This window comes from Streptomyces sp. PH10-H1, from assembly GCF_030063355.1.
GTDB lineage: Bacteria > Actinomycetota > Actinomycetes > Streptomycetales > Streptomycetaceae > Actinacidiphila.
In genome coordinates this window covers 1-55,675 of sequence record NZ_JASISZ010000028.1, presented here as the reverse complement: position 1 = coordinate 55,675, position 55,675 = coordinate 1, and the positions used below count along the sequence as shown (strand labels likewise).

55 protein-coding genes and 2 pseudogenes (1 of these 57 cut by a window edge) are annotated in these 55,675 nt (G+C 70.0%); 20 read left to right on the top strand and 37 right to left on the bottom strand.

Annotation, left to right across the window (positions count from 1 at the left end; genetic code table 11):
• Both QMK24_RS18580 and QMK24_RS18575 read left to right on the top strand, forming a co-directional pair.
• Window positions 1-1,498, top strand: the 3' portion of a protein-coding gene (locus tag QMK24_RS18580) for a non-ribosomal peptide synthetase (protein WP_283467317.1). Its footprint begins 506 nt before the window's first position; the window shows 1,498 of its 2,004 coding nt (coding positions 507-2,004); the start codon falls outside the window, past its left edge; the stop codon is at window positions 1,496-1,498.
• The gene (locus QMK24_RS18575) at window positions 1,495-4,434 is read left to right on the top strand and encodes a condensation domain-containing protein (protein WP_283467316.1); all 2,940 of its coding nucleotides are present in this window, start codon (window positions 1,495-1,497) and stop codon (window positions 4,432-4,434) included. The genes QMK24_RS18580 and QMK24_RS18575 overlap by 4 nt, the downstream gene beginning before the upstream one ends.
• Window positions 4,435-4,534: 100 nt before the next feature.
• Here the strand turns inward: QMK24_RS18575 and QMK24_RS18570 are convergent.
• Window positions 4,535-4,920, bottom strand: a pseudogene (locus QMK24_RS18570) (barstar family protein).
• A gap of 180 nt (window positions 4,921-5,100) precedes the next feature.
• Between QMK24_RS18570 and lexA the strand changes: the two are divergent.
• Complete coding sequence (gene lexA / locus QMK24_RS18565; RefSeq protein WP_502962551.1) at window positions 5,101-5,811, top strand: transcriptional repressor LexA; 711 nt, start codon at window positions 5,101-5,103, stop codon at window positions 5,809-5,811.
• 46 nt (window positions 5,812-5,857) lie between these two features.
• Here lexA and QMK24_RS18560 read toward each other — a convergent pair whose 3' ends face one another.
• Genes QMK24_RS18560 through QMK24_RS18550 form a run of 3 tightly spaced genes read right to left on the bottom strand, consistent with a single transcriptional unit; the run spans window position 5,858 to window position 7,481 of the window.
• On the bottom strand, window positions 5,858-6,829 hold the full coding sequence (locus tag QMK24_RS18560) for an NAD(P)-dependent alcohol dehydrogenase (RefSeq protein WP_283467314.1): 972 nt from the start codon (window positions 6,827-6,829) through the stop codon (window positions 5,858-5,860).
• Window positions 6,826-7,059, bottom strand: a complete 234-nt coding sequence (locus tag QMK24_RS18555) for a helix-turn-helix transcriptional regulator (RefSeq protein WP_283467313.1) — start codon at window positions 7,057-7,059, stop codon at window positions 6,826-6,828. Before QMK24_RS18555 ends, QMK24_RS18560 begins: the two co-directional genes overlap by 4 nt.
• A complete protein-coding gene (locus QMK24_RS18550) occupies window positions 7,053-7,481 on the bottom strand; it encodes a hypothetical protein (RefSeq protein WP_283467312.1) in 429 nt (142 codons plus the stop codon). The genes QMK24_RS18555 and QMK24_RS18550 overlap by 7 nt, the downstream gene beginning before the upstream one ends.
• 184 nt (window positions 7,482-7,665) lie before the next feature.
• Between QMK24_RS18550 and QMK24_RS18545 the strand changes: the two genes are divergently transcribed.
• Window positions 7,666-8,745 carry a glycoside hydrolase family 19 protein gene (locus QMK24_RS18545; RefSeq protein ID WP_283467311.1) on the top strand — a complete coding sequence of 360 codons (1,080 nt, stop codon included), beginning with the start codon at window positions 7,666-7,668 and terminating at the stop codon, window positions 8,743-8,745.
• 118 nt (window positions 8,746-8,863) lie between these two features.
• On the top strand, window positions 8,864-9,538 hold the full coding sequence (locus QMK24_RS18540; protein WP_283467310.1) for a formylglycine-generating enzyme family protein: 675 nt from the start codon (window positions 8,864-8,866) through the stop codon (window positions 9,536-9,538).
• A 163-nt stretch (window positions 9,539-9,701) separates the two neighbouring features.
• Here QMK24_RS18540 and QMK24_RS18535 read toward each other — a convergent pair whose 3' ends face one another.
• Window positions 9,702-10,112 (bottom strand): hypothetical protein, encoded by a 411-nt coding sequence (locus tag QMK24_RS18535; protein ID WP_283467309.1) that lies wholly within the window; start codon window positions 10,110-10,112, stop codon window positions 9,702-9,704.
• A gap of 350 nt (window positions 10,113-10,462) precedes the next feature.
• Here QMK24_RS18535 and QMK24_RS18530 point away from each other — a divergent pair, with 350 nt between their 5' ends.
• A complete protein-coding gene (locus QMK24_RS18530) occupies window positions 10,463-12,055 on the top strand; it encodes a serine/threonine-protein kinase (RefSeq protein WP_283467307.1) in 1,593 nt (530 codons plus the stop codon).
• Here QMK24_RS18530 and QMK24_RS18525 read toward each other — a convergent pair whose 3' ends face one another.
• From QMK24_RS18525 to QMK24_RS18460, 14 genes are all read right to left on the bottom strand, one after another.
• Complete coding sequence (locus QMK24_RS18525) at window positions 12,056-12,598, bottom strand: hypothetical protein (RefSeq protein ID WP_283467306.1); 543 nt, start codon at window positions 12,596-12,598, stop codon at window positions 12,056-12,058.
• 124 nt (window positions 12,599-12,722) lie between these two features.
• Window positions 12,723-13,343, bottom strand: coding sequence for a hypothetical protein (locus QMK24_RS18520; RefSeq protein ID WP_283467304.1), 621 nt, complete (start codon window positions 13,341-13,343; stop codon window positions 12,723-12,725).
• Entirely contained in the window at window positions 13,336-16,473 is a 3,138-nt protein-coding gene (locus QMK24_RS18515; RefSeq protein WP_283467303.1) for a LamG domain-containing protein, read from the bottom strand. Before QMK24_RS18515 ends, QMK24_RS18520 begins: the two co-directional genes overlap by 8 nt.
• A complete protein-coding gene (locus tag QMK24_RS18510; RefSeq protein WP_283467302.1) occupies window positions 16,470-17,783 on the bottom strand; it encodes a baseplate J/gp47 family protein in 1,314 nt (437 codons plus the stop codon). The genes QMK24_RS18515 and QMK24_RS18510 overlap by 4 nt, the downstream gene beginning before the upstream one ends.
• Entirely contained in the window at window positions 17,780-18,238 is a 459-nt protein-coding gene (locus tag QMK24_RS18505; RefSeq protein ID WP_283467301.1) for a hypothetical protein, read from the bottom strand. Before QMK24_RS18505 ends, QMK24_RS18510 begins: the two co-directional genes overlap by 4 nt.
• Window positions 18,235-18,570, bottom strand: a complete 336-nt coding sequence (locus tag QMK24_RS18500) for a hypothetical protein (protein WP_283467300.1) — start codon at window positions 18,568-18,570, stop codon at window positions 18,235-18,237. The genes QMK24_RS18505 and QMK24_RS18500 overlap by 4 nt, the downstream gene beginning before the upstream one ends.
• Window positions 18,570-20,252, bottom strand: coding sequence for a hypothetical protein (locus QMK24_RS18495; RefSeq protein ID WP_283467298.1), 1,683 nt, complete (start codon window positions 20,250-20,252; stop codon window positions 18,570-18,572). Before QMK24_RS18495 ends, QMK24_RS18500 begins: the two co-directional genes overlap by 1 nt.
• A gap of 43 nt (window positions 20,253-20,295) precedes the next feature.
• The gene (locus QMK24_RS18490) at window positions 20,296-20,664 is read right to left on the bottom strand and encodes a hypothetical protein (RefSeq protein WP_283467297.1); all 369 of its coding nucleotides are present in this window, start codon (window positions 20,662-20,664) and stop codon (window positions 20,296-20,298) included.
• Window positions 20,665-20,679: 15 nt separating this feature from the next.
• Window positions 20,680-21,189: a hypothetical protein gene (locus QMK24_RS18485; protein WP_283467295.1), complete on the bottom strand. Its 510-nt coding sequence runs from the start codon at window positions 21,187-21,189 to the stop codon at window positions 20,680-20,682.
• Between the two features lie 21 nt (window positions 21,190-21,210).
• The gene (locus tag QMK24_RS18480; protein WP_283467293.1) at window positions 21,211-21,498 is read right to left on the bottom strand and encodes a hypothetical protein; all 288 of its coding nucleotides are present in this window, start codon (window positions 21,496-21,498) and stop codon (window positions 21,211-21,213) included.
• A 4-nt stretch (window positions 21,499-21,502) separates the two neighbouring features.
• On the bottom strand, window positions 21,503-21,895 hold the full coding sequence (locus tag QMK24_RS18475) for a hypothetical protein (protein WP_283467291.1): 393 nt from the start codon (window positions 21,893-21,895) through the stop codon (window positions 21,503-21,505).
• A gap of 13 nt (window positions 21,896-21,908) precedes the next feature.
• Window positions 21,909-23,039: a hypothetical protein gene (locus QMK24_RS18470; RefSeq protein WP_283467290.1), complete on the bottom strand. Its 1,131-nt coding sequence runs from the start codon at window positions 23,037-23,039 to the stop codon at window positions 21,909-21,911.
• Window positions 23,040-23,076: 37 nt separating this feature from the next.
• Window positions 23,077-23,328, bottom strand: a complete 252-nt coding sequence (locus QMK24_RS18465; RefSeq protein ID WP_283467289.1) for a hypothetical protein — start codon at window positions 23,326-23,328, stop codon at window positions 23,077-23,079.
• 10 nt (window positions 23,329-23,338) lie between these two features.
• A complete protein-coding gene (locus QMK24_RS18460; RefSeq protein ID WP_283467288.1) occupies window positions 23,339-24,271 on the bottom strand; it encodes a hypothetical protein in 933 nt (310 codons plus the stop codon).
• Between the two features lie 152 nt (window positions 24,272-24,423).
• On the opposite strand from QMK24_RS18460, the gene QMK24_RS18455 reads away from it, so the two are divergent.
• Window positions 24,424-24,720, top strand: a complete 297-nt coding sequence (locus QMK24_RS18455; protein WP_283467285.1) for a hypothetical protein — start codon at window positions 24,424-24,426, stop codon at window positions 24,718-24,720.
• A gap of 196 nt (window positions 24,721-24,916) precedes the next feature.
• Here the strand turns inward: QMK24_RS18455 and QMK24_RS18450 are convergent, their stop codons facing one another.
• A complete protein-coding gene (locus QMK24_RS18450; RefSeq protein ID WP_283467283.1) occupies window positions 24,917-25,312 on the bottom strand; it encodes a nitroreductase family deazaflavin-dependent oxidoreductase in 396 nt (131 codons plus the stop codon).
• Between the two features lie 236 nt (window positions 25,313-25,548).
• On the opposite strand from QMK24_RS18450, the gene QMK24_RS18445 reads away from it, so the two are divergent.
• The 3 genes from QMK24_RS18445 to QMK24_RS18435 all read left to right on the top strand — a co-directional run bounded on the left by QMK24_RS18445 (window position 25,549) and on the right by QMK24_RS18435 (window position 28,461).
• Complete coding sequence (locus QMK24_RS18445) at window positions 25,549-26,382, top strand: alpha/beta fold hydrolase (protein WP_283467281.1); 834 nt, start codon at window positions 25,549-25,551, stop codon at window positions 26,380-26,382.
• Between the two features lie 1,015 nt (window positions 26,383-27,397).
• Window positions 27,398-27,655: a hypothetical protein gene (locus QMK24_RS18440; RefSeq protein ID WP_283467280.1), complete on the top strand. Its 258-nt coding sequence runs from the start codon at window positions 27,398-27,400 to the stop codon at window positions 27,653-27,655.
• A gap of 413 nt (window positions 27,656-28,068) precedes the next feature.
• On the top strand, window positions 28,069-28,461 hold the full coding sequence (locus QMK24_RS18435; RefSeq protein ID WP_283467279.1) for a hemerythrin domain-containing protein: 393 nt from the start codon (window positions 28,069-28,071) through the stop codon (window positions 28,459-28,461).
• 292 nt (window positions 28,462-28,753) lie between these two features.
• Here QMK24_RS18435 and QMK24_RS18430 read toward each other — a convergent pair whose 3' ends face one another.
• From QMK24_RS18430 to QMK24_RS18405, 6 genes are all read right to left on the bottom strand, one after another.
• Window positions 28,754-29,425, bottom strand: coding sequence for a response regulator (locus tag QMK24_RS18430; RefSeq protein WP_283467278.1), 672 nt, complete (start codon window positions 29,423-29,425; stop codon window positions 28,754-28,756).
• Window positions 29,422-30,762: a sensor histidine kinase gene (locus QMK24_RS18425; protein ID WP_283467277.1), complete on the bottom strand. Its 1,341-nt coding sequence runs from the start codon at window positions 30,760-30,762 to the stop codon at window positions 29,422-29,424. The genes QMK24_RS18430 and QMK24_RS18425 overlap by 4 nt, the downstream gene beginning before the upstream one ends.
• 10 nt (window positions 30,763-30,772) lie before the next feature.
• The gene (locus QMK24_RS18420; protein ID WP_283467275.1) at window positions 30,773-31,942 is read right to left on the bottom strand and encodes an acyltransferase family protein; all 1,170 of its coding nucleotides are present in this window, start codon (window positions 31,940-31,942) and stop codon (window positions 30,773-30,775) included.
• The gene (locus QMK24_RS18415; protein ID WP_283467274.1) at window positions 31,935-32,900 is read right to left on the bottom strand and encodes an alpha/beta hydrolase; all 966 of its coding nucleotides are present in this window, start codon (window positions 32,898-32,900) and stop codon (window positions 31,935-31,937) included. Before QMK24_RS18415 ends, QMK24_RS18420 begins: the two co-directional genes overlap by 8 nt.
• 146 nt (window positions 32,901-33,046) lie before the next feature.
• Entirely contained in the window at window positions 33,047-33,790 is a 744-nt protein-coding gene (locus QMK24_RS18410) for a class I SAM-dependent methyltransferase (RefSeq protein ID WP_283467272.1), read from the bottom strand.
• Window positions 33,791-34,063: 273 nt separating this feature from the next.
• On the bottom strand, window positions 34,064-34,447 hold the full coding sequence (locus tag QMK24_RS18405) for a recombinase family protein (protein WP_283467271.1): 384 nt from the start codon (window positions 34,445-34,447) through the stop codon (window positions 34,064-34,066).
• 54 nt (window positions 34,448-34,501) lie between these two features.
• Between QMK24_RS18405 and QMK24_RS18400 the strand changes: the two genes are divergently transcribed.
• Complete coding sequence (locus QMK24_RS18400; protein ID WP_283467270.1) at window positions 34,502-35,152, top strand: helix-turn-helix domain-containing protein; 651 nt, start codon at window positions 34,502-34,504, stop codon at window positions 35,150-35,152.
• Window positions 35,153-35,218: 66 nt separating this feature from the next.
• On the opposite strand, the gene QMK24_RS18395 is transcribed toward QMK24_RS18400, so the two are convergent.
• On the bottom strand, window positions 35,219-36,598 hold the full coding sequence (locus QMK24_RS18395; protein ID WP_283467269.1) for an FAD-binding oxidoreductase: 1,380 nt from the start codon (window positions 36,596-36,598) through the stop codon (window positions 35,219-35,221).
• Between the two features lie 629 nt (window positions 36,599-37,227).
• Here QMK24_RS18395 and QMK24_RS18390 point away from each other — a divergent pair.
• Genes QMK24_RS18390 through QMK24_RS18380 form a run of 3 tightly spaced genes read left to right on the top strand, consistent with a single transcriptional unit; the run spans window position 37,228 to window position 38,539 of the window.
• Window positions 37,228-37,671 (top strand): SRPBCC family protein, encoded by a 444-nt coding sequence (locus QMK24_RS18390; RefSeq protein ID WP_283467267.1) that lies wholly within the window; start codon window positions 37,228-37,230, stop codon window positions 37,669-37,671.
• Window positions 37,668-38,078 (top strand): EVE domain-containing protein, encoded by a 411-nt coding sequence (locus QMK24_RS18385; RefSeq protein ID WP_283467266.1) that lies wholly within the window; start codon window positions 37,668-37,670, stop codon window positions 38,076-38,078. Before QMK24_RS18390 ends, QMK24_RS18385 begins: the two co-directional genes overlap by 4 nt.
• A complete protein-coding gene (locus tag QMK24_RS18380) occupies window positions 38,078-38,539 on the top strand; it encodes a MarR family winged helix-turn-helix transcriptional regulator (RefSeq protein ID WP_283467264.1) in 462 nt (153 codons plus the stop codon). Before QMK24_RS18385 ends, QMK24_RS18380 begins: the two co-directional genes overlap by 1 nt.
• 6 nt (window positions 38,540-38,545) lie before the next feature.
• On the opposite strand, the gene QMK24_RS18375 is transcribed toward QMK24_RS18380, so the two are convergent.
• A complete protein-coding gene (locus QMK24_RS18375) occupies window positions 38,546-38,812 on the bottom strand; it encodes a hypothetical protein (RefSeq protein WP_283467263.1) in 267 nt (88 codons plus the stop codon).
• Between the two features lie 446 nt (window positions 38,813-39,258).
• Window positions 39,259-39,726, bottom strand: coding sequence for a MarR family winged helix-turn-helix transcriptional regulator (locus QMK24_RS18370; protein ID WP_283467261.1), 468 nt, complete (start codon window positions 39,724-39,726; stop codon window positions 39,259-39,261).
• A 106-nt stretch (window positions 39,727-39,832) separates the two neighbouring features.
• On the opposite strand from QMK24_RS18370, the gene QMK24_RS18365 reads away from it, so the two are divergent.
• From QMK24_RS18365 to QMK24_RS18355, 3 genes are all read left to right on the top strand, one after another.
• A complete protein-coding gene (locus tag QMK24_RS18365) occupies window positions 39,833-40,507 on the top strand; it encodes a GTP cyclohydrolase II (RefSeq protein WP_283467260.1) in 675 nt (224 codons plus the stop codon).
• Between the two features lie 21 nt (window positions 40,508-40,528).
• Window positions 40,529-41,314, top strand: coding sequence for a dioxygenase family protein (locus QMK24_RS18360; RefSeq protein WP_283467259.1), 786 nt, complete (start codon window positions 40,529-40,531; stop codon window positions 41,312-41,314).
• A 121-nt stretch (window positions 41,315-41,435) separates the two neighbouring features.
• The gene (locus QMK24_RS18355) at window positions 41,436-41,945 is read left to right on the top strand and encodes a DoxX family protein (RefSeq protein ID WP_283467352.1); all 510 of its coding nucleotides are present in this window, start codon (window positions 41,436-41,438) and stop codon (window positions 41,943-41,945) included.
• Between the two features lie 225 nt (window positions 41,946-42,170).
• Here QMK24_RS18355 and cas3g read toward each other — a convergent pair whose 3' ends face one another.
• From cas3g to QMK24_RS18340, 3 genes are all read right to left on the bottom strand, one after another.
• Window positions 42,171-44,456, bottom strand: coding sequence for a type I-G CRISPR-associated helicase/endonuclease Cas3g (cas3g, locus tag QMK24_RS18350; RefSeq protein WP_283467258.1), 2,286 nt, complete (start codon window positions 44,454-44,456; stop codon window positions 42,171-42,173).
• A gap of 130 nt (window positions 44,457-44,586) precedes the next feature.
• The gene (locus QMK24_RS18345; protein ID WP_283467257.1) at window positions 44,587-45,291 is read right to left on the bottom strand and encodes a ribonuclease H family protein; all 705 of its coding nucleotides are present in this window, start codon (window positions 45,289-45,291) and stop codon (window positions 44,587-44,589) included.
• A 138-nt stretch (window positions 45,292-45,429) separates the two neighbouring features.
• A complete protein-coding gene (locus tag QMK24_RS18340) occupies window positions 45,430-46,182 on the bottom strand; it encodes a glycoside hydrolase family 16 protein (protein ID WP_283467255.1) in 753 nt (250 codons plus the stop codon).
• 231 nt (window positions 46,183-46,413) lie between these two features.
• Between QMK24_RS18340 and QMK24_RS18335 the strand changes: the two genes are divergently transcribed.
• On the top strand, window positions 46,414-47,022 hold the full coding sequence (locus tag QMK24_RS18335) for a GNAT family N-acetyltransferase (protein ID WP_283467351.1): 609 nt from the start codon (window positions 46,414-46,416) through the stop codon (window positions 47,020-47,022).
• A 71-nt stretch (window positions 47,023-47,093) separates the two neighbouring features.
• Here the strand turns inward: QMK24_RS18335 and QMK24_RS18330 are convergent.
• Together QMK24_RS18330 and QMK24_RS18325 are read right to left on the bottom strand one after the other, a co-directional pair.
• Window positions 47,094-47,354: pseudogene (locus tag QMK24_RS18330) on the bottom strand (serine hydrolase domain-containing protein); the annotation flags it as partial.
• A gap of 332 nt (window positions 47,355-47,686) precedes the next feature.
• Window positions 47,687-48,595: an ArsR/SmtB family transcription factor gene (locus tag QMK24_RS18325; protein ID WP_349307867.1), complete on the bottom strand. Its 909-nt coding sequence runs from the start codon at window positions 48,593-48,595 to the stop codon at window positions 47,687-47,689.
• Between the two features lie 579 nt (window positions 48,596-49,174).
• On the opposite strand from QMK24_RS18325, the gene QMK24_RS18320 reads away from it, so the two are divergent.
• Entirely contained in the window at window positions 49,175-52,909 is a 3,735-nt protein-coding gene (locus QMK24_RS18320) for a SpoIIE family protein phosphatase (protein WP_283467253.1), read from the top strand.
• Between the two features lie 67 nt (window positions 52,910-52,976).
• On the opposite strand, the gene QMK24_RS18315 is transcribed toward QMK24_RS18320, so the two are convergent.
• Window positions 52,977-53,123 carry a hypothetical protein gene (locus QMK24_RS18315; protein WP_283467252.1) on the bottom strand — a complete coding sequence of 49 codons (147 nt, stop codon included), beginning with the start codon at window positions 53,121-53,123 and terminating at the stop codon, window positions 52,977-52,979.
• A gap of 203 nt (window positions 53,124-53,326) precedes the next feature.
• On the bottom strand, window positions 53,327-53,527 hold the full coding sequence (locus QMK24_RS18310; protein ID WP_283467250.1) for a hypothetical protein: 201 nt from the start codon (window positions 53,525-53,527) through the stop codon (window positions 53,327-53,329).
• Between the two features lie 168 nt (window positions 53,528-53,695).
• Between QMK24_RS18310 and QMK24_RS18305 the strand changes: the two genes are divergently transcribed.
• Window positions 53,696-54,460, top strand: coding sequence for a tetratricopeptide repeat protein (locus tag QMK24_RS18305; protein WP_283467248.1), 765 nt, complete (start codon window positions 53,696-53,698; stop codon window positions 54,458-54,460).
• A gap of 104 nt (window positions 54,461-54,564) precedes the next feature.
• On the opposite strand, the gene QMK24_RS18300 is transcribed toward QMK24_RS18305, so the two are convergent.
• Complete coding sequence (locus QMK24_RS18300; protein ID WP_283467247.1) at window positions 54,565-55,449, bottom strand: maleylpyruvate isomerase family mycothiol-dependent enzyme; 885 nt, start codon at window positions 55,447-55,449, stop codon at window positions 54,565-54,567.
• Window positions 55,450-55,675: the final 226 nt, after the last annotated feature.

The following is a 55,675-nucleotide window of genomic DNA, read 5'->3' as shown; positions in this document are numbered from 1 at the left end:
CGCCGACCGGGCGATGGTGCTGCCGTCCCAGTGGGCCGTGCCGCATACGCGGTCCGCGCTCACCGGCACCCCCGGCCCCGCCGCGTACGCCCCGGACGGTGTCGCGTTCGTGATGTTCACCTCCGGCTCGACCGGGCGCCCCAAGGGCGTGGCCGTCACCCACGGCGGTATCGCCGCCCTGGTGACCGCTCCCGACTACGCGACGATCACCCCGCGCGACCGGGTGCTGTTCCACTCCCCGGCCACCTTCGACGCGTCCACTTTCGAGGTGTGGTCGGCGCTCGCCAATGGTGCGGCCGTCGCGGTCTGCAGTGCGGAGCGGCCCTCGCTGGAGGATCTGGCGCACCAGGTGGAGCGGCACGGTGTCACTGTCGCCTTCTTCACCACGGCGCTCTTCCACCAGCTCGCCGCGCGCCGGTCGCGGCTGTTCGGCGCTCTGCGCACCGTGGTCGTCGGCGGGGAGGCGATGGCGGCCCAGCAGGCCCGCGTCGTCCTGCGGGCCTTTCCCTGGCTGGAACTGGTCAACGGCTACGGCCCGACCGAGACGACGACCTTCGCCACCGCCCACAGGGTCACGGACGCCGACTGCGACGGCCAGATCCCGATCGGACGTCCGGTAGCCGGAGCCACGGCCCATCTCCTGGACGCGGACGGAGAACCCGTACCCGCAGGCACCCAGGGCGAGTTGTGGATCGGCGGCACCCGGCTCGCGAACGGATACGTCGGCCTGCCAGAACTGACCGCAGAGCGCTTCGTCGACCATCCGGCCCACGGACGCCTCTACCGCAGCGGCGACCTCGTCTCCGCCCGCCCCGACGGCATCCTGGACTTCCACGGGCGCGCGGACGACCAAGTGAAGGTCCGCGGATTCCGAATCGAGCCGGGGGAGATCGAGTACGCCCTGCGCGAGGAGCCCGATGTGGACGACGCCGCGGTGGTGGTACGCCACCGGACCGGCGACGACGTCCGGCTCGCGGCCTTCCTCGTCCCCGCACCGGGGCCGGTGCCGCGCACGGAGACCCTGCGCGCCAGGCTCGCCGGGCGGCTGCCCGCCCATCTCGTTCCCGACGAGTGGACGGTGGTGGACCGCCTGCCGCTGACCGCCTCGGGCAAGGTGGACCGGCGGGCCCTGGCCGACCTCGGCGACGCTGCCGTCACCGAGGCCACCAGCGGCGCGGGCAGCGCCGAACTCAGCCCGATCGAACAAGCCGTGGCCCGGGCGTGGAGCCTGTCGCTCGGCATGGAGGTCACCGACCCGGACGCCGACTTCATCGCCCTGGGCGGGCAGTCCCTGCTCGCCCTGTCCGTCGTCGACGACCTGCGCAAGGACCTCGGAGTGGATCTGCCGCTCGCTGAATTCTTCCTCACCCCGACCGTGGCCGCGCATGCCGCGGTCCTGGAACGCGTCCTGCTCGCCAACCTCGCGGACGACCTCGGCGACGACCTCGGCGACGACCTCGACCCCGCTCTCGACCTGCCGACAGGGAACGCCCGATGACCACCGACTCCCGCCCCACAGCAACCGCCCGGCAGGAAGCACTCCTGCGCGCGGCCCGCTCGCGCGCCCGCAACCGCCCGGCCGCGGAGCCGCCGGCCGGGACTCCCGCCGCCGGCACCGGACCGGTGCCGCTCTCGCACGCCCAGCGCCGCATGTGGCTGATGGACCGCCTCCGACTGGGCGGGGCGCTCTACAGCGTGCCGTTCGCCACCCGGGTCGGCGGCCCGCTCGACGTGGACACCCTCGCCGCCGCCCTGACCGCGCTGGTGAGCCGGCACGAAATCCTGCGGACCCGGTACGGCCACCACGAGGGCGAGCCGTTCCAGCAGGTCGAAGCCCCGGCCCCGGTACCCGTCGCCACCACGGACGCCGTAGGCGACGGCACGGATCAGCTGGCCCGGGAGGCGGCGCGCCCGTTCGACCTCGCGGCCGGCCCTGCCCTGCGCGTGCTCGTCCTGCGGCACGCGGAGCATGACCACACGGTGCTGCTGACCCTCCATCACATCGCGGTGGACGGCGGATCGCTGGAGACGGTGGCCGCGGAACTGGCGGAGCTGTACGCCGCCGCCCGCGAAGGCCGCCAGGACCGGCTCGAACCGGCCCCCCAGTACGCCGAGTTCGCCCGCCGGGAGCAGGAGTCGGCGGGACGGCTCGCCGAGGGCCTGGAGCACTGGGCGCGACGGCTCGCCGGAGCGACCCCCGTATCGCTGCCCGGACCGGCCCGCGCCGACGACGGTTCCGCCCGGACAGGCCCTGATGCCGCCAGGACAGGACCCGGCCCGGCAGGCGGGACCGGGCGCACCCACACCGTTCCTCTGCCGGACGGCGTACTGCCGGGCCTGCGCACCTTGGCGCGCGAGCGCAGTACGACCCTGTTCACCGTCGTCCTCGCCGCGTCCTTCGCGGCGCTGCACCGCGCGACCGGTGAGAACGACCTGCTCATCGGCTGTGCGAGCAGCCACCGCACCGGTACGGCGATGCGCGGCCTCGTCGGGCTGTGCGTCAACACCCTGCCCGTACGCGTCGACCTGTCGGGCGACCCCGGCTTCCTGACCCTCGTGGACCGGGTGAAAGAGGCGCTGCTCATGGCCCAGGAGCACCGGGACGTCCCGTTCGACCTGATCGTCGAGCGGCTCGGCGCGGCCGCCCGGAACGCCGACGGCATGCCGCTGGTGCGCGTCACCGCCGATGTACTGCGGGAACCGACCGTCCTGCGGCTGCCGGGAACGACCGCAGCGGCGGTCGACATCGATCTGGGCACGACCAAGTTCGACCTGTCCTTCGGCGTCGAGGAGACGACGACCCCGGCCTGCCTCGTCCAGCACAGCGCCACCGCGCTGGACGCCGGAGCGGGCGCGCGGCTGGCCGACGGATTCGCACACCTGCTGAGCGCGGTCGCGGCCGACCCGCAACTGACCCTCGCCCGCCTCCCCGTACAGCCGGCCGCAGCAGCCCCAGGCGCGGCACCCCGAACGGCCGAGGAACTCCTGCGGGCACACCCCGATGTCGCGGACGCGGTGGTGCTGGAGTTCACGGACCGGCCGCCGCTGGCGTGGGCCGTCCCCCGGGGCGTCGCCGGGGCCGGAGCGCATCAGCTCCGCGCCCATCTGCGCTCCGCACTGGCACCGTCCGCCGTCCCCGCGGCGGTCACCCTGCTCGACGCCCTGCCGTTGACGCCCGGAGGAACCGTCGACACCGGCCGGCTGCCCGGCCTCCCCGCGCCCGCCCTCTCGCCACCCCCCTCGGTGCAACCGTTCGATACCGGACGTGCCCGCACGGTTCTCGGCGCTTTCGCCGAACTGCTGGGCCAGGAACCGGCACCGGACGACGACTTCTTCGCCCTGGGCGGCCACTCCCTCATGGCGGTCCAGCTCGCCGAACGGCTGCGCGGACGGCTACTGCTGCCGCTCACCGGCCTGGACATCATGGAGCGGCGCACGCCCCGCGCCCTGAACGCGCTGCTGGATACCCGGCAGTCCGAACGCGACGCCGCCGGCGTCGCCACACCTCGGCCCGCCCGCCGGTCCGCGTCCACCCGCGAGGGCACCGTGCTGGTGACCGGCGGCACGGGCGGTGTGGGCTCGTTCGTGCTGCGTGAGCTCGCCAGGCTCGGCCGGCCGGTGCGCGCGCTGGCACGGCCGGAGTCGGCACACCGGGTCGCCGCAGACGGCGTCGAGGTGTACGAGGGCGACCTGTCCGACCTCGACAGCCTGCGCGCCGCCTGCTCAGGGGTGGACGCCGTGATCCATGCGGCCTGCACCTTCACCCGGCCGGAGGTGGACATCGCCGCGATGCGGGTGCTGGTGGACGCGTGGCGGCGCGGACCGTTCGTCTTCGTCAGCAGCGTGGACGCCTACGGGGAACCGTCCTCCGCCGAGGTCCCCGAGGGCGCGGCCCCGCACGGCCGGCTGACCCCGTACGGCCTGGCCAAAGTGGGCTGCGAGCGGCTGCTGATGCGGGCCGCCGGGACCGAGGGCCGTGGCGGCGCCAGCGCCGTGCGCTCCCCCCTCGTCTGGGGTGCGCACGACCGGCTGCGCGAGCAGCTGCGGTGGGGAGCGACCGGAACGTTGTTCCAGGCTGCCCTGGCCGGGGAGCCGCTCGTACTGCCCGACCCGGCAGCCGGAGCACACCCCTGGTACGGGCCCGCCTGGGTGCACGGCGACGCTCTGGCCCGCGCACTGGCCGGTTGCCTCGACGAGCCGGTCCACGGAGTGGCCAACGCCATCAGCGGCCACGTCTCCTGGTCCGATCTCGCCGCCGAACTGACCCGGCTGCTGGGCAGCACGAGCACGATACGGTTCGCGCCCGATGCGGAGCGCGATCTGGACCATCACTGGCACTACCGGGCGGACCGGCTCGCGACCGTGCTCAAGCGACAGGACGACCAGGACTGGCGCACCGTCCTCGCCGCGATGACCGCTCCCCCGCGCGGCTGACACGACGATGCGCCCGCCCAACCCGGTCCGGGCGCATCGCCCCAGCAGCGCCTCACCACGGGCTCGGTGCCACGACGATGGCACCGAGCCCGCCGCGCGCTCATCGAAGCCGCAACGCGCCGGGGACCGGGCCTTCGAAAATTTTGGTCAGCCAGTCGAAGACCGTCGGGCCTCGCCCGCTCTTCGCGGCGGCCAGCTCCTCCGCGACCCGCCCACGACTCGTCGGGTGACAGCGCCCCAGTCGTATCTCCAATTGACGGACGGTATCCGGGTAGCCGAGTGCCCGCTGAGACGCCTCATGGTCGCGCCATTCGACCTGAAGTCGCCATCGTCGGGTGTTCCGAAGCCGCCACGGAGGCAGTCGTTGAAGGCGTCGAGATTCTTCCCGAAGTAACCCCCGGGGCCGTTGACCGCTTCGCCCATCACCTGCCAGAAGTCCTCCAGGGTATGGATCAGGCTGCCATCGAGTACGTAGATCGTCGTCACAAGCAGTGAGCGTCGGGCGGTGAAGGCATCGACGGCACACGGATGAATCTCGCTGCCCCCGGACACCGGCTCCCCTCCGCCGGGATTCCCCCGCGCCGCGACGGATCGGATCGGATCGAGGAATATTTTTCGCAAGTTTGTTTGGTTACCGCGCGGGCGCAGGGTTACGGTGTGTGTCCGATCAAGAAGCCGAAGGAGGCCGACATGGACGGCACCACGCGACCGAGCCGCCTGGGACGGCCCCCCGGGACCCGATCCAACGGGACCGGACTGACCGTGCGCCAGGAGCAGATCGTCGCCGCGATCGAGGACAGCGTCCGCACCCGCGGCTACCCGCCGTCGATGCGGGAGATCGGCGCCGCCGTAGGCCTGCGAAGCACCTCATCGGTCGCCCATCAGCTCATGGTCCTGGAGAGCAAGGGCTTCCTGGTACGCGACCCGCACCGGCCCCGCGCCTACCAGGTCCGCTCCGCTGCGCCGAGTGAGAACGCCCTCAGCGTCGCCGCTTCCCCCTCACCCACCGTGCGCGTCCCCCTCCTCGGACGCATCGCGGCGGGCACACCGATCCTCGCCGAGGAGTCCGTGGAGGACATCCTCACGCTCTCCCGCCAACTGGTGGGCGGCGGCGAGCTGTTCGCCCTGGAAGTGGTCGGCGACTCCATGATCGGGGCCCATCTCCTGCCGGGCGACTGGGTCACCGTGCGACGGCAGGACGTGGCGGACAACGGCGACATCGTCGCCGCCCTGCTGGACGGCGAGGCCACCGTCAAGCGCTTCCGCCGCGAGGACGGCCATGTGTGGCTGCATCCCCACAACGACGCCTACCAGCCCATCGCCGGCGACGATGCGACCATCCTCGGCAAGGTCGTTGCGGTCCTGCGCCGCCTCTAATGGTCGTCCGCGGTATGTTCCCGTCCTCGGAACAACCTCGGCGCTGTCACACGGTGATGACGATTTTGCCACGCGCGTGACCCTTTTCCAGATACTGAAGGGCGTCCGGGACCTCGCCCAGGGAGTACGTCCTGTCGAGGACCGGTGTGACCTTGCCGGCCTCGATGAGTTCCGCCAAGGACTGAAGGTCTTCCTGGCGGGGTCTCGCGAGCAGCACGCGCAGGTTCTGGCGTACGAAGGGCGACAGCAGGAGCGCCCGGAGCTGACGGTCCACGCCTCCGAACCACCGTCCGCCCTCCTCGCCGCCCATGATGACGAGAGTTCCCTTCGCAGTGAGAGCCCGTCGGAGGTGGGACAGCGAACGGTTGCCCGCGATGTCCAGGATGAGGTCGTAGCGCGACGGCGTGCTGGCGAAGTCGGCCCGTGTGTAGTCGATGACGTGGTCCGCGCCGATCGAGCGGACCAGATCCGTCTTCGTCGTGCTGCACACACCGGTGACTTCCGCCCCGAACGCCTTGGCCAACTGCACCGCGAAGGTCCCCACGCCCCCCGCCGCACCAATGATCAGGACCTGCTGCCCGGCCTGCACCCGCCCCTGGTCCCGCAGACCCTGGAGGGCGGTGAACGCGGAGGTCGGTACGGCCGCCGCCTGCTCGAAGGTGAGGTTCGCGGGCACCCGGGCGAACGTGTCCTCGTGACCGCACACGTACTCCGCGAAGGAACCGTCGCAGGTGCCGAACACCGGATCACCCGGCTGGAACCGGGTCACGTTCACCCCGACCGCCTCGACGCGGCCCGCGACATCCGTCCCCCGAACGCGGGTCTTGGGCGCGCGGAGGCCGAAGCCCCCGATCCGCAACAGGTACGGCAGGCCGGTCATGAGGTGCCAGACGCCCCGGTCGACTCCCGTCGCGTGCACCCGCACGAGCAGGTCGTCAGCGCCGGCCACGGGCTTGTCGATGTCCCTGAGCTCCAGCACATCCGTCGATCCGTAGTTGTCCTGCACGATGGCCTTCATTTTGGCTCCTCTGCGCTTTCCGGGTACTGGAAGACGTCGCCGAGCGGAACGTTGAACGCCCGGGCGATTTTGAAGGCCATTTCGAGGGACGGCGAGTAACGGCCCTGTTCGATGGCGATGACGGTCTGCCGGGTAGCGCCGACGCGCTCGGCCAGATCCGCCTGGGTCATCTCTCCATGGGCGAATCGGAGGGACCGGATCGTGTTCGAGACCCTGGTCGGCTTCACCATTGCTGGAATCCCCGTCGGTAGGCGACGATCTTCGCCACGGAGCCGAGGATCGCCGACAGGATGAACGCCAGGTAGATCACGTTCGAGATCCAGAAGTAGTCCAGTTCGGCCAGCGACATGCCCAGTGCCGTCATTCCCCCTGCGACGACGAAGGATTGGCCGATGTATTCGCCGATCCGATGGATCTCCCGGTCCCGCTGGTCCTTCTTGTCGGCGTCCTTGGACGAGGCGATCGCGACCACGATATTGAGCACGATCGACGTCACGATCGCGGCGCCGATGGTCCACAGCAGCGCTGATACGTACGGCACTTCGGCGAGCGGGGTGTTTCCGGCTCGCCCGAGAACGATGACCAGATAGACGGCATACGCGCCGACCGCGACCCCACCCATGATCCACGCACGCTTCTCTTCGAATGGCATGCCACGAATGTAAGGCAAAGCAGACTCGGTGTCTAGTTTTCTTTACATCTGTCGGCGGCCTCGCGGACTCCGCCAATGCCGGCGGCACATCGGCCGATATTGGTCTGGACCTTGACAGGTCCAGACCAATCCAGTTGAGTGCGGGGCGATCCCACCCACTCAACCCCCCACTAGGAGTGGTCACATGTCGAGACAACGGATCATGGCATTCCTCACCGCACTGATCGTCGCCGTCGGACTGGCGGTCCTCGTGCCCTTGGCGTCCACCGCGTCCGCCGCCGAATGCGCCTCCCCCTGGAACGCGTCGACGGTGTACACCGGCGGACTGTCCGCGTCGTACAGCGGTCATAACTGGTCTGCGAAATGGTGGACCCAGAATGAGACACCCGGCAGCGCCGCCGTCTGGGCCGACTCAGGTGCCTGCGGCACCTCGGGCCCGGGAACCGGCGGCGGTTCGGGGTCGTGCGACTACCCTGCCTGGGTCGCGGGCCGGGCCTACGTCACCGGTGACGTCGTCAAGTACTCCGACGGCAACCTGTACCGGGCCGAGCACGACAACCCGGGCTACGACCCGGTCATCAGCACCTGGTACTGGGAGCCGTACACCTGTAGCGGGGCACCGACCACGCCTCCCCCCAGCCAGGGCGGATTCGCCGTCAGCGAGGCCCAGTTCAACCAGATGTTCCCGAGCCGCAACTCGTTCTACACCTACAGCGGTCTGACCGCCGCCCTCAGCGCGTACCCCGGCTTCGCCAACACCGGCAGCGACACCGTCAAGCGGCAGGAAGCCGCCGCGTTCCTCGCCAACGTCAGCCACGAGACCGGCGGACTCGTCTACATCGTCGAGCAGAACACCGCCAACTACCCGCACTATTGCGACGCGAGCCAGTCCTACGGCTGCCCCGCCGGCCAGTCCGCGTATTACGGGCGCGGCCCCATCCAGCTCAGCTGGAACTTCAACTACAAGGCTGCCGGCGACGCCCTGGGCATCGACCTGCTCCACAACCCGTCCCTCGTCGAGACCGACGCCTCCGTCGCCTGGAAGACCGGCCTGTGGTACTGGAACACCCAGAACGGCCCCGGCACCATGACCCCGCACAACGCCATGGTCAACAGTGCCGGTTTCGGTGAGACCATCCGCAGCATCAACGGCAGCATCGAATGCAACGGCGGCAACCCCGCCCAGGTCCAGAGCCGTATCGACGCCTACCAGCGCTTCGTCCAGATCCTCGGCGTCCCGGCAGGCAACAACCTGAGCTGCTGATCACCGCCCGCCGGACGGTCATGACAAACACGACCGTCCGGCGCCCGGGGTCGGACCGTGAGCGCCGGCCGGGTACCGCTCGCTCGTCGAGGACATGCGTCAGTAGGATCACCTGCCTATGGACGTGAGCGCAGGAAACGTGATGATCGCCATCCCGCCGGGGCAGGTGACACTGTCGGACCGGCGAACACAGCGCAGCTGGTCGGCCGAGCTTGCGCCATACCGGCTGGCCGCGTTCCCGATCACCCAGGCGCGGTACGCACAGGTCACCGGTCGGCGGCCGAGCAGCGCGCAAGGCGACCGGTTGCCCGTCGAGGGCGTTTCCTGGTGGGAGGCAGTGCGGTTCTGCAACGCCCTTTCCCAACGAGAGGGGTTGGCGCCCGCCTATCGCCTCAACGCTGACGGCGAGGGTATCGAGTGGAACGCATCCGCTGACGGGTACCGGCTACCGACCGAGGCCGAGTGGGAACACGCCTGTCGTGCCGGTTCGGCCGACGCGAGGTACGGGCAGCTCGACGAGATCGCTTGGCATCGCGGCAACTCCGGTGAGCGGATCCACGACGCGGGGGGCAAGCAGCCCAACGCGTTGGGCCTGTACGACATGCTGGGCAACGTTTGGGAGTGGTGCTGGGACATCTACGACGCCGAGGTCTACGGCACCTACCGGGTGCTGCGTGGCGGTGGGTGGTTTGACGAGCACTGGAGCTGCCGGGCCTCGGTGCGGCGGCGCAGCCACCCGACCTTCCAGATCGACGACGTAGGATTCCGCATCGCGCGTTCCGTCGTGCGCTGACGTACGTCCTCCGCGGTGCTCGATCAGTCATGCGATTGCCGTCGCGCGCCGGCTGTCTCGCCGTCCAACCCCAAGGCGGCGCTTGCCTGTCGCAGCGGATGGCGAGCCGCGGCGGGGTACCGTCCCGGCAACCCGCCGCGCCACTGTCCCGCACCTCAGCGGACTACCACCACGCGGAGCAGCGCGCCGATCCGTCGTCGCTCGCCTGAACGCAGACCCGGGTCAGCGCGGGGCTGTTGTCCGGAAGGTAGGTGCTCTCCTGCGAGTTGTACCTATCGACATAGATCCGGTTCTGCAGGCCATAGAAGTGCCCGGTGTTTCCGTCCGGAGCCCAGTCCATCCAGCCCGAACAGTTCACGCTGCCGTTGGAATTGTTGACGTAGTTACGGACCTGCCAGCCGCCACCGCCGGCCACGTACTGGGTCATCATGGTGCCGGTGCAGTTCTTGCTGGTCACCGAGTTTCCCGCCGTCTCGGCGGACGCCACACCGCTGCCGCCCAGCACCAGCGTGCTGGCACCGACCAGCGCACCGACCGTGACGGCCGTCCGGCGCACGACACTACCTGCGTTCATTTCCCGCTCCTTCGCCTCGCCCCGCTGCGTTTTCAGCCTGTGAGGCGATCATCGGACGCGGTTCCAACGGTCCGCTAACGGACCGCTAACAACCGGCCCACGTGTGCTGAGCGCCGGTATGTCGTTGTGCACCCGGATCGTCGGCTCCTTGTGGCCGGTCGACCAGAACGCGCACGGTGTGATGATGCGTCGGTGGTGGCTGCCTGTACGAGAACGACCCGCATCCGGATCACATCACAGAAATCCTCGACATTCCGCCCACTCACGAGGTCGCCGCCGATACCCTGTCCGCAGGCGTCGGCGGGAGCGCCGGCCGTGCGGTGGCGGGGCGGGGCGGGGCGGGGGCGCAGATGCTGTCGGATCCACCGGGCTCGCCGGAGCGGGTAGTGGCGGGTCGGTTCGCACTCCTGGGCAGGCTGGGCGAAGGCGGGATGGGCACTGTCTGGCGGGCCCTCGACCGTGTGCTGCAGCGGGAGGTCGCGCTCAAGGAAGTCCGGTTGCCGGGCGGAAGCACCCAAGAGGTCGCACAGGTGCACGGACGGGTACTCCGCGAGGCGCGGGCGCTGGCTCGGCTCCAGCATTCCCACGTGGTGACGATCCATCAGGTCGTCGACGATGAGCCGTTCCCCTGGCTGGTCATGGAGCTGGTCGCGGGCCTGTCGCTCAAGGCGCTTCTGGATCAAGGGCCGCTGGCCCCGGCCCGAGCGGCCGGAATCGGCAGTGACGTCCTGGCCGCCCTGCGGGCCGCTCACGAGGCCGGGATCCAGCATCGGGACGTGAAACCGGCGAACGTGATCATCCGCCCCGACGGCTCGGCGATCCTGACCGACTTCGGGATCGCCGCCATGGTGGGCCAACCTGGCCTGACCGAACCGGGGTACATCATCGGGACCGCCGAGTTCATGGCGCCCGAGCGCGCGGCGGGCCTGCCCGGCGGACCGGCTGCCGACCTGTGGTCCCTGGGCATGCTGCTCTACGTAGCGGTCGAGGGCTCCAACCCGCTGTCCCGCGATACCCCCTTGGCGACCTTGATCGCCGTACGGGAGGATCCGCTCCCCACCCCGAGCTCGGCCGGACCCTTGGCGCCGGTTCTGCGCACGTTGCTCGTCAGGGATCCAGCCCTGCGCCCCTCGGCAGCCGAGCTGTCCCGGATGCTGACCGAGGCGGTGCGTACGGCGACCCGAGCGGGCCCGGGCGAAATCCGCTACGCGCCGACCAGACTCAACGGCCCACCTCCACGGCGCGCAGGGGACGGGGAGACACCTGCTGCGGTTCCCCTGCCCAGAACAGCGGTACGCGGCGGCAGCCGCAGCCTGCGACGCGGCCTGGCAGCAGCCGCCATTGCGGTCGGCCTGGCGGCGGCATCAGTAGCACTGGCCGTCGGCTTCATGACCGGGAGAGGCAACCACGACCCCGCTGCCTCCCATACGCCCGCACCGTCCACATCCCGGTCCACTACCACCTCGGGGAATGCCGGCCACGGCCCTGCGTCCTCCAGTACACCGGGGCCGTCGCTATCGCACTCCACGACGGCCTCCACCGCCCCACCGATCAGTCCATCAGCCCCTACTTCCGTCCCTTCCGCACCAGTGGGCGAGTCGAGCGCAGACAGCTGGATCGCTCAGCTCTCCTCAGTAGTGATCTCCGACGGCACCGGAGCCCGGGACCGGGAACTCGCCGCCGTCCGGCAGCAGATACCGGATGCCAGGTTGCTGCGCAGCGACGACTTCGCCTCGCTCCGCCCCGGCTACTGGGTCGTCTACACCCCCGGCCCGTTCGCCGACGGCCGTGCGGCACTCGCCCTCTGCGCCTCCGCAGGCCGCACCAGCGACAACCAATGTGACGGCCGCTACCTCTCCCACCACGCCCCGGACATCGTGTTGATCTGCCGCCATGGCGCAAGCGGCGGCAACGCCGGCCGCTGCACCAAGCGCAACAGCTGATCACAACAGTCCGCCTGCGAGGAATGACACCATGCGACTGGCCAGGACCCGCGCGCAGTCCGGGCCCAAGTCGACCACAGCGCCGTCGGCCGGTGTGACCCAGGTGAAAGCCGGCGGGTCGGCGGGGACCACGGAGACGGTCCGCGGGCCGGCCGGCACGGACGTTCCGCCGGTCGTCACCGCGGATGCGGAGATCGCGTAGTTGCCCGGGCTCGGGAAGGTCACGGAGTAGCTTCCGCCGCCTCCCCGGTGGTCCCTGATCGACGTGACACTCTGGACGTCGAGAATCGTCTCGCTGTAGGTGACCGCCGGTACCGGTTTCCAGCCGCCGCCCCGCAGTACCCAGCGGGTGCCGGGGTCGGCGAATACCGTGATCGTGGCCGGCACGCCCGCCGCCACCGGTCCGCTCGGCAGGGAGATGCTCACCCGTGGCGCGACGTCGTCCGGCGGGGTCGTGATCGATTCGTCCGGTGGGGTCGTTATGGATTCGTCCGGGGATGTCGCCGGACCGTCCTCAGCGGCCGGCAGATCATTGATGGTCACGGTCTCTCCCTTCGGAATGGCCGTCAGGCCACGGTTTGGAATGCGGGGTGATGGATCCGTGCGCAACGGCGCGCGGCTCTCGTTCGGTGTTGTGTCGGCCGGTCCGTGGTACGGGACGGCTCTCTCACGGATTGGTGTAGGTGAACTGAAAGGCCACGAGGGTGACGGGATCGCCGGACGCCTGTCCGCTGCCGGCCGAGAACAGGTAGCGGAAATTCGCGAGGTTGATCAGACCGATGGCCGGATTGGGCAGCGACGTCGACGTGTTCAGGGGGACGCCGCTGGTGTCGAACAGCGTCGACTGGACGGCGCCGTCGGTCAGGGAGACCCGGGTGAAGGAGAAGACGGTGTTCTGCCCACTGGGCGGGACGCCATGACCCACGACACGCACCGCGGTCACTTGGGCATGGTCGGGGAGGACCAGCGGGAGCACCCCGTTGGGGCCGCCGCCCGACGGCGCCACTGCGGCTCCCGAGGTCTGCAGCACCCAGCTGGGCTGGCCGGCGACCGCTTGCAGGGTCGGAGCGAGCGAGAGGGTGACGGTGGGCGGTCGCGGCGGCACCCTGGCGCTGAGCGCATCCAGCTCGGTGCCGATCTGATCGACCACGGTGGCCACACCGTGCAGGTCGCTCTCGATGGTCCCGAAACGGATGTTGAAGCCGTTCGGGCCGTCGGCCTGGACCAGGCTGATGCGATCTTCCCAGACGGCGTGGTGGAATTTCGGGTTGTAGCTGAAGTCAGCCACGACGGTTGTCCCTTCGCAGGGGTGGCAGCACGCTGCGCACGCGGAACTTGGGATAGGTGAAATCGGGGTTGGCCGCTGCCAGATCACCGCGGACTTCGATGGTGTGGTCCCGGATGATCCGGGTGTTGACCTCGATGCCCACCGGGTGCAGAGCATTGAGGATGTTGAGGATCAAGTCGTACTGATCCTTGGTGATCACCGTGTCCGGCCGGTCCAGTTCCGACCGCAGCCCGACCCGGAAGGTGTAGGGCGCGGACAGGTCGCCGAGCAGGTAGCTGGCCTGGACCCAGGCGATGCCCGCGGTGTCCCCGCGCAGGGTGGTGGTGGGTTGGGTGAGGGAATCGAGGGTGGCGTGTGCGGTGCCGAATGCCCCCGTCGCCCAGCCGAGCCGGCTCGCATCGGCGCCTGCCTGGCCGGGTGGGCCGCCGGAGGGCAGCGCCGGCTGCACGGACAGGGCCACCGTCGCACCTTCGTCCACCTCGATGATCAGGCGGTCGTCCGCGCCGGCCGGACCGTGGACCACGACCAGCTCCCCCGGCGCCTGAGTGATCTTCACGATGGGTTCAGTGTGCTCGACGTGCCCGAATCCGACAGCGTGCGCCATCGCGCCCAGCGCGCCGGCCGTCGCGGTGGTGTGCCGCAGGGTCAGCGTCCGGCCCTGGCTGCTGAACGGGTCGCCCCCTGGCTGGAACCCGGAGATCGCCCTGAGCTGACCGCTCACGGCTCGCCGGGCGAGTTCGGCGAGCAGGGCGTCCAGCAGTTCGGCCACCGCGGGCTGCATCAAATGGTTGTTGTCGATGCTGCCGTAGTCCACCCGCTGGTCGTTGTGCCGCACGAGGAACCGGCTGTCGAAGAAGGCGCCGGTGTCACCGGTCCGGTTCGCGGGTGCCCCGAGGGTGCCGTCGTCGTCGATCTTCTGGTTGTTGGGCAGATCGAGCAGGCCGATCCGCAACGGACGGGTCGCCGAGATGGTGTGGCCGCCCCGGGTCAGGTCCGCTTTCACGAGCAGCCCGCCCGGCGCGGTCGCCTTCAGGGTGGTGACCGCGGCCGGGCTGCCCTGTGCGCCGGTGGTGCTCAGCAGGCCGCCTCCGATGCCGTTCGGCACGGTCAGCCAGTGCAGCACCGTATCGGCGGGCGGTATCGGGCGCAGGGACAGGACCACCGGCGGCGACCCCGTATCCAGATCGGTGGGGCCGGCGGCGGCCGGGGTGATGTCGACAGCGAAGTAGTCACCCGGGGCGTTGGCGACGTAGACCTGAGCCCCGTCGACCTGCGGGTCGGCGCGGTGGCAGACGTAGTCGAAGCCGGCCCGGTGCGCCAGCGCGGCCAGCCGTCCCGGTGCGATGGTGCTGTGCCCGACCAACGCCGCCCGCCCGGTCACTCGCAGGTCGGGCGCCTGGGGATCGAAGGCGGCGCCCACTCGCAGCCGGCCCGGCGGGCCCGGTTCGGCACCCGCCAGCGCGATCAGCTGGTCGAGTGGCGCGGCCAGGCCGACCTGGATCAGGTGCGGGTCCGCCGGGCGTTCGCCGGGGCCGGGCACCCGGGGTGGGGGCTGGCTGAAGTCGACGCCCGCGCGGTCGTAGCGCAGCAGGTAGGCGGGGTCGAACACCTCCTCCTCCGCTGCCGTGCCGACGGTGTCCGCTTCGGTCACGCGTCGCCGTCCTGCGGCGTCGATGCACTCCCCCGGCAGCAGCGAGACCGGGCGGATGTGCACCAGCCGGGTGCCCCGGACGAGGGTGGCGTCGGTGTCCTCGACCACCAGCGGATCGGACATCCCGCCGATGGTGCCCACCAGTTCATTGAGCATCGCGGCCAGATTGGCCGGGGTCGGCAGCGCCCAGCGCCGGAACAGCCGCAGCCGGCGACGGTAGTGCTCATCCGCCTCGCCCAGTACGGGAGAGAAATCCGCTCGCGCCACCGCGGAGATCCGCACCTCGTCGATCACCCCGCGGAACGCGCTGTCAGCCGGGCCGATCCGCAACGGCGCCGTGTTCGCCACGGGGCCGAGCGCGCCCAGCGATGTGCCGGACCGCAGCTTCCCGTCGGCGTAGAGAGCGAGCCGGCCGGCGGCGCGGTCGAGCACGCCGGCGAGGTGGGTGAAGGTATCGGGCGGCAGACTCAGATCGGCGAAGAGCGTCAACGTCGTGGTCCCGTCGCCGACCGACAGCCGCACATTGCGGTCCAGTCCGCGGCCGAACTCACCCACCGACAGCACCCATCCCGCGCCGACGCCACCGGGAGCGGGATGCCGGAACAGCACCTGCCCGTCGCCTCCGGCGGCGTCCGGGCGGACGAAGCACTCCACCGTGGCGCTACCGGTCGCGGCGATGTCGAATGCCGGGGCGGTCGCCGCCTCCACCCAGGTGCCCGGCCCGGCGAAGCCGAACGCGCGGCCGTATCGGCCGGCGAGAGCCAGGTCCACCGGCCCGTGCAGCACACCCGGATGACCGGTGCGGCCCGGATACTGACCGGTGACATCCTGGACCGCGGTGCCGGCCCCGGCGACATCGTCGAGGTGGTAGAGCGCGACGGTGTCGGCGTCGAATCCGTAGGGCAGCGGCGGGAACCGCGGCACACCGAGTTCGGTGCCGATCAGGTCCAGGCTGCGGCCGGTCGCGGTCGGCAGATGCCGCTGGGCCAGCGTGCGGACCAGTCGGCCGCGCAGCTGGTCCCGCTCGCCACCGATCACCCACAGCAGCTTGGCCAGGGTGCCCAGGAGCGCGGTCACCCGCCAGCACTCGTCCGGGCGGCCGTCCGGCGCGGCCGGCGTCATCGCCAGACTGGTCACCCGGACCTGCGCGGAGGCGGGCAGATCGAGCACGACGGAGGCGCCGGCCGGCGTTCCGGCCCGGATCATCGCCGTCACCGTCGCTGTCGGCTTGCCCGGCTCGGTGAAGGTCACCGTCACCACGGTGTCGGTGACCACGTCCCGGGCCGTGGCCAGCACGTAGCGGGGCTCCGGCGGCAGGCCGAACCGGGCCTGGTGGTCGGCGAAGTCGTACGGCCGCACCGTCGTGACCGATGCCCCGGCGCCGGGCAGCAGTTGCAGGACCAGGCTGTCCGCGCCGCGGTCGAACGGCGTGGTCAGCCGGGCGCCCATCCGGACCGCGGCGAGCGTCGGCGCGCTCATGGGGTCACCAGCGCGATGTCGAGAGCACCTTCCCGTGTCGGGAAGATGGCCAACTCGTTCCGCCCCATGGCGAGGTTCTCCCCCACCGGGGTCTCGACCACGGTGCTCTGGTTGGTCACCGCGCCGAAGGTGATCCGTCCGAAGGCCGGCGGGTTGCGGCGCAGGTGCAACTGCTGGACGTCCACCGCACCGGGCTGTTCCACGAACGCCCGCACCACCTGCGAGTACAGGACATCACCGCCGAGCCGGAGACTGCCGATGTCGGTGGCCAGCCGCTGCCTGATCGAGGCCAGCAGGGCCGCTCCGTCGGATCCGGGCTCCACGACCAAGATCGCCCGCGCGCCGACCTCGATGTGGTCGGCCTCCACGATATTCGGATGGATCCCGACCGGCCGCACCAGATCGACCGCCGCACGGACCCGCTCGAAGACCCCCTGCACCGATCCGATGGTCCGCCACGGCGCACGAACGTCGTGCGCCACCACGACATCGAAGAAGTAGGGCTCCCCGACTCTCCTGGCTTCCGCGCTGAAGGCCCGCTGGTCGAACGTGAACGTGCCGAAGTAGCTCTGCGAGACGTCCACGCCGCCGAGTGGGTCGGACAGCACCACGTCCAGCACTCCGCTGACGCCCAACGCCGCCTGTGTCACCGACTCCACGGTCCACAGGTTGCGGGCCAGGCCGGCCAGCCGTGCCCGGTAGACGTCGTCCGGCACGGTCGCGGTGCCGCCGCTGGTCGCCGCCGGATTGGTCACGGTGAGCGTCGCGGCGCCGAAGTCGGCCAGGAAGACGGCACTGTACGCGGGATCGATCCCCGCGATCGCACCCACCGGAACGTCGCCACCCGGCCCGGGCTCGAACGCCACCACGCCTACGTCGGCGGTCCTGGCGGTGGCCGCGTCCAACGTCACCGTGGCGGTGGTGCCGAACGTCCGGACCGGCGCGGCGGTGACGAGGATGGTGCCTTCCGGAACGACGTAGCGCCTGCCCTGTGCCGGGCTGCCGCCCAGCGTGATGTGCACCGTTCCGGTGCCGGCCAGCTGGGGCCGGGCCAGGCCGACGTCCTCACCGAGCAGGTCGAGATTGTCGCCCGACGCGGTGGAGACGAAGTTGGCGTAATACAAGTCCTCCATGCGCTTCCACAGCTCGCCGTCCTCGGCCGCTGTGGTCTCCAGGATCTTGCGCAGCGGGCTCGTGCTGGACAGGTCCACGTTGTCGAACACAGCGCGGGCCCGCTCGAGGGACTCGCTGAGGATCACGTCCACCGGCTTGAGCACGAACCCGTCCGGGGTCACTCCGAAATCGGTCACGCCGTTCTCACCTCCACGTCAACGTCCAGCGTCAACCGCGTGCCCGCCACCGTGTCCAGGTCGACCTCGACCGACCACAGGCGACGGTGATGTGCCGCGCGCACTCGCGTCAACGCATCCGGATCGGCGGCCGGCCGGCCGGGGTCGTCGTCGAAGACGACCTGCCGGACCTCGCTCACGCGCGGATCCGCGGCCAGCGTTCTGACCAGGTTCAACTTCACCAGCTCCTTGACCATCCGGACGCCGCTCGGCTCGGTGAACGCCTGTGTGAGGTCCAGCCCGTAACGTGTGTTGAATCGGTCCGACCCGAAGGGCGTCAGGATCCGCAGGGTCAGCGCCTGAGTGAGGTTCGCGATCCCCTCGACCTCGAGCAGCTGCCCGCCGCCGAGCACCAGATCTCCGTCGTCCAGGCGCAGGCCGCGCCCGAACGATTCCGCGAACGCCGGCGTTGTCATATCGCCTCCAGCTTCGTCTGGTTGACCGAGGACACCTGCCACTGCGCGGGTTGCGGCAGCGCCAGGGTCAGTCCCTTCGCGGTCTCCAGCGCGACCGGCTCGTCACCGACCCGCAGGGTGGTGGACAGACCAGAGACGATCGAGTCGACCTTGCGGCACGCCTGCTGGCCAGGGCCCGTGTTCGGGCAGCTCGGTACGGTCGCGGCGAGCAGGTCGGCGCGGACGAGTACGGCGTGGCCGTCCACGGTGAGCAGCTTCTGGCTCGGTTGGACCACGAGCGGCGCCTTGTGCGGACACCGCAGCTCCGACGCGGTGGTGAGGACAGCCGGCATCACGACACCTCCACCGCGGAGCCGTCGAGTTTGAGGCTGACCGCGCCGTTGGTCAGCCTGATCGGCTTGCGGTTCGTGGTGATGGTGACCGCGCCACCGGCATCGATGGTGATCGTCGTGCCACTCTGATGTTCGATGGTGAGGGAGCTGTCGTCGGGCGGGGCGGGGCGGGTGCCCACCTCGGGCAGCGCATCGGCGCCCACCACAAGGTGCAGACCGGCAGCCTGGACCACCCGGTGCCCGGTGGCGTCGATGAGGTCGTTGGCGCCCGCGCCGCTCGGCAGCCCGTCGTCACCGAGCCCGGTGGGCAACGCCAGCCAGAAGTCGCCCGGTTCGTTGGCCGGCCGGCGCTGCACCGGATTGTCCGGCCAGACGAACCCGGCCACCACCGCGTCGTTGACCAGCCCGCGGTTGTGCGCGAGCAGCGCGCGCATCTTCGGGTACACCGGGACGACCAGACCCGTCCGGTCGAACGCGAACACCGACGCGATCGGCTTGTCGTGCAGATCCACGGCCGAGTCGACGGGACTGGCGACGCTCGGCGCGACCACGTCCGGGTCAGGGGTCTGGGCGTAGTGCAGCGAGGCCAGGTGCTGGCCGTCGGCGCCGGTGGTGTACTCGGTGACCTCGCCCATGTCGATGGCGGGGTGGTCGTCGCGGGCCCGGTCGACCGCCTGCTGCCACCGGTCCGCCACGCCCTGTACGCCGGTGGTGACCTGGGCTCGTTCGCCCGCGTCGGCCGCGATCAGGCCGAGCTCCGCGGTGTACCCGCCGCTGGTGGTGAACCGGTGCACGACCCGCGACAGCCGCAGCGTCCCGGTCGGCGCGTCGGACAGTCCCGTGATCGTCGCGATCTGGCCGACCCGCAGGCGCGGGTGGCCCAGCACGGTGAGGTTCAGCGTGTTGCGCACCGGAGGCGTCAGGTTCCCCGCCGAGTCCTCGGCGTTGGCGCGGTCGAGTGACACGATGTTGGTATCGGGGTCGAACGGCATCGGCGCCTTGTCGCTCGCCTCACCGACCGCAGCGCCGAGGTAGACCTTCCCGTCGCGGACCACCAGGGGAGCATCGGCTCGCCGGGCCAGCGCGCGCAGGGCGTCCAGGGTGGATTCGCTGCGCACGGTGAAGCCGGTCAGGTCGCCGGGCAGCGTCGACCCGTTCGCCAGCGGCACGTGCGCGTCCCTCGCCAGGGCGCCGGCCAGCTCCACCGCGGTCGTCGCGGTCGGCCGGCCGCCCGCCGCCGGCCTGGTCCGCAGCCGGTAGCCGGCTTCCTCCTGCCCGTACAGGACCGTTCGGGCGAACCCGTCCTCACCGACACAGCCGGACACCCTGGTGATCCGCCCGACCAGCACGCGGCCGACGTCGGTGGAGGTGGTCTGCGGCTCGTCGAAGTAGCCCAGGTGGATCGAAGCGCTCAAGGGTGTGGTCGCCTGGACGGCGCGGATCAGGTCGGTCGTCGCCGTCGGCAGGTTGATCAGGGTGATCTCGAACGTGTCGGTGGCCGCGCCCTCGGTCATCGTGACGGTGATCTCGGCGTCGAGCACGACCGATCCGGCGAACATGTCGTTGGACACCGTCACCGGCAGACCCAGTCCGGTCAACGACGCGACCGCCGCGACGAGCCCGCCGGGCCCGCCCGAGTCCGCCTCGGCGATCTCGACTTTGTACCAGATGACAAGACTCATGGTGTCCCCCTCCACCTCAGGTCGGATCCCGATGCCGCACCGCTCATCGCAACGACACCCCGCCGACGATCTCGGAGCCGAACGAACCGATCCCGTTGAGATTGCGCAGGTCCAGCAGCATCGTGCGGAACGTCAACACCAGCTCGGCCGCCGGGTACTCCACACCGGGGACCAGCTTGCGCCGCAGGATCGTCACCAGACCGGCCGGCCCTTCGCGGTCGACCGACAGCACCAGGAACGCCCCCGCGGTCGGCAGATCGAGGACACCGCCGGGCGCACCGTCGATGATCTCCTCCGCCACGTTGGCGTACAGCCGGAACTGATAGGTGTGTTCGCCGAGGGCCAGCCGGAACGCCTGCGGAAACCCTTCGGCCGGGTCGATCGGCAGTTCAAGAAAGCTCAGCGACGTCATGTCCTGCCTCCTCGGTCATATCGGCGCACCCGGGGTGCGGGCGATGGGGTTGGACGCCGGCGCGGTGGGCACGGACGCGGTGGCGACGCCCAGGCCGAGGTCGGCGACCTCGCTGAGCACAGCTGTCAGGGTGGAGCGCGGGACATGCTGGAGCGTGATCGACACGTCCAGGGCGTCGCGCCTGGCCACGCTCTGTGTGAAACGCAGGTCGATGACCTGCATGTCCAGGCTGATCGTCAAGCCGGACACGACCGGGATCCCGGTGGCGGCCAGCCCGGTTGCCGCGGCGGCGACCAGCGACCGCGAGGTGAGAGCCATCGCCTCCAGCGCCTTCTTCTGCTCCAGCCGCTGCGGACCGAGCAACACCGCCTCGATCGCGATCGTCTTGTTCGTGGGCTGGGTGGCCTGGGAGAACCGGCTGCCCATGATCCGCTCGATCCGGTATCCCTCGTTGATGGTCATGCTCTGCACGTACAGCAGTGGCACCGAGCCCACCAGCACGGGCACGTTCACCGTGGCGGCCATGGCGTTCCTCCCCTCGACCTGTCAGACCCTGGTCGCCAGTTCCCGATCGAGCTCGGAGAACACATAGCCGGCCACGCGTTGGACCTCGGCGTCCGGCAACGACCCGACCACCTCGATCCGGACGGGGAAGTAGTAGTTGACCACCGCACCGTCACCGGCAGGCCACGGCGAGATCTGCGCCTCGCTGCCCGGCTGCGGCACGATGAACTCGCCCTCGTGCACCAGCGCGATCCCGGTGCGCTCCACCCGGCCACCGGTCGCGAAGGCCGGCACCGCGAACAGGCCGTCGTTCTCGATGTCGTCGTCCATGGCCCTACGCCTCCAGGCCGACGGAGAGCGCGAGGCAGGTGAAACTCGCCTGCGGTACCCCGTCGATCATTACGTTGCTCGGGTTCGCCGACGTGACCATGCAGCGGGCGAACTTGATCGAGTTGAAGGCCCAGTCGGTGCCCTTCCTTTCGGCCACCACTACCTGGAACTCCGTACCGTTGGCGGCCAGTTCCGTCAGATCCGCGACCGCCGACGCGACCGCGGGAACGCCCATCGTGAAGCTGAACGTGAACGGCTGGCGGACGTATCCGACGTTGTCCACCTCGATGCTGTGCAGCACGGTGTGCGGCACATTGAAGGTCGGCGTGAACGTGGAGATGGGTGTGATCGTGGCGTCACCGAGCTTGACCTCGAGCCGCGTGTTCCAGTCGGCCATCGGGTACCCCTTCCTATTGGATCTTCAAGGTGATGTCGATGCGGCTGATGCCGCCGGTGTACTCCAGGGCCGCCAGAACCTGCACGCGCCGTTGCGCGTGCGCGTTGTGGATCTGGGCCGCCTCAGCGGCGCTGAGCGTTGCCGGGTCCTTGTCCAGCAGCGTCAGGAGCGGAACGACGAGTTCGAAGCCTTCGAGTACCTCGGCCTGGACCAGCGGACCGAGAACCGCCTCCATCTGCGCGATCAGCGCACGCAGCCCCGACCGGCTGATCCGCACGTTCCCGATCGTTTTGATGAGCTGTGCTTTGAGCAGGAAGGACGCGTTGTCGATGGCGCGGACGCTGTCGATGAACTTCTTCTGCCCCGGGCCGCTGCCCGCTGTGTAACCCTCACCCATGTACACGCCCTGGCCAGGGATCAGCGAAGGCGTGGTCAGCCAGTTGACGCCCAGTCCTGCCGGTCCGGAGCCGAATGTCTCCGATCCGTTCAGCGCATCGATCTGCGTCGGCGTGAACGACGGGCTGGTGATGTTCACCGGCTTGAGCAGCAGCGAGACATGCGGCTGGTAGCCCGCTATGGTCCCGGCCACCGCGGCGGCCGCATCCTGATCGCTCTGGTGCGCGATGTAGACCATGCGCTCGTTCGCCAGCCCCCCGGTGACCAGTGCGGGATCGGCCGAGCCTTTGGCCAGCATGGCGACGCCCATGCGCTCCATGCCGTCCCCGCCGGTCGTCGACACCGAGGCGACATGGTTGACGAGCTTGGCCACCGGGCCGTTGGTGGCGCCGGTCGTCGTGGTCAGCGGGGTGTTGGCCAACATGACGAGCTGGACGTTCAGGCCCGCGACGGTGTCCAGTCCTGCGCCCCAGTCCGGCGTGGCGCTGTCCACCCGGATGCCGTGGATGAGCGTCGGTCCGGGCGACTGCGCGAACGCGAGCGCGATGGCTTCACCCAGCTCGCCAGGGGCTCGACGACGCGCCTCGGCCGGATCCGAGAAGGCCAGCGGCACGTTCACCACGGCGAGGTCGGACGGTGGGGGGGCCGGCGGCGTAACCCTGCCCACCACTGCGATGTTGCCGAATGCACGAACGGCCGGTGCGAACAGATCGACGATCGTGTTCACCCGGATATACCGGACAGTCATCGAGCCCCTCCTTTGTGTCGGGCTTGGTCGAGCCGGATCAGTGATATTTGCGAGTGAGCCGGGCGCGCAGGCGCTGCAACTCCTGGTAGGGAAGGTCCGGAGCGTCCGGAGCGTCCGGAGCGTCCGGAGCGTCCGGAGCGTCCGCAGGCGCGGTCGTCGCGCCGGCACGTTCGGCGGGGTCCATGGCGGAGGTCCCGGCCGCAGGCTCGCCGGACTCCTCGACCGAGGGAGCCGGAACACCCTCAGTGGTACTGCTGGGGCGGTGGCGCCCAGACTCTTCAGCCGTCATCGCAGACTCCTCAATTCGCTGCCAGGAAGAGGCTGACCACGCCCTCGCGGGCGAAGAGCCGCTCGATATCCGCTGCGGCCGGCCCGCCCCCGACACTCCCCTCGGCGACGACAACGGCCGTCGCGTACGCCTCCGTGAGTTCGGTCGGGATGCTGGTCGGAGTCCCGCCGGTCAGCTCCCTAGCCGCCTCCCGCACCAACCGCGTGGCGCGCAGTCCTTCGGCCAGATCGAACGGATCGACGATCACCGCGGCCAGCGTGACCGGCAGGGTGTGGCTGTTGGCCGGATCGTTCGGGTCGAACTCCGGGAGCGTGCGCAGCTGTACGTCGGCCACCACATAGTCGAAGGCCTCGCGCAGTTCCTCCACCGTGCTGATGCGGTGTCTGGCCAGAAAGGCGTCGAGGTCGAAGAACGAGAACCGCGCGCGGAAGTCGTCAAGAGTGGCGAAGTCGTCAAAACCCCGGGACAGCACCGCTTCCGCGCCGCCCGGGTCCGCCTCGATGACCACCGTGACATCAAGCTGCGCGAGCAGGTCGACCCAGATCGGGTCGGCCGGCGCGGGCACGTTCAGAGTCAGATCGCCACGGGTGTAGGAAGGGACGGTCTGGGACCACATCCCGTTCAACCGACCGGACGGGAACAGCGCTCGCTGCAGCGCGATCTCCTGCACCTGCGCGCTGCGAACCCGGTCGACCCGGGCCGCGGACAAGTCGTAGGTCACGGCCAGCATCGTGCGAACGCGTTCGCCGCGGGTGTCGCCGGCAGGCAGCAACAGCGCACCGAGAGTGGCGGGATCGCTCAACTCGAGCAATGCCCGATCTCTGAACCCAGTCATATCTGATCCCCCCTCGGTGCTCCGGACCAGACCACCGTCGCAGGACCCGTCGACAATCCATCGACAGTCGGCCGACAGCCGCCCCCGAGGCGGCACCATGGGTCCCACTGCCCGCGCCGGACGCCACCGCCCGCGCCGCAGGGACCGCCTACTCCGGCCCGGGCAGGTTCCCCGCCCGAAGGCCGAATATGGACCTGTATCTCATGCCCGAGCGTTCGATAGTGGGAGACCTAGCCGCGCTCCTACTGAGTGGAGCCACCGTGCGCAAGAGCGTTTCCGCCGTTCTGGGCCTCGGCCTGATCGCCCTGCTGAGCCTTCCCCTGACGGTCCCGGCCGCCGCAGCGCCCTCCGGCACCACGGACGACACGGGCCTGACCATCGTCAAGTGCTGGGACTTCGACGGCATGACCCACCAGACCGCCGAGTTCCACCTGACCCGGAGCCACCCCCCGCTTCGTACCCGGGAGCGTCACGGTGACTCTCGTCCCGTAGCGGAGGGCCAATGCGTCGTGGTGCCGCCGCGGATTCGTGAGCGCTGGTGTCCAACTATCCAATGACCGGGACGAAATCGTTGGGGCTGTGAGTTCCTCAGTTGGCCGGCGGCCGGTAAGCACAGCATCACTCGGGAATGACTGGGAACCTGCCTTGCATCGCCGACCGTGGTACGACGAGCATTCCGGTTCCAGGCGCGATGGCCGCCTCGTGGCACACGCCGGTCTGCTGACGGTGCCGGCGACCGCTTCACCGCCTTGATCAGTGGGTGAGATCGACCCGCACTGTCAGCAGGTTGGTACCGACCGCGCGGACCCCGGCGCTGTTGAGGCGAGGCAAGGTCTTGAGCCGGGCACGAGCGTCGTCCTCCGGGAGCAAGTGGGCCGTTCCGGTGTGCCATTGGCCCTTGATCCGGACCCGAACCTGAGGATGTGCCTGGATGTTGCGCACGTACTGTGACTTCTCGCCATACTCCGAGACGAGCCAGAACTCACGCCCGATGCGGGATCCGCCGATCGGTGTCCGCCGGGGCAGTCCGGACTTTCGCCCCGTGGTCTCCAGAAGAGTTTGATTCGGCAGCCGAGTGGTGACCGGGTTGCCGATCCGCCTCTGGAACGACGTGACCGTCCGAAACTTGATCTCGTGATAGCGCGACATTTCGTGGCTCTCCCGTTCCTTGCTGGCACGGCTTGCAAAAATGGTCCGTTGACTGCTCCGCGATGAAGCACCGACCGAGACATGTTCCGCCGGCGGTCTTGCCGCCTGCGGCGAGCCACCACGATGCGAAGCGTCGTGGGCGTCAGAGTGTTGGCCAACCCTGTTCTCGACAGGTCTGAGCACAGTAGAGAACTCACGAGAATTCAGCGATTCCCCTTCGATCTGTAGGAGAAATCATGTCATATGTCACCGTCGGTTCCGAGAACAGCACCAGTATCGACCTCTATTACGAGGACCACGGATCGGGGCAGCCGGTGGTCCTGATCCACGGTTACCCGCTCGACGGGCACTCATGGGAACGGCAGAGCGCGGCGCTGCTGGCCGCCGGCTACCGGGTGGTGACCTATGACCGCCGGGGCTTCGGCCGGTCGAGCCAGCCGACCACCGGATACGACTACGACACCTTCGCGGACGACCTGAAGGTCATCCTGGACACCCTCGATCTCCTGGACGTGGCCCTGGTCGGCTTCTCGATGGGCACCGGTGAGGTCGGCCGCTACCTCGGCCGCCACGGTTCGCGCCGGATCGCCAAGGCGGCGTTCCTCGCCTCGCTGGAACCGTTCCTGCTCCACACCGACGACAATCCGACCGGCGTCCCGCAGGAGGTCTTCGACGGCATCCTGGCCGCCGTCACCACGGACCGCTACGCCTACTTCACCGACTTCTACAAGAACTTCTACAACACCGCCGACACCCTGGGCACCCGGCTGTCCCCCGAAGCCCTCCAGAACAGCTGGAACGTCGCGGCCGGCGCCTCATGGTTCGCCTCCAGCGCAGCCGTGCCGACCTGGCTCACCGACTTCCGCGCCGACATCCCCAAAATCGACGTACCCGCACTGATCCTGCACGGCACCGCCGACAACATCCTCCCCATCGACGCCACCGCCCGCCCCTTCCACGCACTCCTGCCCAACGCGGAATACGTCGAAATCGACGGCGCCCCCCACGGCCTGCTGTGGACCCACGCCCACGAAGTCAACGAAGCACTCCTCGCATTCCTCGCCAAGTAGGGACCACACTGCCCCGCCGGAAGGACATGATGGACGGCGCTGTTGCGGAAGGCTGTTCGCCGACCTCGACGCGGATCCTCCGTTGACAGACAACCGGCACGCCGTGTTGAACCAACCCGACCCTGCTCGCACCCTTCGGCGGGCGCGAACAGGGTCTCAATGGGTTGCTCAGCTGGGGCTACCGGCGCCGCAGACGCCTGGTTCCCACGATGAAGGCACCACCAGCGAGGAGACTGCCGCCGGCGGCGGCCGCCAGAGCGAGCGAGTTGTCGTCCGCGCCGGTTTCAGCAAGGTGCGAACCGCCACCGGTGCTGCCGCCATGGCTGCCACCGGTCGTCCCGCCGGAGGTCCCACCAGTCGTACCACCCGTGGTCCCGCCGGTGCTTCCGCCGGTCGAACCACCTGTGCTCCCACCGGTACTGCCGCCATTGCTGCCACCGGTCGACCCGCCGGTACTGCCCCCGGTCGAACCACCCGAGCTCCCACCGGTGCTCCCGCCACTGGACCCACCGGTCGTCGAGCCGTAGCCACCGCTGGACCCGCCGGTGCTCCCGCCACTGGACCCACCGGTCGTCGAGCCGTAGCCACCGCTGGACCCGCCGGTGCTCCCGCCACTGGACCCACCGGTCGTCGAGCCGTAGCCACCGCTGGACCCGCCGGTGCTCCCGCCACTGGACCCACCGGTGCTGCCACCAGTCGACCCGCCGCTGGACCCGCCGCTCGTCGAGCCGTAACCGCCACTGGACCCACCGCTGGACCCGCCGCTCGTCGAGCCGTAACCGCCACTGGATCCGCCGCTTGAGCCACTGCCGTAGCCACCGCCGGATCCGCCGCTTGAGCCACTGCCGTAGCCACCGCCGGATCCGCCGCTTGAACCACTGCCGTAGCCACCGCCGGATCCGCCGCTTGAACCACTGCCGTAGCCACCGCCGGATCCGCCGCTTGAACCACTGCCGTAGCCACCGCTGCTGTCCCAGGTGTGGCTACTCGAACCACCGGAGTATCCGGCTTCGTTGTGACCGTCGTGTCGACCGGTGAACCATTCGTCGCACAGACCGAAGGTGCAGAGGTCCAGGCCGATGTCTCGCGGGCCGATGTCTCGCGGGCCGGGGTCATGCCGGCCTGGTCCAGGGTGTGGGCCGCTGTGGCCGGTAACGATGGCATTGGCCGCTGCCGGCGCGGCGATCACCACGGCAGGGGTGATCGTGGCAACGGCAGTAAAGCCCAGAACAAGGGCACTGCGGAATGTCTTCATGCCGAACCTTTGCTGTGAAGCTGTACGAGCCGCACGTCGGCGGTCGCATCGACGAGAGCCGTCGACCGCAAGACATTCCCCCCATAATCGTACTTGGATCGCCGCAGGGGTTAGGCGCACCCATTTGCTACCAGAACCATCCCAATAGCTCAACGTACGGGCCACCCCGAGTACCCCGAAGCCGCAGAAAGCTTCGCGCCCGCACCCGGTCCCCCACCAGCGCGCACGAAGGGCGACATCCGCGCATCGCATGTGATCCGGGTCTCCCCGGCGACCTGTGATGTCACATTCGACGTGCCAGGGCCGCTCTCAGGTCGCGAAGGGGTTCACTCCCCCGCCGACTCCAGCCGCGCTTCGAGCAAAGCCCGCCCTTGAGGGGAACCTTATGAGCAACACCACCGAATCCGGCGAACGCCACCGCATCGACGACGATGATGTACGCGGTCCACAACGCGTTCGAGCGGGACCTCGACCGCCTCATATCCCTGGCTGACCGCGGTGTCGTTCCCGGCCCGGCCGTCCGCGCCGACTGGGAGCAGTGCACGACGTACCTGCACATCCACCACACCGCCGAAGACACCCATCTGTGGCCCGTCCTGCGAGCCAAGCTGGCCGACCGGCCCACCGATCTGGAGTTGCTGGAGGAGATGGAGCGGGAGCACGCCGGCCTCGACGCGCTGCTCGACGCCCTCGATGCGGCGCTCACCGCATCCACTCCTCCGCATCCACTCCTCCGCATCAGCTGCTGGCGCACGCTCAACGGCTCGCCGACGCCGTCACCGAACACTGCCGGCATGAGGAGGACCAGGCGCTGCCCCTGGTAACCAGCCTGCTCACCAGCGAGGAGTGGACGGCCTTCGGCACCGAGCAACGCCGGCAACTCGGCCTCAGTGGCGCTGCCTCATTCTTCCCCTGGCTCCTGGGTGGAGCCGCAGAGGAAACGCAACGCACGGTCCTCGCATACCTGCCCGCGCCCGCGCGCCTCCTCTACCGTGCCCTGTGGCGGCCTCGCTACCGCCGCACCCCGCGCTGGGCAGCTCCCGCCCACGCCTGAACCCGCCCTCCCCGACACCGGATCCCGCTTGACGGCGTCCGGTCGGTGCGGATTCGAACGGCTCAGTATCCGGCCGGGCGCACCAGGCCCGTCTCGTAGGCGAAGACCGCGGCCTGGGTGCGGTCGCGCAGGCCCAGTTTGACCAGGATCCGGCTCACATGAGTCTTCACGGTCTGTTCCGCCACCACCAGACTTCCGGCGATCTCCGCGTTCGACAGGCCCTGCGCGATCAGGGACAGGACCTCGGTCTCGCGTTCCGTCAGGTCGCCGATGCGGTCCTTGAGCGGGGCGCGGGGGGCACCGGCCAGCCGGGAGAACTCGGCGATGAGGCGCTTGGTGATGTTCGGGGCGAGCAGGGCGTCACCGTCCGCCACCACCCGTACCGCCTGGGCGAGTTCGGCAGCGGACGCGTCCTTCAGCAGAAATCCGGACGCGCCCGCGCGCAGCGCCTCGTACACGTACTCATCGAGATCGAAGGTGGTCAGGACGAGGACCTTGACAGTGGCGCCGACCGGTTCGGTGATGCGGCGGGTCGCCTCGATACCGCCGAGTCCGGGCATCCGTATGTCCATCAGGACGACGTCCGGATCAAGTTCTGCGACCTTGGCGACGGCATCGAGGCCGTCGACCGCCTGGCCGACGACCTCGATGCCGGGTTCGGCGTTGAGCAGCACCGTGAAGCCCTGACGGACCATCATCTGGTCGTCGGCGATCAGGACGCGGATGGTCGTCACGGGGTGTCCTCGACATATTCGGCAGGATCGGCAGGATCGGCAGGATCGGCAAAAGGGTGCGTGGGCAGCAACGCGGTCACTTCATAGCCGCCCTCGGGGGTCGCTCCGGTGGACAGTTCGCCGCCGAGCATCGCGGTGCGCTCGCGCATGCCGAGCAGGCCGTGGCCGCTGCCCTGCGAGGGCGGGGCAGGCCGGGCCGGCTGGGAGTTGGTGACCCGGACCATGACCCAGAACGGCTGGTACCCGATCTCCACCCGCACCTCCGCTCCTGGCGCGTGCCGCATCGCGTTGCTGAGGGCCTCCTGGACGATACGGAACGCCGACAGCTCGACACCCGGCGACAGCCGGTACGGCGGTCCCGTGGTCCCGGTGGTGACCGTGAGCCCGGCGCCGCGCACATTGCCGACCAGCTCGTCCAGCCGGTCCAGGCCGGGCTGCGGGGCGTGCCGTACGCCGTCCGGCAGAGCGTCCTCGGAGCGCAGGACGCCGAGTACCCGGCGCAGTTCGGTGAGCGCCTCGACCGCGTTCTGGCGAATGCCGACGAGGTTCGCCTTCAACTCGTCCGACGGGTTCTCGACCAGATGCGGGGCGACCTGCGCCTGGATGGAGATGACCGACATGTGGTGGGCGACCACGTCGTGCAACTCGCGGGCGATCCGGTTGCGCTCCTCCAGGAGCGTGCGCCGGGCGCGCTCCTCGGCGTTGAGCTCCTCCTGCACGACCAGTTGCGTACGAGCCACACGGCGGCCGCGCAGCGCCGCGCCGAGCACCGCCGCGATCACGAACACCACGAGAACCCGCGCGGCGTTGTCGTTGTGGCCCCGGAAACTGAACGATATGCAGGCCAGTCCCGTCAGGAGGCTGATCGCCAGCGTCTCGGCCGTGACCCGGGGACGGACCCGCAGGGCCAGCAGGAACAGCACCCCGGCCTGCAGTGCGGCCCCAGGAGTGCTCCAGGGGAGCGTCGTCCCGGCGTCGATCCCAGGACCGATCCCGGGGAAGGGAGTTCGAGCGAGCTCCGTTCCCTGTACGGCGACGACCATACTGATCACCGACACCCACCAGGCCAGCATCGGGCGGAACATCGCGACGACGAGCGCCAGCGACAGGATGACGGCGAACGCTGAGGAGGTTTTGTCCAAGGGGTAGTTGTCGGCGAACTTGACCACGAACAGCGCGAATACAACGATCAGGACGTGCGGCAGCCGGGCCAGCCAGCGCGGCCCGCCCATGCGCGGCAGCGGGTCGGCAGCCGCCGACCACAGATCGTCGCGCAGGGCACGCGACGCCGCCGACAACGCCGACACCACCTGCCGTCCCCCGCCCTCGTTGATCATGTGTGCCACCTTAGACATGGCGCTCAGCGGTCGCCGGGGCGGGACGTCCCTCGCGAACGACCCTGGTACCGCCGCGCTGTGCGGGCCGGCGCTGTTCGTACGTACGGAAGGCGGCCCAGCACACAAGGAGCGCCGCCGCGAACACCGGCAGCCAGGCCAGCCGGGCGACCACCCAGCCGGGCCCGTCGGGGACGGTGTGCAGGCCGGGCAGCGCCCCGCCTGCCAGCAGACCCACGGCCGTCACCGCGATCATCGCGGTCTGGTGCCAGAGGAAGATCGTCATCGCGGAGAGGTTCGCCAGGGCGACCGCCGCCCACGCGGCCGGCCGCTTCAGCACCCGCCGCAGCGGGCCGAGCAGCAGCAGGGCCGCCCCGCACTGGGCCAGGCCGAACGTGACGGCAGCCAGGGTCGGCGGGTTCAGGTTGGAGATCTTGGCGCCGGGTACCCCGACCATGGACGCCGGGTAGCCGGCCCACAGGACGAGTGCGGCGGTGGCGGCGGTGCCGCCGAGCAGCAGTGCCCACCCGGTCGTACGGCCCGTCGGGCCGCCCCGCGCCCAGGCCGCACCCAGGCAGTACGGGACCAGCCAGCCCGCGGCCACATTGATCCAGCCGAGCCAGGCGGGCCCGTCGAGTCCGAACCGGAACAGGTCCACGTACATCACGACGGTCAGCGGCCACAGCGGGTGCAGCCTCGCGACCAGCGGGGTCGCCGCCGTCAGCGCCGTGAACACCAGCAGGAACCAGAGCGGGGAGAGGACCAGTTTGAACAAGGTGTGGACGGTCTCCAGGCCCACCCCTGACGCCAGCATCGCGCCCGCCGCCGCCGTCCACACCACCAGCACGGCCGCGACCGGCCGGCTCAGCCGGGCCATCCGGGCGCCGAGCCACTGCCCGTACGTCGTGCCCCGGGCGCGGGCGGATGAATAGCTCGTCGCCGCCACCTGCCCGCCGACCAGGAAGAAGACCGCCAGGGTCTGGAACAGCCAGGAAACGGGAGCCAGTTGGTGCATGAACTGCAGCGGGCTGGCGCCGTGCACCGTGCCGCTGTCGGCGACCAGGGCGGTCACTAGCCAGTGGCCGAGCACCACGCCGAGGATGGCGAGGGCTCGCAGTGCATCGACGGCGCGGTCACGGTCGGGCGGAGTCGCGTCATCGATCCGCCGGATGAGGTCATGCATGACGGGTCTCCTCGGAAGGGGTCTGTCCGGATACGATCCGTGCGATGTTCTTCAGGGATACGGAACCGGGCTTCAGGTAGTCGCTGTGGCCGCCGTCGCCCGCCTCGAAGGTGCGGGCACCGAACTCCGGTGAGACCGGGTCGGCGCCGAACCCGACGGTGGTGAAGAGCAGGGGGAGCCGGACATGCGGCACGTCGGCGATCCAGTCGTCGGCGCCCCGGCCCGCCCAGACCGTGGCGCCGGTGTGCAGCCCGGCGACGTCGTCGGCATCGGTGCCGATGCCGGGACTGCCGTACAGCACGATGTCCGCGACCTCGAGCCCACTCGCGGCCCGGGCGCAGATCACGGAGCCGTAGGAGTGGCAGAGGAGGGAGGTCCGGACGGCGGGCTTGGCCGCACTCAACTCCCGTACGAATGTCTGTAGTTCGGGCACCGCGTCATCGGCTCGGCCGGGCGTGAGCACCTCGGGGCTCACCGTGCCCGGCGTCCGGTACCCGAGCCAGGCGACGACCGCTGCCCGCCCGCCCAACTCCTGCCGCAGCGCCAGCGCACCGGCTCGGAACCGCCCGTACGTGTCGAGGCTGGTGTCCGAACCAGGGACGAGTACCGCGATCCGCGCGGCGCGGGACAGGTCGCCGAAGATCTCGGTGGTGCGGCCTCCGTCGCGGCCGTCGAAGGAGAGGAAGTGGCGGGCCGGGTCCGCCATGGCGCGCAGTGCTGCCGCCCGCCGCCGGTCTCCGTGCTCGGCGGCCATCCGCTCGGCCGCGCGGATGTTGCCGCGATTGGCCTCGTACCGCTCGTCGAGGGTCGTGACCGAGACGGCGGCGAGGGCGGCCGGGGCGGGTGCCGGGACGGCAGCGGGGCGCGCCGCACCCGACACCGGCACGGCCACCGAGGCGGTGACGAGTGCGGCGAGCAGGGTGCGGCGGAGGCGGCTGCTGCGCGGGCGGGACGCCATGGAGGATGGTCCTTCCGTACCGGATGTCTTTCCTGTTTCCGGTACGGAAGTTACGGATCACACCGCGTGGTCGGCGTCCCTCCAGGGAGGGCATCTTCCCCATAGCTCTGAAGTACTACGGGTAGGGGCGGGGGCCGGTCAGCCCTTCAAGGCAAGACCTGGACATCACGTCGGAACAGCGCCGTCCACAAGAAGGATTCACCGAAGTACGAGGATCCGGGCGGTTCGTCGTGCATGCGGCGCAGTTCAACCTCCATCAGGTCGGAGAAGATCCAACGCAGGGACTCCGGCGTGTAGGCGAGTCCGCCTTGGAGCCCGGAGTGGCGATAGAAGGCCGTGTCGGGGAGCTCGGAGCCCATCTGTCCGGCCGCGAAACATGTGAGGGCGAGATGGCCGCCAGGGGCGAGAGCGCGATCGACCAGGGCGAGGTAGCTGATGCGGCGGTGGGGCGGCAGATGGTGGAAGCAGCCCGAATCGTAGATCAGGTCGTACGGGCCGCCCAGCTCGGTCGCGCTGAGGCTGAAGGCATCGCCACAGTGGAACCGGATGTCGGCCCCCGCCTCGCGGGAGCGCTCCTCGGCCCAGGCGATCGCCGTCGGCGAGAGGTCGACCGCGTCCACCTCGAACCCCAGGGACGCCAGGTGAATGGCGTTACGGCCCGGACCGCACCCGAGATCGAGAGCCCGGCCCGGAGCGATCATGCCGCGGTCGAGGTACGCGGCCAGGCTCTCATCCGGCTTCGCCACGAAGAAGGGCACTGACTTGGAACGGTCGGTGTAGAAGCCGTCCCACCAACTGGCCCCGTCAGCCGTCCAGCGGTCGGCTTCCGGAGCGAACAGGCCGTCCAGGAGCTTCAGTACGTCGTCGACCGTGCGTATGTTCCGGTCCATCCGGACCCCCTCTCACGATGGGGAAATCCTAGAGCCGAACGACGTAAAACCCCAGCTCAGACCGTGTTGCGCAAGGCCATTGGCGGCCGTTCAAAAGGTCCGCGCGAGAACGGATGGGCCCGCCCCCCCGACCCCGCACCCACGGTCTCCCATGCCCCCGCCGAAGGCCGTCCCGGAGGCGTTCTCGGCAGCGCTCAAGCAGGTTTCTTCATCATCCGCCGGACGCTGCCCGCGCTCTCGCGATCCTGGCTGAGAGCGGGTCACTCAACTCGATCACACAGGCTCGACCGTGCGGATGCTCGTGGCGTCGGCACGCGGGGAGGGAAGTTCGACGACGCGGCAACAGTGGATGTGGATGCGGCGGACCGTCCGTTCGGCCTGAGTGTCCGACAGGGAGAAGACGAACGGGCCGGTGACCAGGACCGTCGCGTAGACACCCGTTGCGATGTAGTTCAGCATGCGCCCGAGTTCGGGCAGCGGGCCGCCCGACGGGTACCCGTTGTCGATGTACTCGTCCGGTTGGCCCAGGCGAAGGCGGTGTGCGAACCGTCGCAGTGCTGTGAGGTGGGTATCGACCTGCCACCGGTCGGCGGGGTAGCAGCGCAGGTAGACGGCGGTCCTGCGCGGCGTGGTGCCATGGCGTGCGGGGCGGTTCACGTCCACCTCCTCCGGAGCGACGGAGTGCGGCTGTCAGCTGGGTGGCCTGGGCTGATGCGCCTTATTGAAGGCCTGACGCGCTCGTGTCTGCTGGATCTGGCCTACCTGGGAGGGGACTGGGACGCCCTGCACGAACGCGTGGCCGCCCTGCGGACGGAATTGCCCGAGATGAGCCAAGTGCAGGACACCGGGTGCCGTATCGAGGCCCACCTCGCGCTCGCGCGCGGGGAACGCACCCGCGCTCTGGAACACCTCAGCAACATCGCTCCCCGTGGTGTGATCGAGGTCCATCTGGGTCTCCGCGATGCCACCATCGGCACCCTGATCCGGCTCAACGACGACGATCCCGCGGCTGCCTGGACCGTCGCCGAACCCGCCGCGCGGCTCCTGCGCCGGAGCGGGAGATGGGCGATGTCGGGCTCCTTCGTCCCCATCGCGGTCCAAGCCGCCCTGGGACGCGGACGCCGCGCGGAAGCCGAGGACCTCGTCCACGATCTGGAAGTGAATCTCGAGGGACGGGACGCCCCCCACACAACAGCCGAGATGGCCCGTCTCCTCGCCGCGGGCGCCACCAACCGGGACATCGCCCAGTCCCTCTTCCTGGCGTCCCGCACAGTGGAACACCACGTGGCCAAGGTCCTCAAGAAACTCGGCGCCACCCGACGCGGGGAAGTCAAGGACGCCCTCGAACGTCAGCAGCTGTGAACGCCGCATCGTCGCGCGGCCGCCCCAGGCGGGCGGCCGCGCGCGATAGTCATCGTCACTTCGGCGTCATGGGGCCGGCGCGATGTTCTGGTTGGCGTGGAAGAGATTGTGCGGGTCATAGGTTCGTTTGATTCCCGCGAGCCTGTCGTACTGGCCACGGTAGGTGGCCTTGACCCGGTCCTGGCTCTCGCCCGCACCGATGAAGTTCACGTAGGCGCCGCCCATGGAATGCGGATGCAGTGCCTCCCAGTAGTCGACGCACCACTGCTTGACGGTCGCGGCGTTGGCCGGGTCGGGGTCGATGCCACCGATGACACCGGACCATACGGCGTCCCGGTAGCCCCACGCGGTGTCCTCCTGACCGACACGGCCGGCGGCTCCGTCGACCGGGTAGAGGTGCATGGTCGAGAGATCGGTGGGGATGTTCTCCCCGAACTTGAGGTGGGCGTCGATGGCCTGGTCCGTGATCCGGTCGAAGAAGTCGCCCCGCCAGTACCACTGCAGGCCGGTGGGGATCAGCCCGTCGAACATGCCCTGAAGCGCGGGGTAGGGCATCGGTGCCGTGAAATGGAAGGCCGGCGGGCCGGGCTCGTTCACGGGTGCGAGGGTCTTCTCCAGGCTGTCGATGTCACCCGTGAAGCACCACACGACGCCGCACATCTTGTGCCCGTGGATCTCTTCCGGGAACGGCGGACCGGGCGGCACGACGAGCACCGCGAAGAAGCCGTAAAGGTCATCGGGCGCCTGCGGCAGGAAGTCGCGGTACCACTCCAGCACCTCACGGGCTTGGTCGACCGGCCACACGCTGACCCCGATACCCACCGTGTCCACCGGGTGCAACCGGAAGTCGAACGAGGTGACGATGCCGAAATTGCCGCCGCCGCCACGCAGCGCCCAGAACAGGTCCGCGTTCTCGGTCTCGCTCGCGGTGACGAAACTGCCGTCGGCGAGCACCACGTCCGCGGACAACAGGTTGTCCACCGTCAGACCGTACTTGCGGGTGAGATAGCCGTGGCCGCCGCCGAGGGTGAGGCCCCCGACGCCCGTCGTCGACATGATGCCGGCGGGCGTGGCCAGACCGAAGGCGTGGGCCGCGTGGTCGAGATCGCCGAGCTGGCAGCCGCCTGCGACCTGGGCGGTCTTCGCGGTGGGATCGACCCGCACCCCGCGCATGGGCGACAAGTCGACAGTGACGCCGTCGTCGACCAGAGACAGGCCGGCCCCGCTGTGCCCGCCGCCGCGGACGGCGAGTTCAAGACCGTTGTCACGGATGAAATCGACCGCGGCCATGACATCCGCCGTATCGGTGCACCGCACGATGGCGGAGGGTTTCCTGTCGATCATCGCGTTGTAGATCTTGCGGGCCTGGGGGTACTCCGGATCCTGTGGGCCGATGACCGGACCGCGCACTGCGGCCCGCATCGCTTCCAGATCGATAGCGTCCATGGCCATCTCCTTACCGAGGCGCGAGGCGCGGACCGCAAACCGCCTGGCCCCTCCCCTCTGGACCGCCGGCGAGCACGCGCGCCGACGCCCCGGCACCCGTAAGGGCCGCAAGCGAAATCGGACGCCGCAGAACGTACATATCCAGCATCCCGCCGGTTGTGGCACCTCGCAATTCCGGCTGCCGCGCCTACGAGGGGCGGTGAATCGGCGCGTCGCGGTGACCAGGCTGCGCCAATCTCGCCGCGCCGCGGCTGGCCGGTCGCGGCGGGGTGGTCATGGACCGACGCCCTGACGGCGGCGTGCTGACCGTACGCGCAGAGGGCCGGACGGTGCGCGACGGCCGGGTAGGGGGAGCACGATGACCAGCGCTCAGGCAGAACCGTCGCAACCGGCGGGCGAGGACGAGCCGGGGACGGCGCCGGGACCGTTGCCGGGGACGAGGCACAGCCTCTCGACTTCGACGCGTTCTTCACCGCGACGCGGCCGGCCCTGCTGGCGCTGGCGATCACGATGTGCGGCAACCGTCAGGACGCTGCCGTCCCTGATCCCCGACTGAAGGCCCTGGGCTACTGCTCGCTGCCCGAGCGGAAGGGGTTGACCAATAAATAGAATGCGCGCATACTATCTCCATGATGACTCTCGCGCAGGCACAGACCACCTCCACTGCCGCTCCGTCGGCGTTCTTCACCCGCTGGGCGGACATGGCCACGTGGCCCGAGTGGAACACCGACACCGAGTGGGTACGACTGGACGGCCCCTTCGTCACCGGCTCGACCGGAGCCCTCAAACCCAAGGGCGGCCCCAAGGTCCCATTCGTCATCGCCGCGCTGGTTTCCGACACCGAGTTCACCGATGTCTCCAAGCTGCTCGGAGCACGGCTGACCTTCCGGCATCTGGTCGACCGCACCCCGGAGGACACCACCCGGGTTCGCGTCACCGTCACCCTGTCCGGCCCCCTGGCCCGCATCTGGAACCTGGTACTGGGCAAGGGAATCAAGGCAAGCGTGCAGCAAGACCTCGACCGGCTGGCGGCAGCCGCCGAGGCAGCGTCGAACGCGCAGGCCCTCGCATGAAGACCTGGCTCGGCGTCGTATGCCGCGATCACGTCAACCGCGGCACCAGCCTGGGCATCGCCCAGCTCGGCCACGGCAAGAGGGACGGCCTCGCGAAGTTGAGCGCCGGGGACTGGCTGCTCTATTACTCACCGCGCACCAGCCTGCACAACGGCCTCCCCCTTCAAGCCTTCACCGCGATCGGTCAAGTGACCGATGAGGAGATCTGGCAGGCCGACGAGGGTGAGTTCCGGCCCTGGCGCCGTCGCATCGACTACGTGGCCGGCGCCGTCGAAGTCCGCGTTACGCAGTTCGACGGCGCCCTGCAGCTGACCGCAGGCCCGAACTGGGGCTACCGACTACGGCGCGGCCTGATCGAACTGACCGAGCACGACTTCACGCTCATCCACGCGGCCATGGTGACCTGATGACCGAACAGAAGCCGAAACTGGCCACCGGATTCACCGATGCCGAGCAGAGTCCTGGGCTGCTGCTGTGGCAGGTCACCAATCGCTGGCAGGCCGCGCAACGCGCCGCCCTCAAGCCCTTCGAACTCACCCACGTCCAGTTCGTCCTGCTGGCGTCGCTGGTCTGGCTGCAGGCAGAAGGCCCGGTAACGCAACGCCACCTGGCCGACCACGCCGCCGCCGACCCGATGATGACCTCGCAGGTGCTCCGCGCCCTTGAAGCCCGCGGCCTGATCCAGCGCCTGACCCATCCGCACGACGGACGAGCCCGTGCGCTGGTGGCGACCGACGAGGGCCGCGACCTGGCGAACCGGGCGGTCGTCGCGGTCGAGACGTGCGACGCGACGTTCTTCGCTCCACTGGGCGACCGGACCGACGCCTTCACCCATGCCCTGCAGGCCCTCAAGCACGCCACGCCGTGACGCCGGTCAGGGAGTGTCGCCCTCCCAGTCCCACCGGCGCGGGTCTGTTTTCCGCGGTCCGTACAGGGCGTGGCCGCCCGATCCGTACGCGCCGATCTCAGTGACCAGCGCTGCGCCTTCGCGCAGTTGCTGATCTGTCCAGCCCGTGACGTCCAAGAGCAGCCCGTCCAGGGGCCCGGCCACCAGTTCGCGGTAGACGTGCCCCGGCTGAGGTCCGGGGTCCGGATCATCGTGGTCCGCGCCGTAGACCCGGCGCCGCATCAGTTCGTCCATACCCACAGCTTTCCAGCCACCACCGACAGTGGCCCCTGCGCGAGCCGCCCTCGCCGACCCCCGGCCGGCGCGTTGGTTCAGTCCATGGCGACGACGACCTTCCCCGTGGTGTGCAGAGGAGCGAAGTCGACGCTGATGTGCGCGCCCGGTCACGTCGCCGAACCGCTGCGGCACTCCTCGCCCGACCTCTGGCGGCGCTACGTCGCAGTGATCTTCGACGGCCTGCGCCCCGAAGGCGCCCGGCCACGCCACTCCCTCACCCACCGCCGGCCGCGCCGATGCCCACCAGCCCCTGACCGGCCACTCGCCGAGTTGGTCAGTGAGGCTGCTCGCGGTGGTCCAGCACCTCGAAGTGCGCTGCGCGAACGCGAGCTCCGTCGAATTCCCGTGCCCGGGCACCGTCCGATCCCTCGCTGCGCCGTCCGGGCACCGCGCTGCCGTCCGGACTATGACGTACTGGCGGCGCGCAACCGCTTGGTCACCGCGCCGAGCCCTTCGGCGAGGGCGGTGACCTGCTCGGGGGTGAGGACGTCGATGAGGAGTTCGCGGACGAGCGCCACATGGCCGGGCGCAGCCGTGCGGAGCTTGGCCCGCCCCTCGTCGGTGAGGATGGCGAAGACGCCGCGGACGTCGCTGGGGCAGGAGCGCCGGCGCACCAGGCCGCTCTTCTCGAGCTGAGTCACCTGGTAGGTCAGGCCGCTCTTGGAGGTGAGCAGGGCGTCGGCGAGCTCGGTCATCCGCAGCTCGCCATCGGGGGCGGCGGACAGCCGCACCAGGACCTCGTACTGGGGATGGGACAGGCCCGCGTCATCCTTGAGCTGCTGCTCAAGCCTGCGCTCCAGGAGGCTGCCGGCCGCCAGGAAGGCGTTCCACGCCGCCATCTCGTGCTCGTCCAGCCACCGCGTCTCGTCCATGGGACCAGCGTACCGCTGTTGTTTGAATTTGAATTAAAGAGTACTGTCCAGACCTACTAGTTCGAATTTGAACCACTGAACCAACCCTTGGACCGTCGGAGACCCCATGCTGCTCACGACCGAGACCCACGCCCTCCAGGCCGCAGCCGTCCGTACCCGCGTCCGCATCCCGTTGCGGTTCGCCGACGGCTTCACCGTCCAGGCGGAGTCGGTCACCTTCCACGGCCTGGCCGACTCGGCCGAACATGTGGCGCTGGCACTCGGCACCCCGGACGCGACCGGCACCCCCCTGGTGCGTCTGCATTCGGAGTGCCTGACCGGCGACGTGTTCGGATCCGCCCGCTGCGACTGCGGCCCGCAGTTGCGCGAGGCCGTCGAGCGGATCGCGGCCACCGGCGGCTATCTGCTGTACATGCGGCAGGAAGGCCGCGGCATCGGCCTCTACAACAAGCTCGACGCCTACGCCCTCCAGGACGACGGCCTGGACACCTACGAGGCCAACACCGCACTCGGCCTGCCCGAGGACGGCCGGGACTACACCGCCGCCGCCCAGATGCTCACCGCACTCGGCGTCGATGGCCTCGACCTGCTGACCAACAACCCGGATAAGGCGGAGCAACTGCGCGCGCTCGGGGTCCGGATCCGCGACCGCATCCCCACCGGCGTCTTCGCCACCGCCAGCAACCTCCACTACCTGCGCACCAAGGTGGAGCGCACCGGCCACAGCATCGCGCTCGACGACCACGCGGGCCTCGTCGCACAGACGCGACGCACTGGCTGACACCACCTCAGGAGCCACTTCATGTCCCTCTCCCCCGGCGCCGAGCGGATGCCCGTCCTCTACCTCTCGCACGGCGCCCCACCGCTCGCCGACGACCCGGTCTGGCCCGGCCAACTCGCCGCCTGGTCGGCCGGCCTGCCGAAGCCCAGGGCGATCCTGATGCTCTCCGCACACTGGGAAGAGGCGCCACTGGCCCTGGGCGCCACCACCACGGTGCCGCTGGTCCACGACTTCCGGGGATTCCCCGAGCGCTACTACCGGGTCCGGTACGCGGCGCCGGGCGCGCCCGAACTCGCCTCGAAGGTGCGCAAGCTGCTGGGCGTGCGCGGGATTTCCGCGCAGGACATCCCCGACCGGGGCCTGGATCACGGCGCCTACGTCCCGCTGGTGGAGATGTTCCCGGCCGCCGACATCCCGGTGCTGCAGATCTCGATGCCTACGCTCGACCCCCAGCGGCTGATGGAGATCGGCCGCATGCTGGCGCCGCTGCGCGACGAGGGCGTGCTGGTGGTGGGCAGCGGTTTCTTCACCCACAATCTGAGCGCCCTCAACAGGGACGGCCGGGTGTCATCCGTCATGGCCGAGTTCGACGACTGGGGACGGCGTGCCCTCGAGGCCCAGGACATCGATGCTCTGCTCGACTTCGAACGCACGGCCCCGGCCGGAAGGCTCGCCCATCCCCGGACCGAGCACTTCGCCCCACTGTTCGTCGCCCTCGGCGCCGGAGCGGCGGACATGGACACCCAACGCACCGTCATCGACGGCTTCTGGGCCGGACTCGCCAAGCGTTCCCTCCAGATCGGCTGATCGGCGCTCCATCGCAGTCCACCCCCCACCCCCAATGAAAATGAACAGGACAGACTTCTCCATGCCCTCGCGCACCGCCCAACTCTCCTCGCCCGACACCCGCACGCCCACCCCGAGCGTGATGGCTTCCCCACACGCGGCTTCCCCGCACGCCTATGACGCCGGCCTGCTCCTGTTCCGACTCACCGTCGGCCTCACCATGGCCGCCCACGGAAGCCAGAAACTCTTCGGGTGGTTCGGCGGCGGCGGGCTCGACGGCACCGGCCAGTTCTTCACCATGAGCGGCTATCCGTCCGGCAGGACGATGGCCGCGTTGGCGGGCGTCAGCGAAGCCCTGGGCGGCCTGGGCCTGGCCGTCGGCCTGCTCACCCCCCTGGCCGGAGCCGCGATCGTCGGCACCATGGTCAACGCCCTGGCAGTGAAGTGGGGTGGCGGCTTCTTCGCCCCGCAGGGCATCGAATACGAGCTGCTGCTGGCCGCAGCCGGCGCCACGCTCGCGCTGACCGGCTCGGGCCGACTCGCCGCCGACCGCTTCCTGCCCGGACTCCGCCGGCACCGCCTGGTCTATGGAGGCGCGGCCGTGCTGCTGGGCCTGGTCGGGGCGGGAATCGTCCTGTTGCTGCGCAAGTAGAAGCGTCGAGCGGCGGCTCGCGGCGGCCTGGCGCCAACGCGAGCCATCGCCCGAGGCGCCCGCCCTGCCGATCCGTGCCCGGATGCCGGTAGGCCGGCCTCGCCGGAAGGGGCATGACCATCGTCGGCACGATTCGGGTGGTCCACGAGTTCCCTTGATCCGAACTCACCTGCGCGTGGAAGACCTGGGCGGAGTGTCCGGGCTCCATCGTCAACCGGACAGGCCCTAGGTGAGCCCGTCGACCGGGCCGTCGTGGCGGGCGCTGGAGCGCCAGTCGGCGACGCGTACGAGGGTTTCGAGGTAGGCGAGCCGGAAGGGCCCGAGGTCGGGGCGATTGCGGAGCGTCAGCGCCCGCTCCGTCCATGACCCGGCGGCCCCGGGGCCGGGCGCGAAGATCTCGGTCTGCAGGGACTGGGCGGGGAAACGCTCGCCGGTGGACAGCTCGACCGGCGGCGTGCGGTCGCCATCCCCTACGCCCAGGAGCAGCGGTGCTTCCTCACCCTGTGGGCGCACCGAGATCCTCACTCTGCCGTGATGCGCGGCGGCCAGATAGGTCACCAGCGGGTGATCAGCCCCGTCACGGTGCCCGGGATCGCGGTGCCAGTGGTCGCCGTGCATCAGCAGCAGCGCGCTGACCAGCTCGTGCCGGAAGTACGGCCGGCTGGAACGGCCGGTGCTGTAAGGGGCCTTGGACTTGGCCAGCAGACCGCCCGGCGGGTCGCCGCCGCCCGCTCGCAGCATCTCCTGGAACACCTCATGACATTTGCCGAGGTCGTGGTAGCGAGCCGCCCGGGCGACGGCCTCCTGCTGCTCCGGGGAGAGGCCGGGCAGAGCGTCGATGAGCTTGCGCGCCTCGTCCTCGGTCTCCATGAGGTGCTGGTCGAGGCTGACCCAATGGGTGCAGGCGAAGGTCTGCGAATCGGGTGATCCGGGGCCAGGCGTTACGGGCGTACGGCTCTCGGGGGCCCAGCCCTCGTCGGGGAGGTAGCCGCCGTACTGGGCGTCCAGCAGCAGCGTCTCGCCAGGATGGAGATCCCCGGCCACCGCCCGCCGCCAGTGGCCGTCCAGCCGGTCCCTCAGCCAGGCGCGGCCGTCGAGCAGCTGCCGCACGTCGGCGAGCGGAACCTGGCAGAGCTCGTCACGGCCCGGATGGGGTTCTTCGTCGGAGGGCTCCCCCGACTCCCAACTGCGCCAGGCGACCAGCATCGTGAGGTCGGCGGCGTCGCAGATCCAGCGGCTGACGTCCGTACCCTGCGGGTCGGCGGCAGTGTCGAAGAGCTCCAGCAGATCGCTTTGGCCCAGCGCCTGGCGTGGCGCGGTGTACTGGCTGATCCGCGCGTCCTGCAGTTGCGCGGACGTGACCGCCTGGCCCTCGTGCGCGGTGAGCCACCGCGCGGATGCCTCCGCGTCGGGATCACCGGTCGGGGGCCTGCACCACAGCAGGTCCGCCCCCTGGGGGTGTTCGCCGTCGCGGTTGCAGCGGCCCGCGCGCTGCACGATCGAGCTCCATGGCGCGAGCTCGGTCAGGAGGGTACGGCTGGAGAGGTCGGTCCCGGCTTCCAGCCCCTGCGTGGCGACGATGACCCGGTCGCGTTGCGCCTCACCGAGATCCGCCATCCGGCTTCGGTGTTCGGCGGCGCGGAAACGCGAGTGGATCAGCGTGACGTCCCGGTCGGGCGCAGCCTCCCGCAGCGCGCGGTACAGTGCCCGCGCTCGCTCAACGGTGTTGAGCACGGCGACGGTCTGAGTCCCCGGGACATGCGCCGTGTTGAGGGCCTGGGCGAGTTCCTGGATGTAGTGCCCGGGTTCGGCTTCCAGCTGTCTGATCCGCCGGACCGCGTTCAGCCGTACGGCCAGTTCACCCTGTCTGTCCGCGCCGCTCAGTTCCACCGTGGACGGCGGGTCCTGCGGGCCGGCCGGATCCCAGGTCGAGGACATCCACATGGATCTGGTCGGCGCGGGTGTGCCGAGCAGGTCGCGCAGCCTCTGGAGTTGGACGCTCGTCGGGAGCGCGGGGCGGAGCAGGTGCATCTCGTCGAAGACCCACTGGGTGTCGGTGTGCAGCAGGCCGTACGACACCGGCGCCATCGCCCGCGCGTCGGCGAACCCGCGCATCAACGCCCGGCTCAGCAGCATGTCGTGGGTGCCGACCAGAATCGCGGTCCGCTCCGGATGGCGCCGCCAGACGCCGTTGTGAGCCGACGCGCCCGCGAGCAGGTGCAGCCCGACCTCGTCGGCGCGCGCGAGCCGGTCCAGCCACTCGCCGATCCGCGCGAACGTCCGGTCGGCGAGAGCGTGTTGCGGCAGCACGTACACCAGGCGGCGCGGCGTCCGCTCCGGCGCGGAGACCAGACGACGATAGAGCCAGGGCAGTACGGCGGCGGCGGTCTTGCCCGCTCCCGTCGGGGCCTTGAGAAGTCCGGGCAGCCCTTCGGCGGCGATCCTGGCCTGATACGGGTAAGGGGCGTGGCCCGTCGCGGTGTGAACGAAATCCTCGAACCCGTCCGTCATCCGCGACTCCCTCCTCGACCCAGCCCCAAACACTACTCAACCGGGGTGACAACTGGTCGTCCAAGCGCCTGATCGGCCAGGACACGCGCCACCGCAGGTGGGCGCCGCCCGGCGCACAGGGACGCAAGCGCTACCCGGCCGCCGCAGCCGTGGTGGCGCAGGACAGGTGGCCCCAGCCTTCCGGGTTCTTCGCGATCGTCTCCCCTTTCCCGTACGGCTGACCGCAGCGGCAGCGTCCGGGGAACTTCGCCTTGAGGGAACCTCCTCCGCGCGTGGCCTGGCCGTCCCGGGGCGCTGGAGCGCCCGGTTTGCCTCCGCGCCGTCCGGCGCCCGGCTGTTCCTTGGTGTCCGGCGGCGGCAGGGTGGATCCCTGGGAGGTGCCGACGGCCTGCTGCGTGCGGGCCGAGTGGCTGGCAGCCTGGTCCGCGACCGCGTTGAAGGGGTCGCCGCCGACCTGGTGCGCGGGTACGTAGACGAACTCGACCGTACGGCCGGTCAGCAGTTCGTCGATGCGCACCACCAGGTCCCGGTTGGCCACCGGGGTGCCCGCGGAGGTCTTCCAGCCCTTCTTGCGCCATCCCGGAAGCCAGGTGGTGACCGCCTTCATCGCGTACTGGGAGTCCATGCGCACCTGCAAGGGCATGGCCGGATCGACAGCCTCCAACAGCTTCTGCAGCGCTGTGAGTTCGGCGACGTTATTGGTGGCGGTGCCCAGCGGTCCGGCCTCCCAGCGTTCCACGGTGCCGTCGGCGCCTGCCATGACCCATGCCCAGGCCGCGGGCCCGGGATTCCCCTTCGATGCGCCGTCGCACGCGGCGATGATGTGTTCAGCCATGGCCCGATCCTTCCATCCCGGAAGGCCGGCGAGGGACCGCGACCGCTCTCGCCCACATGGCGTGGGCGTGGATTCGGTCGTCGGGAGGTGAATCTCCGCGCTGACGCCGGGCCATAGGTGGTGGCCGGGCGCTTCGGCTCAGCGGCTTGCCGGCGAGTAGACGCGCAGGTGGTCGACCTCGTACGCCATGGTGTTCACGCCCGGCTCCGGGGCCGGATGGTACTGCCCGGCGCTGACCGAGAGGTTCACGATGAGGTAGGCGTACCAGTCTCGGCCGACCCCGTTCCCGTCGGCGTACGCGCGGATGCCGTTGACCCACCAGATGACGGATCTCGCCCGGAATTCGACCTTCAGATCCACCCAGGCACCGGGGTGGATCGACGGGTGGGTGTAGTAGTGGTGGCCGCCCCTGACATGGTTCGACAGTTCCAGCAGGTCCGGGTTGTCAGGGTGGTACTCGAATACGTCGATCTCGTTTCCGCCGTCCCGCCAGGTCCAGATCGCCGGCCAGGCCCCGGCCTCGACGGGCAGCCGGACGCGGGTCTCGAGGGTGTCGCCGGTCCTGACGGTGAATCCCCCGGCACTCTCCTCGGTGGTGAGCAGGCCGGCGTTCCACCTGCCGTCGTGACGACGGGACGCCCGGAAGGCGCCGCTGCGGCAGTACTCGGCATCGGGCACGAGGTGGTCGAGCTTGTCGTCCCCCGGGTTGGTCGGCCCGCCGTCCGGATACGCCCAGGAACGGCCCGCGACCCACTGCTCCTGCGAGCAGAAATCGGCCGTGAACCGGGGGGTCTGTTCCAGCGGCGGCGGGTCCGCGGGCGCCGGCACGGAATGCCTGGGCCCGAGCTTCTGCGTCAGCCATTCCAGGATCGCGGATCGTTGCCGGCTCATGGTGTCCCTCCTCTTGAGACACCTGCCATGGCCCGGCGCCCCGTCGGTTCCCGCACAACCCGCCCAACGACCGGGTCGGCCGACGGGTCACGGTGATACCGGTCGAACGTCATGAGCGGCGGCTGTGCAGTGCGCGGGCCGTCGGCTCAGCCACCGGACAGCGGCACGACCGGCGGCCCGGCCGGTGACTCCCGTCGCTCCCGAGCCGGGCACAATCGGCGGGTGCAGATCATGTCGTTCCCCGAAGCAGCCACCCCGCCGGAACTCCGTGCGCAGGTGGTGGCCCTCCAGGACGAGGCCTGGCCCGACCGGGACGCCCCGGCCCTCCCCCGCACCTCGCTCACCCATGACCCGGAGCTGAACCCGGTGACCATGGTGCTCGTGGACGGCGACATCGACGGCGAAGACGGCGGCGGCGCCGACGGCGGAACGGTTCTCGCCGCGCTGGACATTCTGTCCAAGGAGATCCGTCATGCAGGCCGGCTCTTCGCCGTGGGAGGTCTGAGCACCGTCGTGACCCGCCGGGCGGCACGCGGCCGGGGCCACGGCCGCCTCCTGGTGACGGCGGCCCACGAAACGATGGCCCGCCAGGGCCTGGACCTCGGCCTGTTCACCTGCGACCGCCCGCTGCGCGCGTTCTACGAGAGTGCCGGATGGCACGCGCTGCCCGGTGCGGTGATCGTCGGCGGAACGCGGGCGGCCGCCTTCCCCAGCGACCAGCCCGGCTTCGACAAGGTGACCATGGCGGACTTCTTCACCACGGAAGGTCGGCGCCACGCGTCGTCCTTCCACCACGCCCGCCTCGGGCTGTATCCGGGCGGGACCGACAGACTCTGGTGACCTCGCACGAAACCATCCACCACATCGTCGACCGGACCGGCCGGTGTGCGGACGACCGTCGGTGACGCCAGCTCCGGCAGCCACTTCCCGACCGGGTCGTCCAATGCGATCCGGCCGTCCTCGACCAGCATCATCACCGCCGCGGCGATGATGGGCTTGGTGATCGACGCGATGCGGAAGATCGAATCCCTGGCCATCGGGGCAGTGCCGTCGACGACGACAGATCCGACGGCCTGCACCTCGACCCGCTCCCCGCGAGCCACCAGACCCACCACTCCCGGCACCGATCCGTTGCTGACGTGCGTCTCCAGAATGTCGCGCAGGTTGGTCATCCATCCACCTTCTCGAGTGTGCGGTCGAAGGAGGACTACCGCCGCGCCGCAGAATCAACATGCCGGCCGCCCCGGAACGGTGGCGAGAGCCCTTTCATGCACCGTCGTGGCGTCGTGCCGAAGGGACGCGGGGAGCGCCACCGCGCTCCCCGCAGGCGCCGCGGCAGCGGTCCCGCCCCCATCGCACCGTCGTCATCGCAGCGGCCCCCACCTCTACGACGGCCATCGTTGACGCTGCGAACGTGGTGGCGCGGCCATCGTGCGGTGCTTCATGGTCTGCCCCCCATCGACGCCTGCTCCAAGCCTGCGCCCTGGGTCTTCGCCGCCGCGCGTCATTTCGAGCACGGTAGAAGCGAGCCGGGGACGGCCGCCGCGCCGGACGCGTCCTGCCGCCCGGCGGCGAGCCGGACGCCAGGAGAGTCCGCCGGGGACGGCCTGCCGACGCCAAGCAGCCGCAGGCCCAGCGGGGTTGCCGAATGCAGGACGTACTTGCCGTCGCGACGGCTGGCCACGAGACCGCCGTCACGCAGGACGCCGATCTGATAGCTGACGCTGGGCAGCGTCACCCCCACCGCCTGGGCCACCTCGGAGGTGGTCCGGGTGTTCCGGTTGGCCACTTCGGCCAGCACCGCCGCTCGCGTGCGGCCCAGGAGGCGTACCAGCCCGGATTCCGTCACACCCGCGCCGTCGAACGGCACCTTCGCGACGGGATAGACGAGCACCGGATCCAGGTGCGGATCCGCGAGAGCGGTGGGCCGGCCCCAGCAGAAGTACGAGGGGACGAGCTGCAGACCCCGTCCCTCCAGATGCAGGTCGCGGTCGACGGGGTAATCCACCTCCAGCACAGGGGAGTTCCACCGTGCGAGCGGGCGCAGCCCGTCCAGCAGCGCCTGGGTGCCGCCTTCCAGCAGGGTGCGTGCCCGTCGGCCGACATCGTTGTCCACAGCCGTGCGGATGCCGGTCCAGAACGGTTGCACCAGGGCCCGGTGGTAGGTCGTGAGGGCTCCCGTCAGCGAGGCGAGCCCGTCGGCTCCAGGTCTGCCCAGCGCGGCTGTCCCCTTCGGGACCGAGCGGGACTCCGCCAGCAGCGTCAGCTCGCGGACCACTCGTCCGCGTGGAGTGCCGCGTACCTGGTCGAGGCCGGCGTACAGATCGGTGCCGGTGTCCGGAGGGGTGAGAAAGTCCGGGATGTAACCGGTGGCGGGGATCAGTAATTGCAGCAGCTGCAGAGAACGGTTCACGACCGGATCCCTGCGGAGCCTCTCGTAGGCCGAACCGCGCCATTGGCCGAAGTCCAGCGGTCCTTGTCGGGTTTGCAGCCGGCAGACACTGCAGATCAGTTCCCACAGCGGATCGGGCTGTCGGGCAATGCGAATGTTCTGCAGGTCGTGGGGGGTGAAGTGAATACGGAGCATGCAGCCTCTTTCGCTCGCGTGCCCTGTGCGGGTCGCGGCCGCGCCGGGGTTCGGCGCGGCCGTAAGTGAGGACACACCCCAAGACCGCGTGGTTGCCTCCCACTCCCGCCTAAAGGGAGCACGGGAGCCGGAACCGGACAGCCCGGCCCAGGGTCACGCCGAAGTAGTCCATAGAACATGCGTACGATTCTGGAACGAACGGGCAACCAGGGCACGCCCGCCACCCCGTCGGCCGAGCGGCGCAGCCCCGGCACGGACCGCGGCATCAGCCCGCTGAGCAGCGGCGCTCCGACCCCTGGCACTTCCCCGGGCACATGGTGGAGACTTCACTCCTCCACGAGCGACCAGCGGTGGACGTGGGAAGATGGCAGAGCGGAAAGATGACCTCCGGGCGGTTTCCTGAACATGCACATCGACAGGCACATCGACGGGCCAACGACTGGTGCGGACGCCGGACGCGTCGCGGCGGGCGGTGAGGCGCTGCCGCGCGGCCTGCTGTTCATCCCCATCGCCACGGCGCTGATCCAGGACGACGGACGCATCATCCACTGGAGCGCCGACGCCGAGGTGCTGCTCGGTTACACCGCCGGGGAGGCCGTCGGAGCGTACGCCTCGCAGCTGCTCGTGGACGCGGACCAGCGGCCCCGCGTCCTGTCCCTGTTCGCCGACATCCTGGCCGGTCAGTCGTGGTCCGGGGTCTTCCCCGTAAAGCACCGGGATGGACATTCGGTCAACCTGGAGTTCCGCACCCATCCCATCCTGGGCGGGTCCGGCCGGCCGCTCGTCCTCGCCGTGGCCTCGGATGTCAGGGCGATCCGCCGGATCGAGTCCGATCTGGCCGTCCTGGACAGCTTCTTCACCCAGTCACCCGTCGGTATGGCCGTCTACGACTCGGACCTGCGCTTCGTGCGGCTCAACGAGGCCCTCGCCCGGATCAACGGAGTGTCCGCGGAGCAGCACCTGGGCCGGCGCATGATCGAGGTGCTGCCGGGGCTCAACGGCGCGGAGATCGAAGCGGTGATGCGCCACGTGCTGGAGACCGGCGAACCGGTCGTCGACGCCAGATCCCACGGCATCACCCCCGCGGACCCCACGATGGAACGCGCGTGGTCGGCCTCCTACTTCCGGCTGGAGGAGCCCGCCGGCCGGATCCTCGGGGTGAGCTCCACGATCATCGAGGTGACCGCGCGCTTCCAGGCCGAGTCGCGGGCCGCCAAGGCACGGGAACGGCTGGAACTGCTCGTCGACGCCACCTCGCGGATCGGCACCACTCTCGAACTGGGCCAGACGGCCCGCGAGCTGGCGGACACCATGGTCCCCCGGCTCGCCGACGTGAGCGGGGTGTTCATCCTCGAGCGGCTGCTCACGGGGCAGGGCGTGGAGCCCGCCGACCCCCAGGGTGCCGAGCGGGTCTGCCGACTCGCGATCGCCTCTTCCGACCCCGACTATCCGGTGCAGGACCTGCCGGTCGGTGCGGTCCACAGTGTGCCGCCGAGCTCTCCGTACGCCAAGGCGATGGCGTCGGGCAGAACCGTCGTCGTGCCGTCGCGGGACCTGCTCCCGCTCGCCACGGGGCTGTCCGCCGATCGGGTACAGGCCTACCAGGGCCGCGTGTCCCGGACAGTGCGGGTGACTCCGCTGGTCGTCCGCGAGACGGTGCTGGGGATGGTCGTGTATTCTCGGCGCGACGGCCCGGAGGCGTTCGGGCAAGAGGACATCACGCTGGCTGACGAGCTGACCTCGCGGGCGGCGGTGGCCATCGACAACGCCCTCCTGTACCGGCGTGAGCACGAGACCGGGCTGGCCCGGCAGCAGGCCCTGCAGGAAACCAACGCGGCCCGGGAGCGGCTGGCGCTGGTGAACGAGGCGTCCGCCCGGATCGGTACCACGCTGGACCTGGCGCAGACCGCGCTCGAACTGGCCGAGGTCGCCACTCCGGGGCTCGCCGACGCGGTCGTGGTCGAGGTCGTGGACGCCCTGGTGCGCGGTGAGGAAGATCCGGGTCCGCCCGACCGGTCCGCGCTGCTGCGCCGCCTGGCCTTCCACACGGTCGACGGTGCGAAGATGTGGCCGGCGGCCCCGGTCGGCGACGTCCACCGGTTCCATCCGGGCACCCCCTACGCCTGGTGCCTGGCACACCGCCGGCCCGTGCTGGTGCCGCGGATGGACGAGCAGGGGCTGAGCTGGTTCGCCGATGACCCGGCCAGGAAAGCCGCAGTGCGCGAGCAGGGGGTCCGCTCCTTCATGGTGGTGCCGCTGATCGCACGCGGCGCCGCGGTGGGCGTGGTCTCGTTCTACCGGACGGTGACCGATCGGCCCTACGGCAAGGAGGATCTCGCGCTCGCCGGAGAGCTGGCGGCCCGCGCGGCGGTCTCGATAGACAACGCCCTGCTCTACACCCGTGAGCGGGACGCGTCCAAGGCCCGCCAGCAGGCGCTGGAGGAAGCCCACGCGGCGCAGGAGCGGCTGGCGCTGCTCAACGACGCCAGCTCCCGGATCGGGACCACGCTCGACCTGCAGCGAACCGCCGAGGAACTGGTGGAACTGGTGATCCCGCGCTTCGCCGACTTCGTCACCGTCGACCTGCTGGACTCGGTCGTTCAGGGCGGCGAGGAGGAAGGGGAGCAGGCCCCGACACCCACCGACGGGACAGTGGTGTTGCGCGCCGTCGCTGTCGGCGAAGTCACCGAGGCGGGCATGGTCGGGGCGGCCGACGAGGTCGGCGGGACCTCCCGATCGGCCAAGCTCTACGCCGAGAGCCTGCGCACCGGTCGGTCGATCCTGGTGGCGCAAGTGGACGAAGCCGCCCTGCACCGGATCGTGGCGGACCCCGACCGGATCCGGCCGAGCCTCGACGCGGGCGTCCACTCATATCTGATGGTGCCGCTGCTCGCCCGCGGGGTGGTGCTCGGCGGGGCCGAGTTCATCCGGATGCGCAACCCGGAGCCCTTCACGGTGGCTGATGTGGCGCTCGCCGAGGAACTGGCGGCCCGCGCGGCGGTGTGCATCGACAACGCGCGGCTCTACCGGCGTGAGCGCGACACCGCGCTCACACTCCAGCGCAGCCTGCTGCCGCAGGAGGTCCACCGCACACCGGGTCTTGAGATCGCCTACCGCTATCTGCCGAGCAGCGTGGTCAGCGAGGTCGGCGGCGACTGGTTCGACGTCGTGCCGCTGTCCTGCGGGCGGGTCGCCCTCGTCGTCGGCGACGTGATGGGCCACGGCATCCGCGCCGCCGCCACCATGGGCCAGCTGCGCACCGCGGCCCGCACGCTGATCACGCTGGACCTGTCGCCCGACCGGGTGCTCCGGCGTCTGGACGAGACGGCGTCGGCAATCGGGGACGGGCAGTTCACCACCTGTGTGTGCGCGGTGTTCGACCCCGTGGACCGCAGCTGCACCATCGCCTGCGCCGGACATCCGCCCCCCGTGGTGCAGGACCCGAACGGGTCGACGCGGCTGCTCGACCTGCCTTCCGGTGCCCCGCTCGGCGTCGGCGGCGTGGCCTTCGAGAGCGTGGAATTCACCCTCCCCGAGGACGGCGTCCTGGTGCTCTACACCGACGGTCTGATCGAGCGGCGCGACCGTGATCTGGACGAGGGGATGAGGCTGCTGTCGCGCGTCGTGGCCAAGCGCGGCCCGTCCCTGGAGGAGAGCTGCGACGCCGTACTCGACGCGCTGTCGGCCAAGGACAGCGAGGACGACATCGCCATCATCATGGCGCGGGCCCTGCCGGTTCGCGACGACTGGATCGCCACGCTGGCGCTGTCCGGTGACATGGCCATGGTGGGCCAGGCCCGCCGGTTCACCCGGGCCACGCTGACCTCCTGGGGTCTGCCGTCGCTCTGCGAGGTCTCCGAGCTGCTGGTCAGCGAACTCGTCAGCAATGCCCTGCTGCACACGGGAATGCCCACCGAGCTGCGGCTCTTCCGCGACCGGGTGCTCACCCTCGAGGTGGCCGACACGGACAGCCACGCGCCCAGGCTGCGCCGCGTCTCCGAGAACGACGAGGGTGGCCGCGGCATGTACCTGGTCAACAAACTGGCCCACCGCTGGGGCAGCCGCACCACCCACCAAGGCAAGGTGGTCTGGCTCGAGTTGGAACTCCCGCTCGGCACCTTCGCCCCGCCCGGGCCCTGAACCCGAACCGTCTCCCGCTTGCCCTTGCCGTGTCAGTCTTGTTGCGACCGGCGTCGGAGGAGGACCTTCAGAGTCTCCCGGGCGTCCCGGCGGGCTCGGCGCCGGGTGCCAGGACCGCGGTCAGGCACACGACCGTGACCGTGACCGCGTAGAGCGCGGCCGCCGCGGTCGCCACGAGCGATTCGTCGTGGAGCAGTTGCGCGAGGGCGTTCATGGGGCACCTCCTGGACGGCCCCCGTCCGTCTGTGCCGGACGGGGTGGAGATGCCGATCCATGGGTTCCGGCGGGCTTCCGGCTTTCCGCTCTGCGCCGGGGCGCGGTTCTCTACGCTGGTCCACACCTGGTCCACACCTGGTCAGGAAGTTCCGGCGGGCGTCCGGTCCGGATCCGGATGTGGCAGGAGGATGGGGGTACACCCTAGGCGATCAGGACGCCGACCGGGCGGTAGGTCTTCGCGGCGCGCCTGCGGGAGCTGTACGAAAAGGCCGGCTCACCGCCCCACCGGGTTCTGATCCGCCAGGGCAAGGCGCAGCCCGTCAGCCTGACCACCAGCTCACTCAGCGACTGGCTCGGCGGGGTCAGCGTGCCCAACTCGGGAACCGCGTTCCGGTTCCTCATCGAGTACCTGCGGCCGGAGACCGGTCGCCGGAATTCAGCGAGGACATCAAACGGCTCGCGGTCAACGCCGGTGTGGATTCCGTCGCCACCAACGTGATGTGAGAGTACGAGGGCGCGGGCGACAGCGACCGGGCGGACCACTACGGCCGGATGGCATGCAGTCCCACGATGTTCACAGCACTTCACCGACTGGCCGCCGACCGACGGGACCGGGGCGACCACGAAGGCGCCGTGCGCGCCTGGAACCTCGCCTTCGGCCTCGGTGACCTCATCAGCCTCCAGGCCATCGCCGATGCCAAGGCCGAGGACGGCGACGTGGCCGGGGCCGAGGAGGTGGCCCGCCGGACGGTGGCCGAGGGTGATCCGTCCGCCTGGGAAGTCTGCGCCCGGATACGGGCGAACCAGGGCGACTACGACGCGGCCGAGGGGTTCCTCCGACGCAGCGCCCGCGAGGGCTATCGCGCCGCCTTCACGAACCTGGCGACCATGTGGGACGAGCTCGGGGACCGCGAACGGACAGATGCCGTCATCGACGAGGCGGTCGCCGCCGGATACCCGCGCATCCTGGCCTCCTTCGCGTACCGCCGCGAAAGCGAGCAGGCGTACGACGAGCCGCTGGATTCGCCGTACGCGCGGCCGAGTTGGGCAACCCCGGCCCGCTCGTTTTCATGGCCTGGCGCGCCTGCCGCGACGGGCGGCTGGAGCACGCCCTCGTCTGGGGGACCAGTGCCATGCTCGTGGCCGGCGCGGCTCAAGGGCTCGTCGGAATCGTCGGATGGCTGCGCAGTAGGGGTCGCCGGGGCGAAGCCATGGCCTGCTGCCGGACCGCGATCGACAACGGGCGAACGGACCTGCTGGTCACCTTGGCAAGTCTGCACCGGGAGCCCGGGAACACCGACGCCGCCCGAGGGAGAGCGGCGGCCGCGCATCTGACGCGCTTCGGCTACCGCTGCGACGGCACCGGGGAGGCAGCCTGGTGGACCCCATGTCCCCAACCGCCGTTGTGAACGGTCCGGCTGCCGCCCCGCCGCGGCGCCTCAGAACTCGGAGTTGGCGAACCAGTTCGTGAGCAGATCCTCGTCTCCCAGGGTCTCAAAGGCGTCCGAGCCGCGGTCCAGACGGCCGTACAGGAGCAGCAGCAGATCGGCGGCGGCTCCCTCCACGGTGGCGTCGGCGGCGGTGGCTGTCGCCGCGCCGGCGGGGTGCTGCTCGATCCCGAAACCATCGGGCCGCAGCCGGACCAGCCAGTCGCCGTTGCTGCTGCCGTTCACGTTCACGTTCCCGTTGCCGTTCGCGTTGCGGTTGCCGTTTCCGTTCCCGTTGCGGTTGCCGTTTCCGTTCCCGTCAGTGCATCGGAAGCGAATGGTCTCTCCGTTGCCGCGCAGATTGGCCACCTTGGGCGCGAAGAACGTTGCGAAGGGCAGATTGACCAGGAACTCGTCGACGCCGTCGGCCGCGAGGTCGCGGTCGATCTCGGGCCGGATTCCGACGGCGAGTTCCGCGTCGACGCGATGCATCAACGTCTCGAACAGCATCCGCCGGACCCAGAACCTGGCATGGTGATCGGCGCCCCACACCCACATCAGGGCATCCGGGTCGGTGGCCGCGAACGCGCTCGCGGCCTCGGCCGCACTCGCCGTCAACCAGTCGGCGTAGCCGTCCTCGTTCTCCGGCAGCCTCAGTTCCACATCGCGGCTCTGCGGTCGTTCCTGGACGCGCTGGCGCAGCAGGACCGCGAACCAGCGCTGCACACTGCCGGTATGCCTGACAAGGTCGGCGAGCGACCAACCCGGACAGCTGGGCACCGGAGTCGCCAGGTCGGCGCCCTTGACCACGGTCACAAACCTGGCGGTCTGGGCGGCGACGGCGTCACGATGATCGGCCGACGTCAATGCACGGCCCGAATGATCCGAGATATCCACCACTACTTGCCTTCCTGTGTATTGCCGGCCACGGTAGTCCGGCCGGCCGGGAGCTCTCCTCGCAGCCTGTCACAGCGTCGAAAGCCAGAGCCCACCCCCTAGTACTGCAACCGCATGTGGGGGTGGTGGCCTCGGCGTTGGTAGTGGCATCTGCGGGCGCGGGCTTGGCTGCGGCGTCGGAAGCGTGACCAGTGCAGATGATGGTCGTTGTCCAGGTGGTGGGGCG

Bases quoted from the DNA above. Each gene is read 5' to 3' on its own strand.
- QMK24_RS18575 (WP_283467316.1), top strand. From the start codon at position 1,495: ATGACCACCGACTCCCGCCCCACAGCAACCGCCCGGCAGGAAGCACTC.
- QMK24_RS18560 (WP_283467314.1), bottom strand. From the start codon at position 6,829: ATGAAGGCCATCGTGCAGGACAACTACGGATCGACGGATGTGCTGGAG.
- QMK24_RS18555 (WP_283467313.1), bottom strand. From the start codon at position 7,059: ATGGTGAAGCCGACCAGGGTCTCGAACACGATCCGGTCCCTCCGATTC.
- QMK24_RS18550 (WP_283467312.1), bottom strand. From the start codon at position 7,481: ATGCCATTCGAAGAGAAGCGTGCGTGGATCATGGGTGGGGTCGCGGTC.
- QMK24_RS18545 (WP_283467311.1), top strand. From the start codon at position 7,666: ATGTCGAGACAACGGATCATGGCATTCCTCACCGCACTGATCGTCGCC.
- QMK24_RS18540 (WP_283467310.1), top strand. From the start codon at position 8,864: ATGGACGTGAGCGCAGGAAACGTGATGATCGCCATCCCGCCGGGGCAG.
- QMK24_RS18535 (WP_283467309.1), bottom strand. From the start codon at position 10,112: ATGAACGCAGGTAGTGTCGTGCGCCGGACGGCCGTCACGGTCGGTGCG.
- QMK24_RS18530 (WP_283467307.1), top strand. From the start codon at position 10,463: ATGCTGTCGGATCCACCGGGCTCGCCGGAGCGGGTAGTGGCGGGTCGG.
- QMK24_RS18515 (WP_283467303.1), bottom strand. From the start codon at position 16,473: ATGAGCGCGCCGACGCTCGCCGCGGTCCGGATGGGCGCCCGGCTGACC.
- QMK24_RS18505 (WP_283467301.1), bottom strand. From the start codon at position 18,238: ATGACAACGCCGGCGTTCGCGGAATCGTTCGGGCGCGGCCTGCGCCTG.
- QMK24_RS18500 (WP_283467300.1), bottom strand. From the start codon at position 18,570: ATGCCGGCTGTCCTCACCACCGCGTCGGAGCTGCGGTGTCCGCACAAG.
- QMK24_RS18495 (WP_283467298.1), bottom strand. From the start codon at position 20,252: ATGAGTCTTGTCATCTGGTACAAAGTCGAGATCGCCGAGGCGGACTCG.
- QMK24_RS18490 (WP_283467297.1), bottom strand. From the start codon at position 20,664: ATGACGTCGCTGAGCTTTCTTGAACTGCCGATCGACCCGGCCGAAGGG.
- QMK24_RS18485 (WP_283467295.1), bottom strand. From the start codon at position 21,189: ATGGCCGCCACGGTGAACGTGCCCGTGCTGGTGGGCTCGGTGCCACTG.
- QMK24_RS18480 (WP_283467293.1), bottom strand. From the start codon at position 21,498: ATGGACGACGACATCGAGAACGACGGCCTGTTCGCGGTGCCGGCCTTC.
- QMK24_RS18475 (WP_283467291.1), bottom strand. From the start codon at position 21,895: ATGGCCGACTGGAACACGCGGCTCGAGGTCAAGCTCGGTGACGCCACG.
- QMK24_RS18470 (WP_283467290.1), bottom strand. From the start codon at position 23,039: ATGACTGTCCGGTATATCCGGGTGAACACGATCGTCGATCTGTTCGCA.
- QMK24_RS18465 (WP_283467289.1), bottom strand. From the start codon at position 23,328: ATGACGGCTGAAGAGTCTGGGCGCCACCGCCCCAGCAGTACCACTGAG.
- QMK24_RS18450 (WP_283467283.1), bottom strand. From the start codon at position 25,312: ATGTCGCGCTATCACGAGATCAAGTTTCGGACGGTCACGTCGTTCCAG.
- QMK24_RS18445 (WP_283467281.1), top strand. From the start codon at position 25,549: ATGTCATATGTCACCGTCGGTTCCGAGAACAGCACCAGTATCGACCTC.
- QMK24_RS18435 (WP_283467279.1), top strand. From the start codon at position 28,069: ATGATGTACGCGGTCCACAACGCGTTCGAGCGGGACCTCGACCGCCTC.
- QMK24_RS18425 (WP_283467277.1), bottom strand. From the start codon at position 30,762: ATGATCAACGAGGGCGGGGGACGGCAGGTGGTGTCGGCGTTGTCGGCG.
- QMK24_RS18420 (WP_283467275.1), bottom strand. From the start codon at position 31,942: ATGCATGACCTCATCCGGCGGATCGATGACGCGACTCCGCCCGACCGT.
- QMK24_RS18415 (WP_283467274.1), bottom strand. From the start codon at position 32,900: ATGGCGTCCCGCCCGCGCAGCAGCCGCCTCCGCCGCACCCTGCTCGCC.
- QMK24_RS18410 (WP_283467272.1), bottom strand. From the start codon at position 33,790: ATGGACCGGAACATACGCACGGTCGACGACGTACTGAAGCTCCTGGAC.
- QMK24_RS18400 (WP_283467270.1), top strand. From the start codon at position 34,502: ATGCGCCTTATTGAAGGCCTGACGCGCTCGTGTCTGCTGGATCTGGCC.
- QMK24_RS18395 (WP_283467269.1), bottom strand. From the start codon at position 36,598: ATGGACGCTATCGATCTGGAAGCGATGCGGGCCGCAGTGCGCGGTCCG.
- QMK24_RS18390 (WP_283467267.1), top strand. From the start codon at position 37,228: ATGATGACTCTCGCGCAGGCACAGACCACCTCCACTGCCGCTCCGTCG.
- QMK24_RS18385 (WP_283467266.1), top strand. From the start codon at position 37,668: ATGAAGACCTGGCTCGGCGTCGTATGCCGCGATCACGTCAACCGCGGC.
- QMK24_RS18380 (WP_283467264.1), top strand. From the start codon at position 38,078: ATGACCGAACAGAAGCCGAAACTGGCCACCGGATTCACCGATGCCGAG.
- QMK24_RS18375 (WP_283467263.1), bottom strand. From the start codon at position 38,812: ATGGACGAACTGATGCGGCGCCGGGTCTACGGCGCGGACCACGATGAT.
- QMK24_RS18370 (WP_283467261.1), bottom strand. From the start codon at position 39,726: ATGGACGAGACGCGGTGGCTGGACGAGCACGAGATGGCGGCGTGGAAC.
- QMK24_RS18365 (WP_283467260.1), top strand. From the start codon at position 39,833: ATGCTGCTCACGACCGAGACCCACGCCCTCCAGGCCGCAGCCGTCCGT.
- QMK24_RS18360 (WP_283467259.1), top strand. From the start codon at position 40,529: ATGTCCCTCTCCCCCGGCGCCGAGCGGATGCCCGTCCTCTACCTCTCG.
- QMK24_RS18355 (WP_283467352.1), top strand. From the start codon at position 41,436: ATGGCTTCCCCACACGCGGCTTCCCCGCACGCCTATGACGCCGGCCTG.
- cas3g (WP_283467258.1), bottom strand. From the start codon at position 44,456: ATGACGGACGGGTTCGAGGATTTCGTTCACACCGCGACGGGCCACGCC.
- QMK24_RS18345 (WP_283467257.1), bottom strand. From the start codon at position 45,291: ATGGCTGAACACATCATCGCCGCGTGCGACGGCGCATCGAAGGGGAAT.
- QMK24_RS18340 (WP_283467255.1), bottom strand. From the start codon at position 46,182: ATGAGCCGGCAACGATCCGCGATCCTGGAATGGCTGACGCAGAAGCTC.
- QMK24_RS18335 (WP_283467351.1), top strand. From the start codon at position 46,414: ATGTCGTTCCCCGAAGCAGCCACCCCGCCGGAACTCCGTGCGCAGGTG.
- QMK24_RS18320 (WP_283467253.1), top strand. From the start codon at position 49,175: ATGCACATCGACAGGCACATCGACGGGCCAACGACTGGTGCGGACGCC.
- QMK24_RS18315 (WP_283467252.1), bottom strand. From the start codon at position 53,123: ATGAACGCCCTCGCGCAACTGCTCCACGACGAATCGCTCGTGGCGACC.
- QMK24_RS18310 (WP_283467250.1), bottom strand. From the start codon at position 53,527: ATGAGGAACCGGAACGCGGTTCCCGAGTTGGGCACGCTGACCCCGCCG.
- QMK24_RS18305 (WP_283467248.1), top strand. From the start codon at position 53,696: ATGTTCACAGCACTTCACCGACTGGCCGCCGACCGACGGGACCGGGGC.